This is a genomic window from Caballeronia ptereochthonis (genome assembly GCF_001545075.1).
Classification (GTDB): domain Bacteria; phylum Pseudomonadota; class Gammaproteobacteria; order Burkholderiales; family Burkholderiaceae; genus Caballeronia; species Caballeronia ptereochthonis.
This window is the reverse complement of sequence record NZ_FCOB02000018.1, coordinates 55,608-111,271: the sequence shown is the minus strand read 5'-3', so window position 1 is coordinate 111,271 and position 55,664 is coordinate 55,608. Positions and strand designations below refer to the sequence as shown.

Below are 55,664 nucleotides of genomic sequence, written 5' to 3'. Positions count from 1 at the left end.
GAGGAGCCCCGACAACGTGAACGCGACGATCTTGATGCGATTCACGCGAATGCCCGCCGAGTTCGCGGCGAGCGCGTTGCCGCCCGTCGCATAGAGGCAGCGGCCGAGCACCGTCTTTCGCAGGAGAAAGCCCATGCCGATCAGCGCGACGAGAAATACGATCGGCATCACCGGCCAGTTGCCGACGGTGTATTGACCGATCCAGATATACGGGTTCGGCATGTCGGAGATGGTATTGCCCTGCGTGACGGCGAGCAGCGTTCCTTGCAGCACGATCATCACGGCGAGCGTCTGAATGAGCGACACCATCTTCAGGCGCGTCACGCATAGCCCGTTGAAAAACCCGATCGCGGTCGCCGCCGCGATGCCCACGGGTACGCCGACGGCGGGCGAAAGTCCAAGACGAGTCGTGAGGATCGCGCCAATCGCGGCGGAAAAGCCCATGTTGCTTGCGATCGACAGATCGATCTCTGCGACCATCAACGGTAGCGAGACGGCGAGCGCGAGCAGGCCGAGAACGGTTGCCTGCACAAGCACGTTCTGCAGGTTCGACAGCGTGAAGAAAAATGGATTGAGAACGCCGAACACGACCACCAGCGCGGCCAGCCAGAGCCACACGACGTTCTGGAACATCCACTGAACGCTGCTCTTGCCTCGTTTTGCGGCGGGTGGCGTACTGGCCTGCGCCAGTGCGGCTGTGCCGGGCGACGAAGCCCCGGTGGAAAACTCGCTTCTCGGTTGCATGACCGTATCTCCTTTCGTTTATTCCACGAGCGACGTCAGCGCCGCACCGAAGGCCGAGCGCAGAATGGCGTCTTTTTCGATTTGCGCACCCGTGAACTCGTGTTCGATGCGTCCGCCGATGAATACACACACGCGATCCACCAGTCGCACCATCTCGTCCAGATCGCTCGTGATGACGATCACGCTCAAACCCTCGCGCGTGAGCCCATCGATGATGCGGTGCACTTCTTCCTTCACGCCCACGTCGATGCCGCGCGTGGGCTCATCGAGGATCAGCAGGCGCGGCGCGGTGGCGAGCACGCGGCCGAGACACACCTTTTGCTGATTGCCGCCCGAGAGTGTTCCGAGCAGCACCTCGGGCGTGGCCGCCTTTACGCGGAAATGATCGAAATAGCGGCGCACGACGCTTTTTTCCGCCGCCGCATCGATCACCCCGCCGCGTGACACGCTCTTGAGGCTCGACAACGTGATGTTGTGTGCGATGCTCTGCAGGCCCACCAGGCCGTCGCGATGACGGTCGTCGGAGAGATAGGCGATGCCTTCTTCGAATGCCTTGCCCGGATGATCCGGCAGCGCGTGCGGCGTGCTGCCGCCCGACGACACACGTCCCCTGCTCGCGGGGTTCAAACCAAAAAGCGCGAGGGCGAACTCCTTCGCACCGGAGCCGGGCAAGCCCGCAAAGCCCACGATCTCGCCCGGCGCTATCGCGAAGCGCTCCACTTCGATGCCCGGCGCGACGAGCTCTTCCACGAGCCATGCCGCCGGAGCGCGTGGAGATTGCACATTTGAGGCGGCGGGGCGTTCGCGATAGAAGAGCGGTACGTCACGGCCGATCACGAGCTCGGAAAGCCCATCGGAATCGATCTCGGAGAGATCGTCGTGCTCACCCGCGAGATTGCCGTTGCGCAGCACGGATACTCCGTCACAGATGTCGAGAATCTCTTCGTTGTAGTGCGAGATGAACACGAAGGTGACGCCGCGTGATTTCAGGCTGCGCATGAATTCGAACAGATGGTCTCGGTCGGCGAGCGTGAGCGCGGTGGTCGGCTCGTCGAGAATCAGAAACTTGCCGCCACTGTGTAGCGCGCGCAGGATATTCAGCTTGCGCTTCGCTACCGCGGACAAATGACGTGCCGGCATGCGAGGATCGAAGCCCGTGCCTTCGAGCGCGACCTCGACGCTTTGCATGAGTGCCTTCTGGTCCACGCGCCTGGTCCAGCCGCGCCTGAGCGGCCAGCGACCCAGCATGAGATTGTCGGCGACCGACATCGAATCGACGATCATCGGCTCCTGGGTTACAAGAAAGACGCCGCGTGCTTCCATCTCCATGACATCGAGGCCCTGCACTTCTTCGCCGTCGAATACGATGCTGCCCTCGCTCGGCGCGGTCTGCCCGGAGATAAGGCGCACGAGCGTCGATTTGCCCGCGCCGTTTTCGCCCAGCAAGCCGTGAATGGTGCCGCGCCGGATGTTGATGGATACCTGGTCGAGCGCGACCACGCTCTTGTAGCGCTTGCCGACGTTGTGCGTCCTCAGGATGTACTCGTTGCTGCTCATATCCGCCATGATGGAAGTCCTCGATCTGCAGCCGCGCGGCATTCATGTCGCGCAGGCTGCGGGCTTGAGCCGGTGGGCGGTGTGGATCACGTGTAGCGCAGACCCCATTCGTTGTAGGCGATGTTGCCCCACTGGCGCTTGTCCTTGACCGAGCTGGCATCGACGATGAATGGCTGGATCACGAGGCTTGCACCCGTGTCGGACTTCGTGATTTGCGCCTTCTCCCAGAAGTACTGGCTATTCTGGTACGCCCCGAGCGGCACGGGCTGGCCCTTGAGCGAATGCTTGTCGAGCATCTCGACCGTGATTTGCGCATAGGCGATGGGGTCCTGCGAGACCACCGCATCCATATAGCCGTCGCCGATCCATTGCAGCGCGGCGGGCTCTCCATCGATGTTCACGAAGATGACGTGACCGGCTTCGCCCACCTTCTTCCACTTGCCTTTCTGCTGCAGCGCGGTCACGATGCCGCGCGCGGGCGAATCGCTCGGCGCGTGCACCGCGTCGAGATCGGGATATTCGGAAAGGGTCGACAGCGTAACGGAGAGCATGTTCTTGAGCAGCCCTTCGGTCGGACGGCTGATGAGCTTCACCTCCGGGTACTTCTTGAGCGTCTCCTCGAAGCCTTCCTTGCGCAGCCGCCACGCGACCGATTGCAGCGCACCGTAGCAATTGAGCACGGTTCCCTTCGGCGCACCATGCTTCTTCCTGAGCGCGGCGACGATCGCTTCGGCCGCCATCACGCCGCCCGCGCGATTGTCGAAGTCGACGGTGATCGCGACATCGCCGCCGAGCGCGGGCGTGTCGATGATGCCGACGGGGATCTTCTTGAAGTTGTACTTCTTGATGGCGCTGACAATGGCCTGACTATCGATTGGGTCCGCGATGATCGCCGAGGGATTCTTGAGCAACAGGCTTTGCCACTGCTCGAGTTGCGTCGTGGTGCTGAAGTTGGCGTTGACCGCCTGGAAGGTCCAGCCTTTCGCCTCGACGGCCCGTTTCACAGCCTCTTGCTGCGTGGCGAAGAAGTAATAGTCGAGGCTCTTGTTGCTAAACGGCACGAATACTTTCTGCTGGGCTCCGGCGATTCCCGAAACCGAGGAAAGCGCGATGCCACCGGCTGCGGCGGCGAGTCCGGCCAGAAATTTTCTTCGCGATGCGACTTCGGCATCTTCCATAGTTGTTGTCTCCTCACCAGCGATATGAAGGGCGATAGCCTGCTGGAATTCGATGCAGACTCGTAGTAACACTCGTTCGTTGACGTAGTGTTACAACGGATCGTAATGCGTCGACTATCCATAAACAAGCTAGGGTTAACCTCCTGCGCTCAAGAAAACAATTAACTTATGTCGTTACAAATCAATGACTTGACCGACTGCAAAGATATGATTAAAGCTAGCCCACGAAAATAATGACAGTAGTATTACTATCACCGGACGCCGCTCTCAGTAAGAAAACGACGCCGTGAGACGCGTCGTGGCGCCCTCGAGATCCTTTTCCTGGGAAAGGCTGCGCGCTCATGAAGTGCAGTGTCCGATCTCGCCAGGACGCCTCGCCGTCGTCATGACCGCGTCGCCGCAGATCGGTTCGACTCGGCCATCATCGCGCGCACTTCGAGCGCTGCTTCGCGCCGGAGCGCGGCGAGATCGACGCCCGGCAGCACGTCGTCGCGCACGATGCATTCACCCGCGCAGAAGAGCGCGGCCAGTGCCGGCCGGCCACCCGACGCCACCGGTCCGATCGCCACGTCGTGCAAGCCGAAATAGCGCGGATCGTCCAGCCGGTACACCGCGATATCCGCCGCCGCGCCCACCGCGATGCGCCCGATGCCCTCCAGCCCGAGCACGCGTGCGCCGCCCGCCGTGCCCCAGTGCACGACCTCCTCGACCGAGGCCGCTTCCGCGCCGCCTTCGAAACGTCCTCCGCGGTACGCCGGCTGCGCCGCCATGCCGCGCCGCGCGCGCTGCGCGAGCCATGCCATGTGCACTTCCGAGATCATGTCCGCGGCCTCGTTGGACGCCGCGCCATCGACACCGATCGAAACCGGCACACCCGCATCGGACAGCTCGCGCACGGGCGCGATGCCGCTTCCAAGCCGCCCGTTCGACTGCGGACAATGGGCGATGCCCGTGCCCGTGGATGCGAGCATCGCGATCTCGGGTTCATCGAGCTTGACGAGATGCGCGTACCACACATCGTCTCCGAGCCAGCCGTGCTCGCCGCAGAACTCGACCGGCGACATGCGATGCATCGCGTGCGCGCCATCCTGATAGCTCACCGTCTCCGACAAATGGCTATGCAGACGCAAGCCGAGCTTGCGCGCGGCATCGGCAATCGCGCGCATTTCGGCGGGCGAGATCGAATAGAGCACGGTGGTCGGCGCGGCCACCACGCGACGCATCGCGCGCGGCGAAGCATCGTGAAAGGTGGAGGCGAGACGCTCGAGATCGGCGATATACGCATCCAGTGTTTCCGGGCGCATCGCGCTCGGCAGTTCGGCTTCGAGCTGCCGCGTGCGCGTCGCGCCGCCGCGCAGAAGCACGAACCGCACACCGAGCTTTTGCGCTTCCTCGAACAGGATGGCCGAGCTGTCGAACGGCATGTCCGGGTAATACACGTAGTTGTGGTCGGCGATCGTCGTGCAGCCGGAGCGGATCAACTCGATCATGCCGATGCGCGCCGCGAGCCGGAAACGCTTTTCGTCGAAGCTCGCGCGATAGCGATACGGCGTGGCGGCCAGCCACGGCGTGAGCGACGCGTCGATTCCCGCCGGATCGCCCTTCAGCAGCGTCTGAAAGAGATGATGATGCGTATTGACCCACGCGGGATAGACGACGCAATCGGTCGCGTCGATCACCGTCTCTCCCGGCTGCGGCCTGAGCGCGCCGATCGCCTGGATGCCCTGTCCTTCGATGCGGATGTCGGGACCCGCCAGGCGCGCGGCCTCGTTCGCGCCGCCTCCCGTCATGATGGCCGCCGCGTTGCGAATGAGTGTGGTCGTCATGCTGCGATGTGCCTCATAGCTCGCTCTCGTGCCAGCCGCGCAACCCGATGCGCGACACCCAGACACTGATGCCGAACAGCACCACGCCGGTCACGGTGATCAGAAAAAGCGCTGCGAACAGGCGCGGAATATTGAGCTGGAAGCCGGCCTGAAGGATCTGGTACGCGAGACCCGATCCCGTTCCGCCCGTGCCCGCGACGAACTCCGCCACCACCGCGCCGATGAGCGACAGGCCGCTGGAAATGCGCAGCCCGCCGAAGAAGTACGGCAGCGCGCTCGGAATCCGCAGTCGCACGAGGGTCTGCCAGCGCGTCGCACGATTGATCCGGAACAGGTTCACGAGCCCCGGGTTCACGCTGCGAAGCCCAAGCGCCGTGTTTGAGATGATCGGGAACAGCGCCACCAGCGTTGCGCAAATCACGAGCGCGAAGGTCGTGTCCTTCACCCAGATGATGATGAGCGGCGCGATGGCGACGATCGGCGTTACCTGCAGGAGAATCGCGTATGGAAAGAAGCTCGCTTCGATGAGCGGACTCTGTGCGAAGAGGAGCGCGATGGCCACGCCGAGCGCCGTCGCGAGCGCGAAGGCCAGCAGCGTGATCTCGAGCGTGGCGAAGAGCGCCGCAAAGAGCATCGGCGCATCGACGACGAGCTGCCGCGCGATGTCGTGCGGCGCGGGCACGAGATACACCGGCACGTCGAAGAACGCGCACGCGCCCTCCCAGGCGAGCAGCATCAGGACCCCGACGATCCACGGCGCGAGCGCCTTCATCGCTCCGGTACGCTGCAGAAGCGGTTTGCGCACGTTTGTCGTCTTGCGTTGCGGTGCGGCGCGATCGTTTGCAATGGTCTCGCTCATCATCAATAGGCTCCTTGCAGTTGATGCGCGTCCGAGATCAGGTCGGACAGGGTCTTGCAATGGCGCAGGAAAGGCGCGGACACGCGATACGCTTCATCACGCTCATCAGGTCCGTCGATCGGCGCGTCAGCGATCACGCGACCGGGCCGCGCCTGCATCACCACCACGCGGCTCGACAGATACACCGCCTCGTAGATGCTGTGCGTGACAAACACGACCGTCATGCCGCGCGCCTTCCACAGCGTGCGCAAATCGGCATCGAGCTTGTTGCGGGTGAATTCATCGAGCGCGCCGAACGGCTCGTCGAGCAGCAGCAAGTCCGGCTCCGTGACGAGCGCGCGAGCGAGCGAAGCGCGCATCTGCATGCCGCCCGAAAGCTCGCGCGGACGCGCACGGCCGAAGCCCGCGAGGCCCACGTTGGCGAGCGCATCGGCCACGCGCGCGTCGGCTTCCTTGCGGGGCACGTGGGCGAGATCGAGCGGCAGGCGCACATTCTCGGCGATGCTCGCCCACGGCATCAGCGTGGCCTCCTGGAACACCATCGACATGCGGCGGCCCTTCGTGCCGAGCGTCGAGAACCGCTCGCCCCACCAGCGCATGTGGCCGTGCGTGGGCGCTTCGATTCCCGCGAACATCCTGAGCAGGGTGCTCTTGCCGCAGCCCGAAGGCCCGAGCAGCGACACGAATTCGCCCGCGCGGATATCGAGCCGCACATCGGTGAGCGCGGTGGTGCCGTTTGCATAGATCTTGTCGACGCGCTGCACGGAAAGCGCGTTGTCTTGCATATCGTTCATCGCTCACGCCTCCGCATCGATGCGAAACACTTCCTTCTCGCCGTGGTCTTCCAGCAACCTGAGCAGCATGCGGCGCATGAGCAGGCCGGGCTGATCCGAGACCATGTGGCACTCCTGCTGCCGGCGCACGTCGATGCACGCGTCGTAGTCGGTTGCTTCCAGAATCTCGCGATCCTCGTCGGTGATAGGCCGGTCCCAGTCGATGAGCGCCTGGGTCGGACACTGCTCTTCCGTGTCGTTGCGATAGAGCCATTGCACGAGCATCATCGTCCGGTCGTCGATGGGCGTCGCGCAGTTGTAGATGATGTGGTGAACACCGCTTGCCGGATACATGCAGCCGAAGCGCCGCGCGAACGGCATGAACCAGCGATTGATCAGGTGCCGCTCGGTGATGTCGTCGGTCGTCCCGGTGATGCGAAAGCTCGCTTCAGGATTGCGGATCGGCACGCGCGTCTCCGCTTCGAAACCCCATGCGCCGGACCGGAATTCGTATTTGGACGGCTTCGGCTGATCGAACAGGCCGAAGTTCGCTTGATGCACGAAGCTGAAATGCGAGTTGTCAAACGAGTTCTCCATCATGCGCAGAGGACTCGTGTTCCATTGCTCGTAGAACTGCAGGATGCGCCGGTAGCCCGGTGCGGTGTCCTCGGGAAACTCGGGAATGGGCTGCAAGGGGTCGTCCAGCGCGACCCACGCGTAGCCGTAGCGTTCCTCGCAACGGTAAGCCTGCACGACGGCGCGCGACGGAATCTCGCCGCCTTCGTTCTGCGGAATCCTCACGCACTGGCCCGTGCAGTCATAGGTCCAGCCGTGATAGCCGCAGGCAATGTTGCCGTCGGCATCGACGAAGCCTTTCGAGAGCTTCGCCGTGCGATGGCAGCAGCGATCGCGTAGCGCATGCGGCTTGCCGCCCGCGCCTTTCCACAGCACGATCGGCTCGCCCAGCAGCGTGAAGGGTTTCGGGCCATCGTCGAGACGGGACATGGGCATCACCGCGTACCAGAAGCGGCGCAAGACTTTTTGGCGTGTCACCAGCATGATGTTCTCTCGGTATCGTGGACGCTTCGCTTGCGCGCTCAGGGCATGACCTTCGCGTCCTGCACGTATTTCAGCGTGTAGGCGCTCTTGTAGTCGGTTCCCGCCTTCAGGAGCTTCGCGGACACCATGTAGTCGTAGGTCTTCTTCCAGCGCGCATCGGTCATCGCGCCGATGCCGAGCGTGGCGGCATCGCCGCCCGTCACGAGCTTCAGCGCCTTCAGTTGCGCGACGCCGAACGCGAGCTGCGCATCGGTCATCTCGGGGTTGTCCTTCTTGATGAGGGCGTTGCCCGGCGCGGGATCGGCGAGATAGCTCTTCCAGCCTTCCATCGACGCCTTCACGAAGCGCGCGACCACATCCGGCTTCGCATCGATGGTTTTCTTCAAGCCGACGATCGTCGTGTTGTAGGGCGGGTAGCCGTCATCGGCGAACAGGAAGAAGTGGGTCCTGACGTTGGCGCGCTCGGCCTGAAAAGGCTCGGACGACGGGTACGCCTGCATCGCGACATTCCTGTCGACGAAGAACGGCTGAAGGTTGAAGGTATAGGGGCGCGTCTGCGCGTCCACGTAGCCGTACTTCCCCTTGAGCCACGGCCACCACGACGTGCGGCCCGAGCCGGCGACGAGAATCGTCTTGCCCTTCAGATCCGAGAGACTCTTCACGTCGTCGTGCGTGAGCATGCCCTGCGGATCGAACTGGAACGATGCCGCGACCGTTTCAACGGGGATGCCGGCTTCGACGCTCGACAGCACCTGAAAGTCATAGCCGAGAATGAAATCCGCCTGCCCGCCAACGAGCAGCTGCATGCCGTTGACTTGCGGGCCGCCCATCTTGATGGTGACGTCGAGCCCGGCCTTCTCGTAAAGACCGGTGGCGAGCGCCTGATAGAACCCGCCGTGCTCGGCTTGCGCGTACCAGCTCGTCAGCACGGTGACGCGATCTCCGGCGTGTGCCTGGGTGGCGGCGAAACCGAAGGTGGTTGCAAGAACGGCAGTGTGAAAGAAGCGACGAAAGAGACGCATGAATGGCTCCCGAACATGACTATCGGAAGACCATGGCGACGCTCGAAGTCAGGGGCGGTCTTGCGCTTCCTGTCGGCGGAATCCGGCGATTCCGTTCGAACGTCGACACGGTCGACGTGGGCGCGCGATGCGCCCCAGGAGCAATGCCCCACGCCGGACTGCATTCGCCCGGCGCTAGCCGCTTATACTCCGCCCCTCCTGATGCCAGATCCGTGCCAGGCGGTGATCGCGCATGATCGCCATGTCTCTGGTGGTCGACCGATGTGCGCGTGCGTCATGCCTGGGCATGCTGCCCAATCGTCGAGCGCGATGGCACTGTCCGAGGACATGCCATTCATCGGCAATGCCTCCGCTCCCAGTGCAACGGCTGCTCTGTGGAAGGTCCTCCCCCTCGCCGCAGGCTCGCCTCCTCGGATTCGACGCGTCCCGTGCCCCGCAATGCGCACTCGGCGCCGAGTTTCACTGGCTAAAGACCTTCAGGCCTCACCGTCAGGTCGTTCCTTACACCGCTGACGCCTTCCACGCCCTTGGCTGTCGCAACCGCGAGGTCGAGCTGGTCACTAGCGGGAACGGAGCCGGCCAGCGTAATCACGCCGCTTCGAGCGACGACAAGGATGTTACTTGCGTTGAGGCCTTTCGTTTGCGAGAGACTGCGCAGCACGGCTTTCTGCAGCCTGCGATTCTCCGCCTTCAAAGCCTTTTGGCTTGAGACGGTACTGGCCGATGCCACCGAAGGTTCCGCCACGCTTGCACCGACCTGCGCATGCCCAGCGGACGCACATACCATGATCAAAACGCCGGCCGCGCTTTGGATTGACTTGATGTACTGCACGTTGATTTGCCTCATTGAAAGGAATGGATGTGATGTCGCGCCACAGCCCAGATGTGGCGCATAAGGATGCACGGTCAGAAAGTGTGTCGAATGCCGACCACAGCGCCGACGGTCGTGCCGGCCACCTCGTACATCGCACCGGTCAGCGCCAGACCTGTGTTCATTGCACCGTGGTTGTTGACCATACCCATCTGCGCATAGAGCGTCGTTGCCTTCGACAAAAAATAGTCCGTGCCGAATGCCGCGAGTACCGAATGATTGGCCGTATGGTTGCGGTCGCTCGTCACCCAGACGCCACCGTTGACGTCCAGCGTAGGCATTACATACCAGGTAACACCGCCACCATAGACGTTGTTGTTGAACGACCCGGCGACTTTGTAATTGACGAACGAAGCCTTCGCGGTCAGCGAGCCGAACTGGTAACCGACGCTCAGCATCCGGCCCTCATACTGAACGCTGGTCGGAATCGGTGTCTGTGCCGTGCCGCCGCTGTTGCCGTCGTAGAACGCCGCGTTGACGGTAAGGCCGCCCAGCTGGTATCTGAGGCGCGCCGAGTACTGCCGCCCCGCCTGAAAGTTGCCTGCCTGCCCGCCAAACGCATACAGGACGCTTGCCTGCAGACCACTCAGTACCGGACTGGTGTAGGAAATGGAATTGGCGTTGAAAATACCGGTGCCGAGCACATTGTCCACAAGCGGTACCGAACCGCTTCCGAACAGCGAGAGACTGCGTGGGTCCGAGTCGTAGACGGCAAGGAAAAAGGGAGAAAACTGCAAGCCCAGTTTGATCTCTCCAGGTGGTCCTCCTATTCCGACCCACGCCTCACAGCCAAACAGATTTCCGTTGCAATGAAGAAGACCACCATTCCCAAGGCTAAATCCGCTGACCAGACGAAACTTCGCCTTGTAACCACCACCGAGATCTTCTGTACCCACCATGCCGAACTGCGAATAATATTCGCCGCCGTCGATCATCGAAAACTGTTTGCCGGCATTCTGCCCGGTTATCGGATCAAGCGTCTTACTGGTGTATAGCAGTCCCGCATCGAGCACACCGAACAATGTGACACTGCTCTGCGCCCGCGCCGCATCAGCGACCAGCAGTCCAAGCGCACACAGGGCCAGCCCCGGTGCCTTGCTCTCTTTCCATGACATTTTCCGTCTCCTGAACCCACCGGATCATCGCGCTGTTTATTTTTCGAATCGCGCATGGCGCCGCCGATCCGGGGCGACCATGCTTGCGCGTGTTTTAATGTTCAATGCGATTGCTCGAACGGCCGTCTAGTAACGTGTCGTTCGCCCGACGCCGAGCCATGGATAACGGGACGTGTCTGCGCCCGCGTAATCGGGATCCAGATACACGTGGCACCGCTGGATTTTGAAATCACGAATCTCGAACACGTCGCACCACCTGCCGGCGTGCGTCGTGCCGGCACGCCACTCGGTGCCGTTCTTCAGCATTCCGCTCGACAAACCTTCGACCACTACCATGTCACCTTGCTGGATGACGTTGGCATAGGTCATGTCATGCGATACGCCAGCGAGAATGCTCATCAGATCGCCGAAGAGCCGCTCAATTTCATGCTTTCCGCGAGCAACGCCCCATTTTGGGAAATAAACCTCGGCGTTGTCGTCAAACAGGTCGAAGATGCTCTCACCTCTGTCCATGCGCCTGAAATACTCGAGCGCGATCGCTTTGCGCTGCTCATCCGTCATCGTTCTGGTTTCCATCGTGGCTTCTCGATCAAGAAAGAAACATGTCGTCGGGCGGTTGTTTAATGTCGAGGTTGACACTTAAACAAACGGGATTTATCAAAAAGGTCGTATAACTCTTATCATTCGATATGTGCGTCGTATTCCTAACTGATGCGCTTGGGATATTCGTTGACGCCATGTTTACGGCTATCGACGACTCGCCACCAGACAGGCGTGAGCCTCCCCTTGAGGCGACGGATGGCTCACAACGTCACTGCAGCGTGAATTGCGTCCCATCGGACCGGGCGCTCTTCTCGGGAAACTCTTCCACGCCGTTGCGCGCTCAGGGTGCCTCGAACAACGGCGACATGTCCGCCACCCTGGAGGGTTCGAGGAGCTTCGTCGTAGCGTCGACCGTCAGCGGCGCGAGCGAATGCAAGATGCCTTTCCAGCATGAGGATTCGCCAAGACGCTTTCGATACGCGGACCATGCTTCGAAGTCCGGGAAGCAACGATATAAAAGGACCTGGTTCAATGTGCCGGCGATGGTGCTGAACACACCGAACAGTCCGGACGCCACAATGGAATCGTCGTGTAACCCATGCTCGCGAAATGCTTTCCAACACTCGGGAACCCCGCCGGCGACAAGGCTGAGCGTGAGCTCTTCAACTACGCTCAGCGCCCGCGGTGCTGCAAAAACCGGTCCGACCTTCGGCAGCCAGTCCCGTCCGTTGCCCCAGTGAACCGCCAGATCGGGCAGGGGCGCCGGCACGAGGAACTTCGTCTCCTGGCACACGATGAGCGTCCTGACCGCACGGAAGTAAGACTGCAGGTCCGCCTGCCCATACAGTCCGAGCAGGCGAACCTGCCAGTCTTCGAAGCTGTCGTAGCGGTACAGGCTGACAATCTGATCGGTGGCGCCACTTCGCGCCGCAAAGGCGCCGATCAGACGCTCAACGATCGGACGCAGGCCATCGGCCCCGCGCTCGCGCTGGGCGTCCCAGAACGATTCCGTCGTGCCCAGTCGCAGCGTGTAGGCGCGATGCTCGATCAGCATGACTCATACACCTCCAGAAAAGTTTTATCGGCCGATACCGCTTCAGGCGGGTTCGACGCCCGCGTAGGCTCGCTCGAGCAACTCCCTGACTGCGGATCGCTCGACCGGCCGCGGATTGGGATATGGCTTTGCGACGATCAGATCGGCGGCCCGGTCCAGTCCATCGTGCGGCATGCCCAGCTCCCGCAAGGAATGCGGCACACCCAGTGACCGCCTGAGGGCGCGCAACGCTCCAACGGCTTCCTCCCCACGCAGCCCGCGGGCGATACATGTCATCGCCTGCTGTGCGGACGAGGCGTTGTAGGCAAGTGCGTATGGCAGGATCACCGTATGCACTTCCGCATGCGGCAGGTTGAAACTGCCACCGAGCGTATGACACAGCTTGTGATGCAGCCCCATCTGGACATTGCCCAGGACCGTGCCGCACAGCCAGGCTCCATATAGGGCCTCATTGCGCGCGTCGTGATCGCTTGACGCTTCATGCAGACGCGGCAGCGCTGCCGCCAGCGCACGGATACCTTCTTCCGCCATCAGGTTGTATATCGGGTTACCGTCAGGCCCGTAAAGCGCTTCGGCGGCGTGCGCAATCGCATTCATGCCGCTCGTCATGCTCAATTGGACCGGCAGGGAAAGTGTCAACTCAGGGTCGTAGATCACGCCGCGCGGCATCACACGCCAGTCACGCCCCGTTCTCTTTTCACCGCCATCGGTGACACCGTAGAGCGGCGTCATTTCCGAACCCGCATACGTGGTCGGTAACGCGAGAATCGGGAGATTCGATTCGAGTGCGATCGCCTTCGCAAGTCCGATCGTTGATCCGCCGCCGGCTGCGACACAGCCGTCAGCGCCGAGCTGGCGGGCAGCCTCGATCGCTGCACGCGCGACGTCGACAGGCACATGCATCACGGCCTTGTTCAGCACGCCCGCGCACCGGTCCTTGAGAATCTCCGCGACCTGCTGGCCGAGTCCGACCTGCTCGGGCGTGGTGATCACGATTGCACGCCGGATGCCTAGCTGGTCGAGCTCGCGCGGTAGCAATTGGCGGCTTCCGTTGCCGAACACGACACGGGCCGGGCGGGTTTCGTGTACGAAAGACCGCATGGTAGTGAGTCCGTTTAATAGGATGTTAGTTGGAACGACCCGGATCGACGAGGCTGCGCGCATATCCGATCTCAGCGTCGCGAATGCCGTGTTCGGTTCCAGGATCAACGCGCACCTTGACGGCGGCCCCTGCCTTTCTAAAAAGCTCGGCGGACTTCTCCACCTCACCCGCGGGCACGTAAGGATCCTGATCCCAGCTCGAAAAAAGCACGGGCATATTCTCGAAGCAGAAAGCTGACGGATCGCGCACCGTGTCCGGTGGGCCAATCAGCGCGCCTGTGAATGACACGAGTGCGCGATACCTGCGCTGTGCTCGCCATACGAATTCGCTGCACAGACAGGCGCCCTGTGAAAAACCCATCAAGACCTGCGACTCGTATGGCATCCCCCGCCTCCTGAGGTCTTCCGACACGGCGTCCACGCATGCGAGTGCGTATGAAAGCCGCGGCTCGTTCAACTCGACGGGTGCAATGAACCGCTCCGGATACCACGATGAATCCCCGGCCGCCGGCGCTCTCCATGCGAGGTTCCTGACGTCGAACCGGCGTACGACGTTTTCGTACATCCAGTCCGGCGATTGGCCACGTCCATGCACGAGGATCACCGCCAGTGTTGCGTCCTCGACCGGCGCACCGTACTCGACCACCGGAACAACGAGATGAGGATTCTTCATTTTCGCAATCTGCCGTGACAGCGGCGGCTGGCGGTCACATCGTCGCCAGCCGTGACGGTTCAATAGTTCAGCGCTTCAAGGGATTCGAGAATCGTCGCGCGCTGGCTTTCGAATTGAGGCGCCAGTTGAACCGTCTGGCCCATCTTTTCATACGGCTCATCAATCAGAAAGCCCTCGGGTTTCGAGACCGTTGCCTCGAACATGGCGCCGCTCGGCGTTCGGACATAGATCGACTCGAAATAGCCGCGGTCTTTGCGCTCCGACGTGTCCGTAAAGCCCAAGCCTTCAAGATTTGCCTTGACCCTGTCCTGCACCGAGCGGTCGGCCACCTGGAACGCGCAGTGGTGCACGATTCCTTCGCCGTAGGTCCAGCTCGCCTGAGGAAGACCCGGTTCCAACGCATAATCGACGTACTTGCCGGAGGCGCCTTCACCGAACGCGTACCGCGCATATTTTCCGTCCTGCGCGATGTCATACGCGGACCACCCCTGCCGCATGAATTCCCGGGACGACTCCATGTCGCGAGCATTGACGGTGATCGTGTGCAGTCCACGGATCGCCAGTTCCGCAGGCACTTCGCCATTCGAATAGGGTTTGCGCGCATCGTCCTCGATGCCGATCAGCTCGTACGGGATGCCGCACGGGTGTGAGAATGACAGGACCTGTTCGCCGAAGCGCTCCGAGCGCCGCACGTCGAAACCATGCCTCGCGAGCCGCTTTTCCCAGAATGGGATGGCGGACACGGGCACCGACAGTGCAAGGCTGCCAACCTGGCCTGCGCCACGCTGGCCTTTGCGACCGAAATGTCCGACCGGAAAACAGGTGATCAGAGTACTTTCTTCGCCAAGGTCATTACCGTAATACAAGTGGTAGAACGGCGACGTTCCATCGTAGATCAGCGTCTTCTTCACGCTTTTCAGCGAAAGCACCTTCGTGTGAAAGTCGTAATCCTGCTGCGCCGTTCCCACGCACAGGGTGATGTGATGATGGCGCATGATCGACTGGTTGATATTGGTCATGGTTGTCTCCTTGAATAATCGAGTGTGACGGGGCGCACGTCGGTCTGATGGCGCAATGCACCGGCGGACTAAGCCGTCATGTTCGCGTCGACGAGGTCCCAGATGAAGCGGCCAGAGGGGTCCTGCTGCTCCTCCGCGATGTGGGCAATGAGCCCTGCGGTCCGGCTGAGTACGGCGAAACCGCGCATCAGCGCAACGGGAATACCAATGTCGCCAAGCAAGGCGGCAATCGCTCCCGTTGCGTTGATCGTGATGTGGCGTCCCGCTGCGGCGTCTACCTTGGCGGCGAGTTCCTCGAGCGCCGCACAACGCTCGCCGTAAGTACCCACCTCGCGCGCCAGGCTCAACAGTGCTAAGGCACGCGGATCATCCGGACGATGCAGATGATGGCCAAAGCCCGGAACCGCCGCGCGGCGCGATCGGTAGTCCTGGGCAATCCGCGTGGCTTCGTCCGCCGCATGCTCCCCGGCTGCGACGATGCGTTCGAGAAGCTGGGCAGCGGGTTCCATCGTGCCGACAAAACGGCTCGCCACGGCGAGCAGGCCGGCCGAGACTGCCGCCTGCAGGTTTTCCGGCGAACTCGAATAGATCATGCGCGCTGCGATTGCGCTCGGCGTCATGCCGTGTTCCATCAGCGTCACCAGCACCGCATCGACGATGCGGCGTTGCGCGGCATTCGGCAAATAGCCAAACGTCTGCTTCAGGAAGACGTCGACGAACGTGGCCTTGCCGAGGAGGTCGCGCACCAGGTCATCTTCGCGATAGAAGACGGCGTCGGTGGTGTAACGGCACAACGACGTGTGAGGAATGTCTGTTCCGTCTCGCCCGTTCATGAGTGGCTCCATTGGTCCAGGATTGCTTCTCGCACCGCTGGCTTCGTAATTTTCCCGACCGCGTTGCGCGGGAGTGATTCAAACAAGTGAATGTGCTTGGGCGTCTTCACCGACCCCAGCTCATGTTTGACAAGGGCAATCAGCTCGTCGGAATTCACCTTCATGCCCGGGCGCAACTGCACCGCCGCGTGCACCGCTTCCCCCCACTTCGCGTCAGGGACGCCGACCACCGAGCACTCCGCCACCGCGGGATGGTTTGACAGCACGACTTCGACGTCGCCGGGATAGACGTTGAAGCCGCCCGTGATGATCACGTCGCGGATTCGATCGCGCAGAAACAGATAGCCCCGCTCATCGAAGACGCCTGCGTCACCCGTGCGCAACCAGCCGTCCACCAGTGTCTTGCGTGTCTCTTCTTCGGCATTCAGATAGCCGCTCATGACAAGGCCGCCGCGCACCGCAATCTCGCCCTCTTCGCCTGGCCGTAGTGGATAGCCTTCATTGTCGAGGATCGCCACTCGCGTCAGGAGCGTGGGCCTGCCGACCGACGTCAGATACTCACCGGTCATTTCCGCCGGCGGCAGGAATGTGATGATTTGCGGCGCCTCGGTCTGTCCGAAGGATGTACAGACCACCGGGCCAAACACGGACTGTGCGTCGCGAATCTGTTCAGGCCGCATCGGGGCGCCGCCATACACCAGGTAGCGAAGCGCACGCAACTCGCGCGGCGAACGGCGCTGTTCCTCGACGAGGGCGAGAATCAGGGTCGGCGGGGCGAAAAAGACCGTCGCGCCATGCTCGCTGGCTGCGTCCAGCAGGCCGGCCGGCTTTGTATGCTCCGGAAAGATCAGTGCCCCGCCGGCGCCCAGCAGCGGAAGCATATAGGTCGATGTGCCGTGCGTGATCGGCGCGGCGACCAGGTAGCGGTCCGCGGGAGTCAGACCCAGTTCGTGGATCTGCGTCGCAATGTTCGTATTCCACGCACGCAACGGTTGAATGACGCCTTTCGGCTGCCCTGTCGAACCGCCGGTGAACTTGATCGCCTGTGCATCCTCCAGGCTCACTGTTCCCGGTGCATACGGTCCGAACGCAACGGACGAGACATCGCGTGAACAACTGGCCAGTTCGCCGAGCCTGCGCACCGGCGTCGCCACGCCGTTGAGCCGGTCGAACATTGCGTCGTCAGCAAGCACCAGCGACGGCTCCACGAACTCGACGATGCGCTGCAATTCGGGATCGCCATTGCGAGGGTTCAAAGGCACCCACACCTTGCCCGCGGCCAGAACGGCCAGCAGGGTCAGCAAATGATCAACCGAGTTCGCCGCACCGATACAGACGCGGCTGCGCGGCTGCGGGTCGAGCGTGACCAGGGCACGGGCGCGTCGCAGGACCTCGGTGGCAAGTGCGGTGAACGTCAGAGAGCCGGCTGGACTCACGACTGCCGTCCGATATGGATGGCGCTGTACAGCACGCCAGAGAAAATCAATCGGATACATGCGGGGTTCTCCAGAGTCAGAAGGTACGGGCGTCATTACCGCCTCGTTGCATCCAAATTTATTGTTCGTTCGAATGTTCGAACATTCGGAGTTTCCCTACGTCGACGATGCTCAATGCTCAAATCGTGTGGGCGGGTCGTCTTGGGGAGCGACGGTGAAAGGGCCGTCGGACGTCCATTCAAGCACGGCCCGAGGTCATCATCGTCGAAAAGCTCGTTCCATAAATGAGACGCTGAGGACAGTCCTCGCTGCCTTCCTTCGCCGCCGGGCATCCCCTACCCTTTTCGCGTTCGTTCGAAATTACTGCGGCCGTAGTCACCATCTCAAAGCCCTGGTGCTCATGCGCACGGTGACGAAGCCCGACTTGTAGACCGCGTTTTTCAGGAGAGAAACCTGCGATGACCGCACCAGCAAACTTCAAGGGACAGCGCCCCGTCATCGATCCCAACGATGCCGCGATGCTGCTGATCGATCACCAGAGCGGGCTGTTTCAGACCGTCAAGGATATGGAGGCAACGGTTCTGCGTAATCACGCGATCGCGCTCGCAAGGATCGCTACTTTGTGCAACATCCCCGTGATCACCACGGCATCAGTGCCGCAGGGTCCGAACGGCCCGCTGATTCCTGAGATCCATGAGACCGCGCCTCATGCGAAGTATGTCGCTCGCAAAGGCCAGATCAACGCTTGGGATAACCCGGAATTCGTTGAGGCCGTCAAGGCGACCGGCCGCAAGACGCTGATCATCGCGGGCACGATCACCAGCGTGTGCATGGCATTCCCCGCGATATCCGCCGTTCACGACGGGTTCAAGGTCTTCGCCGTGGTCGACGCCTCGGGAACGTATTCGAAAATGGCCCAGGAAATTACCCTGGCTCGCGTGGTTCAGGCAGGCGTCGTGCCGATGGACACGGCCTCGGTCGCTTCAGAATTGCAGCAGACCTGGCACCGGCCCGACGCGCAGCAATGGGCGGACGTTTACGGGCTGATCTTTCCTCCATACCGGCTGCTCATCGAAAGCTATGCCAAGGCGCAAGACATCGTGAGAAATGGCGAACAGCTGGACTCGGCGCGCGCCTGAAGAATGTTCTCCGCCCGTTGAGGCAACTGGCGCGATAGGCCAAGTCCTGCCTCTCCGGGAGTAAGATTCGAACATTCGGATTTAGGCGAAGGCTGCTGCTATACTGGTCGGGTCACGGCCAGGAAGGCCGTTCATTGTCGGGAACCCGCTCCATGCCGACCTTCCAGGACGACCGCGAATCGCTGATGCTCGACGCGCCACAGCCGCGCCACCTCGATCTTGCTCGCTCACTCATGCAGGACATACGCGACGGCCGCTTTGCGGTCGGAGATATGCTGCCGACCGAGGCGGAGTTGTGCGCCAAATGGGGCTTGAGCCGCTATGCCGTGCGCCAGGCGATCCAGAAACTGTGCGCCCTTGGTCTCATCACCCGTCAGGCAGGAGTGGGGACGACAGTAATGGCTGATCGCCCTCAGACGCGCTATGTCCAGTCGATGGACTCTCTGTCTGACCTTGCTCTTTATGCCAAAGGCACGCGTCTACGGGTGAATACGCGCCGGACGATGGAAGCGGACGCGTCCCTGACCCAACTCCTGCGCTGCGCCCCGGGCAGCAAATGGCTGCATCTCGAAGGCGTGCGCTATGGCGGCGAAGCCGCCAAGGAACCGATCGCACTGGTGGACATCTATGTGGATTCTGCCTACAGCCGACTGACCGGGCTATCCAAGACGCTCGACAAGCCCGTGTACACCATGATCGAGGAACAGCACGGAATCAAGGTCACGCGCGTCGAGCAGCAGATTCAGGGGCTGTTGATCGAAGGATGTCAGGCAGATGTGCTTCAGGTGAAGCAAGGCTCTGCCGGACTGCGCATCGTTCGGAGCTACTTCGTGCGCGACAAGGTGATCGAGGTCACGACCGGCATTCATCCGGCGAGCCGGTTTAGTTACTCGATGTCCTTTCAGTTGACCCAGAGCGGCGGATGACGATCGGCCGCTTCGCGCGGCCTGCGTGTCACTGCCGGCTTCGAGCAGCACAACCCGCGGCCGCGCCCGTGCTGCCGCCGCCCACGACCAGATAGTCGGTCTGCAATTGCCCTCCCCCGACAGTTGCGCATTCCCTGTCGGCCGGTTGGGTTTCAACGTGCCTCGTAGGGGGCCGGGACGAAGCGCTCCCCGGGCGCCACGCCTGCTTTGGACAGTACATGGTCGCGCGAGAGGCTGAGTTCGCCAAGCACGCGCGGCACATCGACGTCAACGAGTTTCCCGTGGCGCTTTACCGCGCGTCCCGCTACCCAGACCGAATCGACCAGCCCCGGATGGCCGGCCAGCACGACCGCGCCCACCGGGTCGTTCAGCGGCACCATCTCGAGGTTGTCGGCGCGGATCATGACGATATCCGCTTCCTTTCCCGGCGTGATCGAGCCGATCCGGTGGTCGAGACGCAGTGCCTTCGCCCCATTGATCGTCGCGAATTCGATTGCGTCTTGCGTATCGACGGGCAGACGCTCCACCGTCGTGCCCGTGCGGTCCGCGCGGTCATGCGCCCACGCGCGCTCGACGAGCAGCACGGTGCGCATGGTCTGGAAAAGATGGCCGCTGTTGCAAGTCGCGATATCGATGCCGAGCGTGGGTTTCATCCCAACCTTCAGGAGTCGCCCCGTCACCGGCCAGCCGTGCCCCATCTGCAGTTCGATCTCCGGAGTCATCGACGCCGAGCAGCCCGAGCCGGCCATCATTTCGAACTCGTCGTCGGAGAGCGAGTTGCAGTGCGAGCAGATCACGTCGTTACCGAGCAGACCGTTCTGCATCAGCCACTCGACGGGCCGCCCCTTACCCCATGCGCCGTCGCCGACGTGCACGGAGATCAGTGCATCAAGGTCGCGCGCGAGCGCCCAGTCGTCGCGTGTAACCTCCTTTGTCGCGTATTGCGGGCCACGCAGCGCCATGCCAAGTTGCACGAGATCGTCGGACGACGAAAAATGCTGCAGCTTCACGCGCCGTACGTCTTGAGATGTCGGCAGACTACTTACCGGCAGCCACTCTTCATTCGAGTTGCCATAACACATCACAAAACGACCGTGCGATGCCTTCAATGCCTCGACGGCGGCATCGGTATGCGCCGGGGTGTTCATGTTGTGCGACCAGTCGAGCACCGTGGTCACGCCGCCGTTCAGCGCCTCATACGCACCTGCCAGATTTGCAATATAGATGTCCTCTGCGCGAAAGTGCTCGCCAAGTTGCCCGCGAACTCCGGCGAAGTACTGGTCGAGCGTCCAGTCTGCGGCGATATTGCGCAGCGTGGTCTGCCAGATGTGGCGATGCGTGTCGATCATGCCTGGCATCAGAATCGTGCCGGTGCCATCGACGACCTGCGCGTCGCATGCATCGAGGCTGCGTCCGACCGCGCGGATATGCTTTCCTTCGATCAGAACGTCGCCCTTGTCGAGATTGCCGATTGCCGGGTCCACACTGATGATGCTCGAATTGCGGATCAAGGTTCGATGTGCCATCAAAATTCTCCATAGGTCGCTCAGGGTCCAGACCGGTACGAGCCAACTCACACGCAGTCCGACGGAATACAAATCCTCTGGCGCATGAGTTAGCCGATCTCCCGGCAGGCGGCGGCAAGTTATGGCGCAGCGGACAACGCTCCGGAGTGCACCGCGATCAATTGCCACCTGTCCTGCCTGCGATACCAGACGGCCAGGGCGCGTGTTTCGAACGACTTGAGGCTGTCATTCGACATCAACTGGATAGCCAGCTTTCCGAACACCAGTGCTACGTCGCCCTGGACCTCGATGCGGACGTCGCTTCGCCCGATTTGCCGGTAGTTCCATAGGCCCGAACGAAGCCCGTCCAGGTAGCTCCCCCTGGTATCGGTCACGCCGCTCGAATGCATGTAGATCAGTCGCTCGTCGAGAAGACGCATGAGCGCTCCGGTATCCTTGCCCAGCATTGCCTCGTAACGCGCATCCTCGAGCTGCCGGATGATCTCCGGGTCATGGCGTTCGTCGTTCATGGTTTCATCCCTCGGTGTTTGATTGAATCGCCCTCAGTGCGATCCGAAGCGTTACGCCAATCGCTCAGGCGGCAGTTGCCGCCATGTCCTCGATGACCTTGACGCAAGCCAGATAGTCCTCCTCGCCATGACCGGATGCCTCGGCAGCCGCCATGATCTGGTCGACCACCGCACCGAGGAACACGGGCGATCCATACGCCCGCGCGCCGTCCAGAATCAACTGAAGATCCTTGCGCATCTGAGCAACCGTGAATGCGGCCGTGAAGTCGCGTTGCGCGAGCGCGGCTGCCTTGAAGCGCAGATGCGGCGAGCCGATCGCACTTGCGCCGATGGCGTCGAGCGCCGCTCCGGGTGCAATGCCGCCTTTGACACACAGGACATATGCTTCGCCGAGACTCGCCACGATCGTGGTAACCATGAGGTTGATCGCAAGCTTCATCACCCGCGCCTGCTCCGCGTCGCCGATCTCCATTACCGTCGATGCGTAGCATTCGACCAGCGTCCGCGCCTGCGCTCTTGCCTGAGCGGGCCCGGAAATAAAGGATGTGAGCGTGCCGTCGCCTGCTGCGGCGATCGATCCCGACACAGGCGCGCGCACGTAGCCGACCTCGCGCTCGCCGCACGCCTTTGCGATTGCCGACGACGCGCCCACCGAGATCGTGCTCGTTTCGATGAGCACCGTGCCCGGACGCGCTCTGGCCAGCAAGTCCACGTCACCTGTCAGTACGAGTCGTGCCGCGGCGTCGTTCGGCAACGACGTGACGATCAGATCTGCGGCAGCCGCATCGGCATGCTCGGGTTCCGAGACTGAGAATCCCTGCTCGCGCGCCAGATTGCGACGAGCCATACTCGCGTCGACCACCAGCAACGTGTGTCCTGCGTCCGACACGCGCCGAGCCATCGGCTCGCCCATCTTCCCGTAGCCGATCCACATGATGTTCATGACAATCAGCTCCGTCAGGCTTGTTTGAGACGATCTGCGGCTGCCGGTACATCGCGCACGAGAAACGGATTGCCGCGACGCCAGTGCCATGGATGAATCTCGACCCGCTCGAAGATCCCGGCCTGCGCATAGGGATCGGCATTGACGAACGCTTCTGCCGCATGCGCGGTATCGGCTTCGATGATGAGCAACGAGCCGACCTCCGCGCCGTTCGAGTCGAGCCACGGACCGCTCTGCACGACGCGTACATCGGTCGACCCCGCGTCGAGGTGCGCGCTATGCCGTGACTTCGTCCGCGCGCGAAGCGCATGGGCGGCGGGACGATCGGTTGCATACACGAGGAAGTACATTGCCTCACCCATTGCGGCTCAGCACGAAGTCGTTGCTCAACTCCCAGAAGGGCGCGCGCACGCCCCAGTGAGCGGCTGCTTCGGCGGACTCGTTGCGCTCGAACTTTCGGATCAGCGACGACTTCACTGCGAATACCACGTCTGAATCCAGATACGCATCCTCGGCGTCAAACAGATGCGTCGTCAGTTGGCGATAGCCTGGTGCGGACACCATCGCGTGAATGTGAGCAGGGCGAAACGGATGCCGGGCACTCGCGTGCAGCAACTCGCCGACGGTGCCGTCCGTCGGGATCGGATAGGAAGTCGGACGGATCGTCTTGAGCAGGAACGTGCCATCCTCGCGCGCTCGGTACCAGCCGCGCAGATTGTTCTCCGGCTGCGACCTGTCTTGTATGTCATACATGCCGTTTGCGTCCGTTTGCCAGATTTCGATGACCGCATCCGGTACCGGCTCACCTTGCGGCCCGAGCACCCGCCCGTGAATCACGAGCACAGGATCTTCACCTTCGCGCAGCAGCACCGACTCGCCCCATTCGCGTTGCGGCGAATCGGGAACATAGAACGGCCCGATCACCGTGGACTCGGTTGCGCCTTCGGGCACGCCCGCACTGACCATGTTGACCAGTGCGGAAAGACCCAGGTTATCGGATAGCAAAATCATCTCCTGGCGCTTGTCATCGCACATCTGTCCCGTGCGCGTCAGAAACCGGATGGCTGCCATCCACTCATCCTCGGTGAGCCGCACCTCCCGCACGAACGCGTGGAGATGACGGATCAGTGCATGGAGCAAGGTACGCAGGCGAGGATCAGGCGTGCTCGCATAGCGTTCCAGCACTACCTCTGTCAGATCGGCTTCGGTCATGTTTCTCATCGCTTCTCCATGTATCGATTATTGGACATGCTCCGTGTTCAATGGCTCATGCCCATCCATGGACCGGACGATACGACTTCCTACGAATGTTCGAACATTCGTAGTAACCCTTGGAAGGCGAGATGTTGGACCGGCATCGCAGCGCCGATGACGCTCCTCGGATCGACGGGATTTTTCGCCCGATGGCAATGCGCGGGGCGCGCAAGCGTTTGGCGCGGGGACGGGCCTGAGCGTCTTTTTTCTATGCCTCGTCGATCCGCCCCAACCGCTCGGCAAGAAAATCGATCAGCTTTCGCACGGAGGGCATCAGTCCGCGCCGCGAAGGAAAAACGGCGTGAATGATGCCGCTCTTCGGACGCCACTCGGGCATGAGCCTGACGAGGGTGCCCTTCATGAGTTCATCGGTCACCATCATGACCGGCAACTGTGCGACGCCCGCACCGGCGACAGCGGCCTGCCGCAGCGCGATCATGTCGTCGGTGATGAACCGTGGCACATGGCGAACGGCGGCCGACAGACCATCGGGGCCTTCAAGGTGCCACACGTGCTCGATCGACGGCGGCCCGAAATCGAGAGTCGGCAATTCGGCCAGATCCGCGGGCGCGGCCGGATCGCGGTGCTGTTGCAGGAGCGCCGGCGCCGCAACGAGGCACCAGTTGCGCTCTCCCAGCATGCGCATCACGAGATCGCTGTCCTTCAACGGCGGCGGCCGGACCCGGATCGCGACGTCGATCCCCTCGGCAATCACGTCGACCACGCGATTGGTCGCTTCCAGATGGACGGTCACGCGGGGTGTTTCAGCCATGAACTCGGCCAGCACGGCGCCAATGCGCGCGTGAAGCAGCGCCACGGGGCACGTCAGACGCACCACGCCCTGCGGTTCCGAGCGGTTGAAGTCAATGGATTGCTGAGCAGCCTCGGCTTCGATCAGCATGGCCTTGCAATGGCCGTAGTAGATCTGGCCGATTTCGGTGATCCCGAACCGGCGCGTCGATCGTTGCAGGAGCCGCACGCCGAGGCGCTCTTCCAGGAGCCCGATGCGCCGGCTGATCGTCGACTTGGGCATGCCGAGCGCCCGCCCGGCCGGGGTGAAACCCTGATGGTCGACCACCTGGGCGAAGAGATAGAGGTCGTTGAGATCCTGCATCGCCTATGTCCGATCGTTCCATTGGTGAGACACAGTGGATAACCAGCGCCCTCTACTGAAAGAGAGACGACTGCCCTACTTTATGAAGATGCAAACGCGATCTTGTGTCGCATTCAAGGACATCATCATGAAGAAGATTCTCGGCACCTATACGAACAACCGCTCTCATTGGGTCGGTGACGGTTTCCCCGTTCGTACCTTGTTTTCTCATTCCGCTGTCGGCAGCGGTCTCAGCCCGTTCCTGATGCTCGATTATGCCGGGCCGGAGCGTTTCGCTCCGACTTCGGCGCGCAGAGGCGTGGGGCAGCATCTGCACCGTGGGTTCGAGACGGTGACGATCGTCTACCAGGGCGAGCTGGAGCATCGCGACTCGTCCGGCGGCGGAGGCCTCATCGGTCCTGGGGACGTGCAGTGGATGACCGCCGGTTCGGGCATCCTTCACGAGGAATTTCATTCGCCTGCTTTCGCGAAGAATGGGGGCACGCTGGAGATGGTGCAGTTGTGGGTCAATCTGCCCGCTCGCGAGAAGATGGTCCCGCCGCGCTACCAAACGCTGCACGACGGCGCAATTCCGTCAGTCGAATTGCCCGGCGGCGCAGGGCGCGTGAGGGTGATCGCCGGCAGCTATGGCGGACAGAAAGGCCCCGCGCTGACCTACACACCGCTCGACGTCTGGGACGTGCGCCTCGTGGGTGCGCGCTCCGCTGATTTCAGGCTGCCGGCCGGAAGGTCGCTGGCGCTCGTGGTGTTGAGCGGCCAAGTGCTGGTCAACGGAGAGGAGTCGGTCAACGCCAGTCAGGTGGTCGTATTCGGACGCGAGGAAACTGACGTGCGCATCGAGGCAGTCAACGACGCCACTGTCCTGCTGCTGAGCGGCGAGCCAATCGACGAGCCGGTCGTCGCCTATGGACCGTTCGTGATGAATTCGGCCGAGGAAATCAGTCAGGCCGTGCGCGACTTCAACAGCGGACGCTTCGGGGAGGCGCGGCCGGCAGCGAAACAGACATCCGACGCGCCCAGTCCCAGGTGACGACGGACTTACGGCACGACGTAGCCTCCAGAAGACTACGAAGGTCCGCGCTCTCATGGCCTTCCTCATTGAAGAGCGCGGCCCTCTCGACGCCGAAAAGAAGCAGGTCTGAAGCGATCCCGTCAAATCCGGACGCATGCGGCGGCCGCCTTCGAGCCGAATGCGGCTGTCGTGATCGAACGCACTTCGCCGCATTCGCTATTCAAGCATCAGGCCTCGGTGTTCTCGAAGAAATACGCCGGCACGTCCGGCCCCCAGAGATACAGCGAGTCCTCGGGCGGATGATTGCCGCTCGGCCACTCGACGCCCGCTCCGACGTAGTCGATATCGGCGGAATATTCCCAGTAGGAACCCCAGGGATCGCGCACATACTGGAAGTAGTTCGACCCGAGCACGTGCCGCCCCACGCCCCACCCTTCGACATAGCCCGCGCGTTGCATCTGCATCTTGCCGACTCCGACCTCATCGATGGTCGCGACATCCCACGCGCTGTGATGCCAGCCCTTCGCCGCCCCCTGCGCGAATGCGACCAGATGGTGATCGCTGCCGTGGCGCGCGTGCAGAAACGCGACGATACCCTCGGACCCGTCGGAAAGCGCGAGGCCGAGCGAGCGCTCGTAGAAGGCGACCGCCTGGCGCACGTCCGGCGTGAACATCAGCACGTGCGACAGCCGCGTGGGCCGCGTCGGCGGCGCATCGGCGCGAGCGGACGCGCCACGCGAACGCAAAGGCGCCGGCTCCCGGCGCGCGACCGGCTTGCAGCCGGGCGACGTCTTTACGCCGGGCTTCAGCTGCAGCAGGTTGCCGTCCGGATCGTGGAACCAGAAACCGTCGTCCGGCGCGAGCCGCGCAGGCTCGGCGGCCGTTCCACCGGCGTTCAGGACCTGCTCGCACAGCGGAGCGAAGTCGTCGGCGAAACAGTGCAGCGCCAGATACGCGAGCTGTTTTCGGCCGCCCTCGCGGACCCTCGCCCACACGTGGTCGCTTCCAGGCGTGCGCAGCAGCAACTGTCCCGGCCGCGGCTCCAGCCGGAAGCCGAAGGCGTCGAGAAAGCGCGTCGCCTCGTCGAGATTCGGCACATCGAGCGCGAAATGGTCGATCGAGTGGATGCCGAAACGCGCGCGGCTGATCGTTGTCGATGTCATGACTCGACTCCCGTCTCGGCATGCGCGTCCATGCCGCTCGATGCGCGCGGCGCCGTGCCGAGGATCCGCGTGAGCACGCGTCGCAATTCCATCGCGGGGTCCGTCGCGCGCCTGACCGAGCGCCAGGCGACGAAGCGGTCCGGCCGCACCAGCAGGCAGCCGTCATCCTCGATCTCGCTGTGCGCGGCCCACTGGCCGTATGCATCGAAGGTCTCGGTCGCATGCGCGATCGACACCGCATCGATCCGGATGCCGAACTCGTCGGCGACCTGTCGCGCCGCATCGAGCCATGCCTGCCCACCCCTTCCGGTGAGCACCGTGAACACGCCTTTGCCGACCAGATCGAGCGTCGAAACCCGCTCGCCCTCGCGCTCGATCCACGCATGCGGAAGATACGCTCCGGGCGTCGTGGTGGGCTGGTAGTACAGCTCGGGGTCACGCGAGGGGGCGGGGAAGTTCGCGCCATCGCGTACGATCGCCGCCGAGTCGTACCGCTGCCCCAGCTCGACGCCGTGACAGTTGAACTGATAGTTCTGCAGCTCGACGGCCTGCGCGAGCGCCTTGCGGCGCGCCTTGCCGGTTTCGCAGTCCGAGAACAACTCGTTGAGCGAGGCCCAGCCGTCCGCGGCGCTTTGTCCTTGCGAGAAGCCGAGGGCATTCGCGATCGGGAGCATCTCACCGACCGATTTGATCGCCCGGTTCACGACGCCCTGGGCAACCGGCTGACGCTCGTCCGAATAGGTTTGCAGGAGCGCGGGGGAAGCCTGCCCCTTGACGATCATCGCGAGCTTCCATGCCAGGTTGAATGCATCCTGCACGGACGTATTCGAGCCGAGCCCGTTGGCCGGCGGATGCCGGTGCGCGGCATCGCCGGCGATCGCGACGCGTCCCTTGACCATGGTGCGCGCGACCATCCGGTTGATGGTCCACTTCGAAACCGCCTTTACGCGAACGGGAATGTCCGTCTCGCCGATGGTGGCGCGGGCGCGCGCGATCACGGCTTCCTCGCTGAGGTCGGGCTCGCCCTCTTTCGGGTCGTACATGAAGAGCAGGACCCATTCGTTCCACGGGCGCACGCAGATCCAGGTGCCGCTGCCCACCCAGTAGTCGCTGCCCGGCTGGGCCATCCAGTACAGCACGCCCGGACGATGCGCCGTGTACTTCGCCAGATCGACTTCCAGCCAGCAATTGACCGCGCAGCCGAGCCCCATCTCTCCGTCCATCTCGAAGCCGAGATCCCTGACGACGACGCTCTGCGCGCCGTCCGCGCCCACCGCGTAGTCGGAGATCACCTCGATCTCTTCGCCCGTCACGCGATCGACGAGCCGCGAATAGACGGCCTCTTCGGTCTGCCGGATGGACACCAGCTCGGTGTCGAAGAGCACCTTTGCGCCATATTCGCGCGCCGCCGACAGGATGACCGGCTCGAGCAGGTGCTGCGGAGCATTGCACATGTGTGACGGACTCGCCGCCTCGTAGTCGGACTTGCGGCTGATGCCGGTGCCCCACGTCTGCAGCCGGGCGATCTCCGTGCCGGCGAAGCTCGTCGCCCAGACGTTGTTCGACATCAGCTCCTGGGGCATGGCCAGAGCGCGCACGCGATCCTCGATGCCCAGATCGCGAAATACCTCGACGGTGCGCTGATTCGTGATGTGCGCGCGAGGCGAATGGGCGGTGCCGGGATAGCGCGTGATCGCCAGCACCTCGACGCCGTATTTCGCCAGCAATGCGGCGGCCGTGAGTCCGGCGGGCCCCGCACCCACCACGAAAACCGGGACGCGAATCTTTCTCATGTCTCCTCCTTCAGGGGAATGCAACGATCGTTCAGCGCTCGATCGCAGCGTCTTCGTCGACGACGACGTTGCGCAATACGCCAAGTCCTTCGATCTCGACTTCGCATGCGTCGCCGGGACGCATGATCAGCCTGGGCTCGCGCGCCCAGCCGATGCCGGCGGGCGTGCCGCTCACGATGACGTCGCCGGCTTCGAGCGTGATCGCCTCGCTGATGATCGAGATCAGGGAAGCGACGTCGTGCAGCATGTCGCTCGTATTCGCCGATTGCACGACCTCGCCGTTCAGGCGCGTTTCGAGCTTCAGGCCCGCGCCGCCCGCGGGCACTTCGTCGGCGGTGACGAACACCGGGCCGAAGGCGCCCGTGCCGTCGAAGTTCTTGCCGACCGTCCATTGCGGCGACTTGAACTGGTACTCGCGCACGGAACCGTCATTGAAGATCGAATAACCCGCGACGCAGGAGAGCGCACGCCGCTTCGGAATATGTCGGCCTCCGCTGCCGAGGATGACCGCCAGCTCTCCCTCGAAATCGAGCGAATCGGAAATACGCGGCCGGATCATCGGAGCCTCGTGGCCGATCAGGCTGGAGTTGAAGCGCGGGAAGATCGTCGGATAGTCCGGCTGCTCATACGGGCTTTCCTTCGTGTGATCCGCGTAGTTGAGCCCGATGCAAAGCAGCTTGCCAGGACGTGCGAGCGGCGGCAGGTACGTCACCGAGCCGAGGGGGAATTCCTCGCCGTCCACGTGATGCGACGCGCCCCAGGATGCGAGGTCGACGCCACGCGCGAGCAGGTCATCGAGGGTTGTTTCGCCGAGCGAGCGGATCGTATTGCCCTGCACGACTCCGAGCAGCCGGCGACGGTTGTCGGGAGAAAAGTGGATGTACCGCATTGGATCTCCATGTGTTATCAGCGTGAAGGGAGGTCGAGGCCTCGCTCGACCGTTGGCGAGTGGTCTAGTGAACGAGGGAGATCGCGCGATCGCGTGCCGCGTCGCGTGTGGACCCGGCGTCCGATCCGGCGATGGGCTCGCCGCTCAGCGCGAGCATGGTGGCATGTGTCTCGGCCTTGATCCGCACATCGGCGCCTTCGCGATCGAACAGCGTCAATTGAGCTTCGTTCACGGGCCGCGGATCATCGTTGACCGTGATCCGGCCGCGCAGCACGACGAGAACCAGCGGCCGGCCCGCAGCGACACGCAACGTCGTGGTGCTTGCCGGATTCAGCCTGACGTCCCAGACGTCCATCGGCGTAAAGGTGTGGGCAGGTCCGCGTACCCCCGCGTAGTTGCCCGCGATGATCCTCACGTGCCCGGCGTAGTCGGGAAGCGGGACCGTGGGTATGTCCCTTGCCGCGAAGGTCCGAGGATGGAAGATGGCCTGCCGGTGGGTTGCGGGGACATTGACCCAAAGCTGGACCCACTCCTGCATGCCGTGTAGTTGAGACCGCTCACATGCGTCGTGCGCGCCGGCCGTCATCCAGTGCACGTCGCCGGCGGCCAGCCGGCCGCCGCAGCCGCTCGGGCCGGTTCGTTCCAGTTCGCCCTGATACACGAGCGTGATCTTCTGGACGCCGTCCCGAAAGCGCCGCCCGTCTTCCGGGTACTTTTCCGCTGACACGAGGTACGCGGGCCCCGCGTGGTTCAGCATCAGGAACGGGTCGACGTAGTCGCCCATCGACTGATGGGAGAACAAGGTGCGCACCGGCAAGCCGGGCGCATCGCAGTGCGCGACCGAATTGCCATATGTGCCAAGAATCTTCTTCATCGTGAACCTCCGGCTCGTTCGACGAAGGAAGAATAGAAACTGGCCGGCGGCGGCGGTAGATTGCGCGGCCGTACACAGTGTCCTATCGAAGGAACAATCGATGCGCGGGGCTCAGCCGGTCATCGCACGGCGAGCGATCACTCATCCTTGCGTATATGCGTGGCGAGATGGTCGATGAGCAGCCGCACGGCCGGCAACAAGCCTCTGCGCGAAGGAAACACGGCATGTACCAGCCCGCCCTTGGGCGTCCAGCCCGGCACGACGTCGACCAGGCCGCCCTTTTCGAGCTCATCCTCGACGACCATGCAGGGCATCTGCACGACGCCCACGCCTCTCAGGGCGGCCTGCCGAAGCACCGTCATATCGTCGGTGATGTAGCGCGGCGTGTGGCTCACCCGGGCTTCCGTTCCCTCCGGTCCGAGCAGATCCCATGCATGATCGCGCTGCGGTCCCCAGTCGAGGCTCGGCATGCCGACGAGATCCGCGGGATGCGCGACCTTTCTGTGCCGCTCGACGAGCGCCGGAGCGGCAACGAGACGCTGCGGGCTTCCGGACAGCACGCGCATGACGAGCCCGCTGTCTTCGAGCGGCGGAAAACGGACGCGCAGCGCGAGATCGAGGCCTTCGCCCAGGACATCGACCCGGCGATTCGTTGCATCGAGAAGGATCTGCACCTTGGGGTATTGCATCATGAAGTCGGCCACCAGATTCCCGATGCGGTATTCGAGCAGCGTCGTGGGGCAACTCATGCGCACCACGCCCTGAGGCTCCGAAAGCCTGCGCTCCATGACCTCGCGGGCGGCATCCGCTTCCACGAGCACGGCGATGCAGCGCTCGTAGAACTCCCGTCCGGTCTCCGTCACCGAAAAATGCCGCGTGGACCGGTTCAGCAGTCGCACGCCGTACCTGGCTTCAAGTTCGGCGATGCGACGGCTCAGCTTGGACTTCGGCACGTTGAGCGCGCGGCCGGCTTGAGTGAATCCGTGGTTGTCGACCACTTTCACGAAGTAGAAGATGTCGTTCAAGTCGTCCATTACTGTTCCTTCTCCAGAACAATAAAGGCATCTTAAGGTATCGAGATGCGACAGGCCCCTGCGCGGAAGCCCCCGCGGTTGTTCCGCTCATAGAACACAGACGGCTTTTTTCGAGACTGGAAGCCGGCTCGATGTGCGCATAGGATCATCGCTGCCTGCAGACCGGATGCGCGACGCATCCGATCATGGAGATCCCCTCTCACTTCCCGCACTGATTCTGGAGACAAGCATGGCAAGCGAACCCGTTCGCGATCCCGCGAACGATCATCTTCTGACGCCGCAGAATGCGGCCTTCATCGTCATCGATTACCAGCCGGTCCAGGTGAACTCCATTGCGTCGATGGATCGCCAGCAACTGGTCAACAACATCGTGGGAACCTCGAAGGCCGCGGTCACATACAAGCTGCCGATCATCCATTCGACGGTCAACGTGAAGACCGGCCTGAACAAGCCGCCCATTCCGCAACTGCGCGCGGTGCTGGGCGACTATCCGACCTACGATCGCACGAGCATCAACTCGTGGGAAGACGTCGAATTCCGCAAGGCCGTCGAGGCAACCGGCCGCAAGAAGCTGATCATGACCGCGCTCTGGACGGAAGCCTGCCTGACTTTCCCGGCGCTCGATGCCTTGAAAGCCGGCTATGAGGTCTACGTCGTGGTCGATGCGGTCGGCGGAACGTCCGTCGCGGCGCACGAGGCCGCGTTGCGCCGTATCGAGCAGGCAGGCGGCAAGATGATCAGCGTCGCCCAGCTGTTCTGTGAGCTGCAACGCGACTGGGCACGCAGCGAGACCGTCCCGGCCTTCGTGAACCTTTTCGTCGAGACCGGCGGCACGGCCGGCATCCAGTTCTCGTACGACAGGAGCTGATATGCGCCGCGCGCGCAGGAAAGTGCTGGCTGACATCGCGAAGCTCACGCGCGAAGTGAAATTCGACGATTGACAGTCAATGGGCGGGCGCTTGCCTTGGACAAGCGTCCGCCCATGCTGAACCCGGCGTTACCGGGATGCTCCTTCAGACTTTACGCGGCGCGGCATGACGGACATGAAAGTCGGAATGGCGGAATCTGCTAATCCCCCAAGGGTGCCGTCTCTCGCTCAAACAACCGAGCACAAACCGGTGCGTAGTACGCGACGGCTTTCCGCAATATGTCGTTCACTTCTCTGAGCGCCGTATTTTCCTGCTCGAGTTGACTGATTCGCCGAAGCTGCGATCGCAATCTTTCTTCGACATCGTCATCTGCGGCTCGCGTTGTCATTTTCCTTCGCTGATATCAACCAGATTGGGCCGTTTTGCCTGAGCACTACCTGTGCGAAAGCGCCTTCGCCGACTGCAGGAGGTCGTCGAGCATTGCCTGCCGCCTTTCCGGATCCGTATCGCGACCGGTCATGAAGCACAACGCCGCGATCGGCAATCCGCCGCGATCACGGACAGGCGCCGCCATGCACAGGCGGAACGCGTTCGACAATCCTTCGGTGCAGCAATAGCCCTGATCCTTCGCGAGCTGGACATCGCGCATGAATTCATCGAAGTCGACAAGCACGCCGTTGTCGAGCATGAAGTCCTCGCGCGGAATCAATGCGCGGATTTCTTCCGGGCTCATGTGACCGAGCAGCAGGCGTCCGGTGGCGGTCCACGGAATCGGCACCCGCACGCCAATGTCCGAGCTGATGTTGAATGGGCGCGCGCTGTTCTCCGACAGCACCACGGTGTACTTGTTGCCCTCTAGCATGCACAACTGCGTGGTTTCGTCATACTTCCTCACCAGCGCGAGAATCGACTGATGCGCGCGGCTGATCAGATCGTTACGCGTGGCATAGTCGGAACCGTAGTAGTGCATCTCCCGTCCGAAGAACACGCTTCCATCGGCAGCGGTCTCGAGCCAGCCGACTTCGGCAAGAATTGCGACCAGTTCGTAGATGCTCGAACGCGGCGCACCGGTCGCTTCGATCAACTCCCGCATCGTCATCGGGCGCTGAGCCAGATGCAATTGCCGAAATATGGCAATGACCCGGTCCACTCCCCTGGCTCGCGACGATTCTGTAACAGCCATGCATTTACTCCGTGAGAGCGTTCATTTCATGTGACGCGATTGTATGGCCCGGACGCGCAAACGCGCCATCCGCGTCCGGTGCGTCAATGGTCGAGCACTCGATGCAGGAACTGTCGTGTGCGCTCGTTCGAGGGATTGACGAAGATCTGCTCCGGATCGCCCTGCTCGGCGATCACGCCCTTGTCCATGAAGACGACGCGATCAGCGGTCTTGCGCGCAAAGCCCATCTCATGCGTGACGACGACCATCGTCATGCCGTCGCGCGCGAGCCCGCGCATCACTTCGGTGACTTCGCCGACGAGTTCGGGGTCGAGCGCGGAGGTCGCTTCATCGAAGAACATGATGCCCGGCTCGACGGCGAGCGCCCGCGCGATCGCGACGCGCTGCTGTTGTCCGCCGGACAACTGGCTCGGGTAATGTTCCGCCCGTTCCGCGAGCCCGACGCGGTCGAGCGCTTCCATCGCGCGTTTGCGCGCATCGGCCGGACTCATCCGGCGCGCCTTGATCAGCGCGAGCGTGACATTGCCGAGCGCCGTCTTGTGCGGAAACAGATTGAACTGCTGGAAGACCATGCCGACGTGGCCTCGAATCTCGCGCGCGCGTTTCGGGTCATGCAGCGGCACTTCGTTGACCCATACTTCGCCGGAATCCGTCGTTTCCAGGCCTGCCATGATGCGCAGCACGGTGCTCTTGCCCGAACCCGACGCGCCGATGAGCACGAGCACCTCGCCCGAGCGCACGTCGAGATTGATCTCGTTGAGAACGCGCGTCGCGCCGAATGCTTTACTGACGCCCGAAAGCGAAATGACGGGCTTGGTCTGGCTTTGATTGCTCACGACAATCTCCTGCGGTCATGGTGGCGCACCCATTGCGAAAGCGGGAAGCACACGACAAAGTAGATAACTGCGACGAGTCCGTAGATCTCGACGGGCTTGCCGACGCGATCGACGATCGCCTGCCCGCCGTGCATCAGTTCGGACATGCCGATCATGCTGACGATCGACGTGTCCTTGATCAGCGAAAGATATTGACCGACGAGCGGCGGCAGCACGATCCTTCCCGTCTGAGGCAGCACCACGGACCCGAAGGCCTGCGTACGCGACAGACCGAGAATCTGCGAGACTTCCCACTGCCCCTTCGGCACCGACTCGATGCCGGAGCGGAACACCTCGGCGATATAGGCGCCCTGATACACGCTCAGGCCGATCACGCCGGCGGCGAATACATCGATCGCATATCCGAAGTAAGAGACGCCGAAGTAGATGAACATCAGCGTGATCAGGACGGGCGTGCCGCGAAAGAGCTCGGTATAGAGTTTCGCGATCCGGTCCGTGCCCCACGGTCCGAACGTTCGCAACACGGCAGCAAGCAGGCCGATCAGCGTGCTGCCGATGATGGACGCGATCGACAGCAGCAGCGTCGTGACCAGACCTTGCAGCAGGATCGACAGACTGGTTTTCAGCAATTCAAGTGACATGATCCGGCTCCGGTTCGGGAATCAGGCGCGATTGGCGCGGCGGAACGTGAAACCGCCGAATCGCGTGCGCGGCCGGACGATCAGGGGTGGATGGAACATCCGGGCGCCGAGCTGGCTTGCGAGCCATGACAGCACATTGCTCAGCACCAGATACACGACGAGAACGACTGTGAAGGTCTGGATGTAGAGCAGCGTCCGCGCGTTGATGACCGTCGCGGTGCCGGTCAGCTCGGGCAATGCGATCGCGGATAGCAACGACGTGCCGAGCAGCAGCTGGATCAGGTAATTGACGATCGCCGGATATACCGCACGGGCGGCCTGCGGCAATACGATCTCGGTGAAGATCTGTCCGCGCTCGAGGCCGAGAATGCCCGCGGCTTCGAGTTGCCCGCGCGGCACCGACTGAATGCCTGCGCGAAACACTTCCGACAGATAGGCGCCGACGTTGAGACCCAGCGCAATCACGCCGGCCCAGTAGGCGTCCAGCGAGATTCCCGCCGACGGCAAGCCAAAGAACACGATGAAGATCTGCAGGAGAACCGGCGTATTGCGGATGATTTCAACGTAAGCCCGGGCGATGAATCTGACCACGGCGAACGGGGACGTACTGGCCAGCGCCGTCAGCAGACCGAGGAGCACCGCCAGTACGAACGCAAGGAGCGTCACCTGCAGAGTCAGCCAGCCGGCTTTCAGGAACTCGGGGACGTAGCCCCACAACGTCAGCCACTCGTAACTCATTTCAGCCTCCCCCTCATTCCGGTCTCATGCGGTATCGACATCACGCGCTCCTCAGAACTGCGGGTTGAGCGGATAACGCGGGTCGGCGCCAAACCACTTCTTGTAGAGCTGTGCGTTGAGCTTCGACGCGTTGATGTTGAAGAGGAACAGATTCAGGTAATTGAGCCACGCCTGATCGCCGGCCTTCACCCCGAAGGCGTTGTATTCGAGCGGCACCAGAGCTTCGTTCGTGACGCTCAGTTCGGGATCGAGCTTCGCCTGATACGCAAGGAAGTTGTTGTCCTCGATCATCGCGTCCGCCTGACCTTGCTTGACGGCGAGAATCGCGGCCTGCGAACTGTCGTATTCCTGGATCTTGATGGGAATGTTCAGCGAGCGGACTTCATCGCCGTTGGTCGAGCCCTTCACGGTCGCGATCGTGCGATTACCCATGTCCTTGACGGACTGAATCCCGCTGCTCTTCTTGACCAGTAGCGCTTCACTCGCAACGACGTACGGCGTCGTGAATTCGACCACCTTCGCACGCTCCAGATTGCGCGTGAAGTTGCAGAACACGACGTCAACCTTACTCGTCTGCAAGTTCGGAATCCGGTTCGCGCTCGTCGTGTTTACCACCTCGAGCTTGACGCCCATTTGCTTGGCGAGCTCCTTGGCCAGATCGACGTCATAGCCATCGGGCTGACCATCCTTGTCGTAGAAGCCGAACGGCGCAAAGGTCAGACAGTCGCCGACACGCAAGGTCCCTCGCTGCAGCACGGCCTGAAGCGTCGAAGAGGCCGCCGTTGCCGTGCCGCCCTCGGTTGGCGTGGAGACCTTTGTACAGGCGGAAAGCGCCAGCAATCCCACCACAACGAACAGAGAGGCGGCTCTGGTGCCTTTGTTTGCAAGCTTCATGGCTGGTCCTGGTTTAGGGAGGGCGTGGACACGGAACCGGCTCCAAAACCATTTGGCGCCCGAAACGCAATGCCCTCGATGTTTGTCCGATATACCGGATTGGCATCTGACTAATCGGAATGAGGCAAAGTGTTGGGCACTTACGGGGAGGGCGCAAGCAGTCTGAACCCTAATTGCGCATGGCTTTTTGGACGGGTAACGGCTATTGCGGCATCGCACTGAATTGGGAAGCCGTCGACAGACGAATGGTGGCAGCGACACCCTTCAAGACACGCCGTTCCGATTCGACCGCGCACATGCGCCCGATCGCGGCGCGGTCCGCTTTGCCTTGGTCGGTTAGCGGCACACGGCTGTCCCGTTCGCGCAAACGCGCCGTCACGTCGCGAAGTCGGTGCGGATGGGCTCCGCGGATGCGAACGCGGGCAGGAACATCACCGCCGCGCCAAGCAGGTTCGTCGCGTAACGAATGGCGAGCGCATCGGGGCAGTTCGGCGCGAACAGCGCGACGAGCGAGCCGCGCCCGATGCCGAGCGTCGCAAGCGCGCCCGCATGACGATGGATCGACGCGCGAAACGCGCGACTGGTCACGTCCTCGCCGAGATGGTGCAGCACCGTGCGATCAGCACACGTTTCCAGCTGATCGAGCAGGACATCGACATAGGACCGAAAGGCCGGTTTCCCATACGTTTCCATGACTGCATCCCTCGTCCATTGGCGATGAATGCAGTGTGCTTGCGCAGAGTGAAGTGAAAATGAGCGGCTTTTGTTTCAGCGGATCGACGAAGGATGACGCGCGAGGGCCGTGACCTTCATCGTCATGTACGGGAACAGCGGCAGACCGGACAGAATCGTGTGCAGTTCGTCGTGCGAATCCACATCGAACACGCTGTAATTGGCGTACTCGCCCACGACGCGATGCAGTTGCTGCCATTTGCCTTGACGCTGCAAATCCTGCGAATAGGCCTTTTCACGGGCCTTGATCTCTTCAGCCTGCGCAGCGGGCATGTCATGCGGCAGGTGTACATCCATTCTTACGAGATAGAGCATGGCTTCCCTTCAGTGAGTGCTGGCCGAGACGCCGGTCAGCGTCTCGCGACCATGGTTGACGTGCCTCAAAGACTCTTGTCGCGGCGATAGAACGCGAGCTTCTCCTCGTCAATGCTCAGCCCGAGTCCCGGACCGTCAGGCAGGTGCAGATCGAAGTCCCGGTATTGCGGTCGAGCCGTTACGATGTCGTCTTTCAGCAGAAGCGGTCCGAACAGCTCGGTACCCCAGGCAAGCTGAGGCAACGCGCTGAATCCGTGCGCGGCGGCGATCGAACCAATACTTCCCTCGAGCATCGTGCCGCCGTAGAGCGCCACACCTGCTGCGTCGGCGACCGCAGCGGTCCGCATCATGCCGTAGATTCCTCCCGACTTCGCGATCTTCAGCGCGAAGACATCGGCACAAGCGCCGCGTACCAGTTCAAGCGCATCCTCCGGACCGGTGACTGCTTCATCGGCCATGATCGGAACCACGAACCGTGCCGAAAGTCGCGCGAGGGCGCCGCGCTGTTCTCTCGGCGTAGGCTGTTCGATGAGATCGATGCCGCCTGCCTCGAGCGCAGCGATACCCATTGCCGCCTCCGCTTCGCTCCACGCCTGATTCACGTCGACCGTGACCTTCGCGCGGTCGCCCAGCGCGGACTTGATTGCCGACACATGCGCCACGTCTTCCCGCACGGTGCGGCGGCCGATCTTCAGCTTGAAGGTATTGTGGCGACGCTCGGCAAGAAGCATTTCCGCCTCTTCGATGTCGCGCCTGGTATCGCCGCTTGCGAGCGTCCACAGAACCGGAAGCGTGCTGCGCGCCGCGCCGCCCAGAAGCGTCGACACCGAAACGCCCAGGCGCTTGCCTTGAGCATCGAGCAACGCCGTTTCGATCGCGCTCTTGGCGAACCGGTTTCCTCGGGCCACCTTGTTAAGCTTCGACATCGCGGCGTTGATGTTCGTCGCATCCTGCCCGATGAGCGCCGGCGCCAGATAGGCGTCGATCGTCAGCTTGATGCCCTCGGGGCTTTCCTCACCGTACGAGAGCCCGCCGATCGTCGTAGCTTCGCCGATGCCCTCGATGTCGTCGCTCGAACGGAGACGAACGATCACCAGGGTTTGCTGCTGCATGGTCGCCATCGCTAGCTGATGCGCGCGGATGGTCGGCAGATCGACCAGGATCGCCTCGACGGATGTGATTTTGGCGTTCATACCGGAATGATGGAGTGGATAGGTTGCCGAAGTATTGCGCGCACAACCGGCTCGTGTCCAAGACCATCGACGTCTAGTGTCATACCTGCGAGGTATGAGGCACTCAACGTCCCCGATCCACGCGGGGCGTGTACGGTATTTTCTCTTCCTCGTAAAGGCGGTAGATGAGCTCGAGCATCTCGCGAATGTCTCGCGACTCGTCCAGCATTCGCGTGCTCATGATGATGGGAGACACAAGGGTCGGATCGTCGAGTTCCTTGTAGTTCACGTCGTCCCGCTTCAGTCCATATACGCTGCTCGGCACGATCGACATCCCTTCGCCCGCCGCCACGAGCCCCAGGGCGATCTGCAGCTCTCTCACCTCGTAGATCCGCCGGGGCTTCAGACCGCGGTCCTGGAAGGCTGCAAGCACCTGATCCGCGTAACTCGGACGAGGCGTTTTCGGGTAGATGATGAGCGTCTCGTTGACAAGATCGCGCAACGCCAGGACCGGCTTGGACAGCGAAAGCGGATGACCCAGCGGGAACGCGACGATCATCTTCTCTTCTCGCAAGACCACGCGTCGGATGTTCGCGTCTTCAAGCCGGATGCGCCCGAAGCCGACGTCGATTCGTCCGTCCTTCAGCGCCCTGATCTGATCCGTCGTCGACATCTCGTGAAGACTGAGCTCGACGGTCGGATTCTCGTCCCGGAAGCGACGAATGATCTTCGGCAAAAGCCCGTACAGGGTCGACCCCACGAACCCGACGGAGAGACTGCGCTCGATGTTGCCCACGCGTCGCGTCATCGATTCAAGCTCCGCCGTTTGCGCCAGCAACTGCACCGCGTGCGAATAAAAAAACTTGCCGGTCTCGGTCAGCTTGAGCGGACGCGAATTGCGTTCGAACAGTTGAACCGCAAGGGTTTCCTCGAGTTGCTGGATCTGACGGCTTAGCGGCGGCTGGGCAATGTGCAGCCGCTGAGCCGCGCGCGTGAAGTTCCTTTCCTCCGCCACGGCCACGAAATACCGAAGGTGCCGCAATTCCATCTCAATACCTCGTAGATATAGCCCGATACTAAATCAGTGTTGGACGACCCCTTCGAGGGTCAATTATTCTGCCTTCACGCTCTGTTTCAACGCCCGATTATACCTTTCAGGCATTGCCTGAAAGCGCTGAAACGAGGGTTTACCCCACCGAAAGATACAGACATTCAGGAGCAGACAATGACCCACGGTCAGTTTGATGTCTTGGCAGACACTCCTCAGCGTTTCTTTTCCTGAACATCAAGAGGAGACAAAGATCATGAGCGTCAAAGTTTTTGATACGAAGGAAGTACAGGATCTGCTGAAGGCCGCGACCAACCTCGGGAGCCAGAAAGGCAATGCTCGCGCCAAGCAGATCACGCATCGCCTGCTGAGCGATTTGTTCAAGGCCATCGACGACCTCGACATGACGCCCGATGAAATCTGGGCCGGAGTCAACTACTTCAACAAGCTTGGCCGGGACGGCGAAGCCGCGCTGCTTGCCGCCGGCCTTGGCCTGGAGAAGTATCTCGACATTCGCATGGACGCCGAGGACCGCGAGGCGGACATTCACGGCGGCACGCCGCGCACCATCGAAGGCCCGCTCTACGTCGCCGGCGCACCCGTGCGCGATGGCGTGTCGAAGATCGACCTCAACCCCGACGCGGATGCGGGCCCGCTGGTGATCCGCGGCACCGTTACCGGCCCGGACGGCAAACCCGTCGAGAACGCCGTGGTCGAGTGCTGGCATGCGAATTCGAAGGGCTTCTATTCGCACTTCGACCCGACCGGCGCGCAGAGCGAATTCAACTTGCGCGGTGCCGTCAAGACGGGCGCCGACGGCACGTACGAATTCCGTACGCTCATGCCGGTCGGCTATGGCTGCCCGCCTCAAGGCGCGACTCAGCAACTGCTGGACGCGCTCGCGCGCCATGGCAACCGTCCAGCGCACGTCCACTTCTTCGTTACCAGCGACAAGCATCGCAAGCTGACCACGCAGATCAACATCGAAGGCGATCCGCTGATCTGGGACGACTTCGCCTACGCAACCCGCGAGGACCTGATTCCTCACGTGGTCGAAAAGACCGGCGGCACCGCGCTGGGCCTGAAGGCCGACGCGTACAAGGAGATCGAATTCAATATCGAGCTCACTTCGCCGGTTCAGGGCAAGGACAACCAGCTCGTCAATCGCCTGCGCGCGCTAGCCACCGCGTAACCGCGCAAAGCGGCGGCGGCGCATGACGCGCTCGCCGCTCGAATCTCCGCAAGAATCTTCGATACCGATGCCGGAGCTCCATAGCCTGGAGCACGCATAGGGGGAGCACACATGTCCGCCATTATCGACAAAGCCAGACAGCTCGACGAACTGCTGCACAGCGCCGTTCAGGACGACAAGGAAAGCGGTGTTTTCCGCTGCCGCCGCGACATCTTCACCAATGCCGATTTGTTCGACCTGGAGATGAAGCACATCTTCGAGAGCAACTGGGTGTACCTGGCGCACGAAAGCCAGATTCCCAACAACAACGACTACTACACCACCTGGATCGGCCGCCAGCCGGTGGTCATCACGCGCGACAAGACCGGCGAGCTGCACGCGGTCATCAACGCCTGCGCGCACAAGGGCGCCATGCTGTGCCGTCGCAAGCACGGCAATAAAGGCAGCTTCACCTGCCCGTTCCACGGCTGGACTTTCTCCAACACCGGCAAGCTGTTGAAGGTGAAGGATGAAAAGACCACCGAATATCCGGTGCAATTCAATACCCACGGCTCGCATGACCTGAGAAAGGTTCCGCGCTTCGAGAGCTATCGCGGCTTTCTTTTCGGCAGCCTCGACGCCGACTCGATGCCGCTTGAGGACTATCTCGGCGAGACCAAGGTCATCATCGACCAGATCGTCGGCCAGGCGCCGGACGGACTGGAAGTATTGCGCGGCAATTCCTCGTACATTTACGACGGCAACTGGAAGATGCAGATGGAAAACGGCTGCGACGGCTACCACGTCAGCACCGTGCACTGGAACTATGCCGCGACGATGGGCCGCCGCAAGGTCGACGGCACCAAGGCGGTGGATGCGAACAGCTGGAGCAAGTCGGTAGCCGGCGTCTACGGGTTCGACCATGGGCACATCCTGTTGTGGACCAAGACGATGAACCCGGAAGTGCGGCCCGTGCACCAGCACCGCGACGAAATCAAGGCACGCGTCGGTGATGTGCAGGCCGACTTCATCGTCAATCAGACCCGGAACCTGTGCCTGTATCCGAACGTGTTCCTGATGGACCAGTTCAGCACGCAGATTCGCGTGGTACGTCCGCTCAGCGTGGACAAGACCGAAGTCAGCATCTTCTGCTTTGCACCGAAGGGCGAGAGCGCAGCCGACCGCACCACCCGCATTCGCCAGTATGAGGATTTCTTCAACGTCTCGGGCATGGGCACCGCCGACGACCTCGAAGAGTTCCGCGCCTGCCAGTCGGGTTATGCGGGCATCACGGCGCTGTGGAACGACCTTTCGCGCGGCGCGCCGCTGTGGATCGAAGGCCCGGACGAGAATGCGAAGAACATGGGCCTCAAGCCGCTCATCTCGGGCGAGCGCAGCGAAGACGAGGGCCTGTTCGTGTGCCAGCACGAGTACTGGGTGCGAGTGATGCGCGACGCGCTGAAGAAGGAACAAGCGGAGGCACTGGCATGAGCTTCGACTACCAGAAAATCTGCGCCGCCTTGTATCAGGAAGCGCGCCTGCTCGACGACCGCCAGTGGGACGAGTGGCTTGCCTGTTACGCCGAGGACGTCACCTACTGGATGCCGGCATGGGACGACGACGACCAGCTCACCGATGACCACGAAAGCCAGATCTCGCTGATGTACTACCCGGACCGTGGCGGCCTGGAAGACCGTGTATTCCGCATCAAGACGGAGCGTAGCGGTGCTTCGATGCCCGAGCCGCGCACCAGCCACAACATCACGAACGTGGAAGTGCTGGCCGAACGCGGCGATGAAGTGGACGTACGGTACAACTTCAACACGCTCAATCATCGCTACAAGCTCACCGATCAGTTCTTCGGCACGATGTTCGTCACCCTGCGCAAGGTCGATGAAATCCTGTTGATTTCCCGCAAGAAGATTGTGCTGAAGAACGACTACATCCGTCAGGTACTCGACGTCTACCACGTCTGATGTCGAGCGTCGGGAAGAGATTGGACTGGAAGTAAAGGAGGCAACATGTCCAGCTATAACATTGCACTGAATTTCGAGGACGGCGTGACCCGCTTCGTCGAATGCAAGGCAGGCGAAAAGGTGCTCGATGCCGCCTTTCGCGCCAGGATCAACCTGCCCATGGATTGCTCCGACGGCGTGTGCGGCACGTGCAAGTGCCGCGCCGAAAGCGGCAGCTATGATTTGGGCGACGACTACATCGAAGACGCATTGAGCGACGACGAGAAGGACAGTGGTCTCGTCCTCACCTGCCAGATGGTGCCGCAAAGCGATTGCGTGATCGCCGTGCCCGCATCTTCCACGGCGTGCAAGACCGAGCAGAGCAAGTTCGCCGCCACCGTGACGAAAGTCGAGCAGCATAACGATGCCGCCGTCGTGCTCGAGCTCGACGTGGATGCCAAGGCGCCCGTGTTCCTGCCGGGCCAGTATGTCAACATCGATGTACCCGGCAGCGGTCAGCATCGGTCGTATTCGTTCTCGTCGGCGCCGGGAGAATCGAAGATCAGTTTTCTGATCAAGAAGATTCCTGGCGGGGTGATGAGCACCTGGCTCGAATCCGCACAGCCCGGCGACAAGGTCGAGCTGACCGGACCGCTCGGCAGTTTCTATCTGCGCGCCGTGGAACGGCCGGTTCTGTTCCTCGCGGGTGGTACGGGCCTCGCGCCCTTCCTGTCGATGCTGGAAGTGCTGACGCGCGCAGATTCGCAGCAGAAGGTGCATCTGATCTATGGCGTAACGCGGGATCTCGACCTCGTTCTGGTCGAGGCGATCGAGGCATACAGGGCGAAGTTGCCGAATTTCAGCTACGCCACGGTCGTCGCCGATGCGGAATCGAGCCATCCTCGCAAAGGCTGGGTCACGCAGCACATGCCGCCCGAGGCGATGAACGATGGCGACGTCGACGTCTATCTGTGCGGTCCCCCGCCGATGGTCGATGCGGTGCGCAAGCACTTCGACGACAACGGCGTGAAGCCCAACAGCTTCCACTACGAGAAGTTCACTCCCAACGTCGCACCGGTGAGCGCATGAATACGCAACGATTTGCCGGCAAGGTCATGGTCGTCACCGGCGCGGCACAGGGCATCGGCCGAGGCGTCGCGCTGCGCGCCGCTGCCGAAGGCGCGAGCGTGCTGTTCGTCGATCGGGCGGATTTCGTTTCCGAAGTCGCCGCGGAGGCGAAGGGCGCGGAAACGGCGGGTTTCGTGGCCGACCTCGAAACGTACGATGGCGCCAAATCGGCGATGGACTTCGCGGCGCGGAAATTCGGCGGTATCGACATTCTCGTCAACGGTGTCGGTGGCGCGATTCGCATGCGTCCTTTCGCCGAGTTCGAACCGGCGCAGATCGACGCGGAAATCCGCCGTTCGCTGATGCCCACGCTCTACGCCTGTCATGCGGTATTGCCGTACATGCTCGCACGCGGTCGCGGTACGATCGTCAATGTTTCGTCGAATGCCACGCGAGGCATCCGCCGCGTACCGTACTCGGCCGCCAAGGGTGGCGTCAACGCGATCACCCAGTCGCTGGCGATGGAATACGCGGAGCAGAACATCCGCGTGGTCGCTACCGCGCCGGGCGGAACCACCGCGCCCCCCCGACGGGTCCCGCGCAACGCATCCGGCGACAATGAACAGGAGCAGGCCTGGATGGGAGAAGCAGTACGGCAGGTCACCGAATCCACCTTCTTGAAACGTTACGGCAGCATCGACGAACAGGTCGCACCGATCCTCTTCCTCGCGTCCGATGAGGCAGGCTATATCACCGGAACCGTGTTGCCCGTTGCCGGCGGCGATACGGGCTGACCCATGAACCCCACGAGTTCGCGCAGGAGAAGCATTTCATGAATGATCGTCAAGCCGTCATTCCCGCAGGAATGGAAGCTGTCTACGAGAAGATTCGCTACGCACCGGCGGTCAGGGTCGGCAACACCATCTACGTGTCCGGCCAGATTGGCCGCAACGCGGCCATGCAGCTGGTTGAAGATCGCGAAGAGCAAATCGTGCAAGCCTTCGAAAATCTCAAACTGGTGCTGGGGGCCGCGGGTGCTTCGCTCAGCGACGTCGTCGATCTCACCACGTTCCACACGGATATGCGCGATCTGCCATTGTTCATGAAGGTGCGTGATCGCTATCTCGATACGGATCCGCTGCCGGCCTGGACAGCGGTGGGAGCGCACATGCTCGGCGGCACGCCGGGATACATCGTCGAAATCAAGGCCGTCGCTGTGCTGCCGGAATCCGAATAGTTCGTTGTCGATCGCCTTTCACCTGCGTTCCCTCTTCCTATACTTTGAAAGGACGAGGTCGGCACCCACCGAGCTGAACCCAATAATGACGGTGCCGCGTATCGCCATTCGTCAGATCGATTCTCGCTTCGTCAAGGGAGGTGGCGCATGCAATACGACGAACAGAAGGTGCAGGATTTCATGGCGCGCATGGTTGGCGAGTTTGGCGCAGTGGCATCCGCGCCACTCATCGCGCTAGGAGACCGGCTCGGCCTGTACAAGGCAATGGCGGAACAAGGCTGGATGACATCGGAGGAGATCACCGAGCACGTGGGCCTTGCCGAGCGTTACGTGCGCGAATGGCTGGCTGCGCAGGCAGCATCGGGCTTCATCGCGTACGATGCGCAAACGGGCCGTTACCAGCTCGAAAACGAAATGGCGATGTGCTTCGCCGATGAGACCAGCCCGACCTTCATCCCGGGCTTCTGCGACTGCGCCGAAGCGATGTTCCGAAGCTTGCCCAAGCTCGAGGCGGCGTTTCGGACGGGCCTCGGCGTCGGCTGGCACGAGCACCACCCTTCTCTCTTCAAAGGCACGGAGCGGTTCTTTCGCCCTGGCTATGCCGCGCATCTGGTCGACGAGTGGATTCCGGCGCTCGACGGTGTCGACGCGGTGCTCAGGGGATCCGGCGCCAAAGTCGCCGATGTAGGCTGTGGACACGGCGCTTCCACGATTCTTCTGGCAAAGGCGTATCCGAACGCGGAGTTCATTGGCTTCGACTACCACGAGCCGTCCATCCTGCGAGCGCGCGAGTCGGCGCGAGAGGCAGGTGTCGACGATCGCGTGTCGTTCGAAGTAGCCAGCGCTACGCAATTCCCCGGGACGGACTACGATCTCGTCGCTTTCTTCGACTGCCTCCACGACATGGGCGATCCCACGGGCGCTGCAGCGCATGTGCTGCATTCGCTGAAGCCGGACGGCTCGTGGATGATCGTCGAGCCCTTTGCGAACGACCGGCTGGAAGACAATCTCAATCCGGTGGGACGCGTGTTCTACTCGGCGTCCACGATGATCTGCACGGGCGCGTCGTTGTCGCAGGAAGGACGAAGGGCCCTGGGTGCGCAAGCAGGCGAAGCGAGGCTCAGGGAAGTCGTGACCGCCGGCGGTTTCACCCGCTTCAGGCGCGCCACGCAGACTCCGTTCAATCTCGTCTTTCAGGCGCAGGCGTGATTCACGAGAGAGCCGTCGCCATGAAGGACGTCGATCCGGGCGCGCATGCACGCCCGGTGTCGCTCGCGGCGTCAGGTCTACTGCGACATCGAACCGGACGCAGGATGGTCCATGCCCATCGCGTCGTGTTTCTTCATCTTGTCGCCTTTGCTCATGGTGTCGTGCGACATGGCGCCCTTCTTCATCGTATCGTGCGACATGTCGTCCTTCTTCATCGAATCGTGCGGCATCGCGTCATTTGACATCGTGCCGCTCGCCTGCGCGAACACAGCCGATGTACCCATCGTCAGTGCCGCCGCGAGTACTGCCGTCATCAGTCGTTTCATTGTTGCTCTCCTTGGTGGGTGGAAGGTGAGGTCCGGTGACAGACCGGACCGAATGCAAGGCGCGACGCTCAGGAGCCGCCGAACCAGTTGTAGCCCTGATCGACCCAATAGCCGCCCGGATACGTGTTGGTCACGAAGATCTCGACGATGTGCTTCGGGTTCTTGTAGCCGAGCTTGGTCGGCATGCGCAGTTTCATCGGATAGCCGTATTTCGCCGGCAAGCGCTCGCCGTCATATTCGAACGTGAGCAGCGTCTGCGGATGCAGTGCCGTCGGCATGTCGATGCTCTCGTAGTAGTCGTCCGCGCAGCGAAAACCGACATATTTCGCCGTCGTATCCGCGCCCGTGCGGCGCAGGAACTCGGAGAAGGGCGTGCCGCCCCAGCGCCCGATTGCGCTCCAGCCCTCGACGCAGATATGCCGCGTGATCTGCTCCGCATGCGGCAGCGCGTACAGCTCCGGCAGCGACCACACGCGCTGTCCGGTCACGAGACCGCTCACTTTCAGGCGATAGTCGCTGCCGTTCACTTCGGGCACGTCGTCGATGCCATAGAACGCGTTGAACGGAAATGGGCGCGTGATCTGCGCCTCGGTATAGGTCGGCGCCAGGCGTTGCGGATCGAAGAGCAGCGCCTGCGCACGATCGTTCAGCCGCGATACCGCCGTCAGAAACTTGTTGACCGAGTCCTCGTCGGTGATCGAGCAACCGGTCAGCAGCGCGAGGCCGCCCAGGGTCAGCATGCGCTTGCCGAACAGGCGTCGCGACGGCATGTCCAGTTCACGGCGCGCGTCCGCGAGAATCGATGCGCGATCCAGCTGGATGATTCGCTTTTCGTTGGTCTTCATGGCGTGTCCCCGGCGCGGTCAACGTCCGCGCAGCATCGTCAGCAGCGAGCGCGGCACGAGCGCGACCATCGCGACGTGCACGACAACGAACGCCGCCATCACCGCCATCGCGCAAAAGTGCACGACGCGCGCGTTGTCGTAGCCGCCCATCAATTCGCGCAGCAGCGGAAACTGCACGGATTTCCAGATCACGAGCCCCGACAGCACGAGCAGGAGCAGATCGGCGATCACCGTGAGATACGCGAGCTTCTGCACCGCGTTGTACTGCCGCAAATCCGCGTGCGAGAGCCTGCCGCTCAACGCGGCGATGAGATCGTGCAGCACGGCGCGCGGCGAAAGCGGGAAGAACTTGCGAGAGAAGCGGCCGCTCGCGATGTTGAGCGCGATATAGGCGATGCCGTTGAGCACCAGCAGCCACATCGCCGCGAAGTGCCATTGCAACGCGCCGCCGAGCCAGCCGCCGAGCGTGATCGACGGCGGAAAGGCGAACTCGCGAAACACGGGCGAGGCGTCATAGATGCGCCACCCGGAAAACATCATGATCAGCGCGGCGAAAGCATTGATCCAGTGCGTGACGCGCAGCCAGAGCGGATGAATCGGCGTACCGCGGCGCGAATTCTCCGGCGCTGAAGCAAGTGGCGCTTTCATCGTTTCCATGTGAGTCACCATGATGTTCGGTTACGTGTCAATTCGCTGCCGACGCCCGGCTGGTTACAGCTTTTCGCCGAATAGGCGCGTCTCGTCGAGCGGTTCCTTTGGCGCGCGAAAAATCACGGCGCGCTGTAACCCGCAGCCGCGAAAGCGCGAACTAGCGAAGGACAGGAGACGGACGACGATGGATCACGACGGCGCTATTGCGGCGCATCACAGCTTCGGCTATTCTGAAACGCTCGATCTAAAACCGGGCGTGCCGCTCGCGTCGTCGGCCGAGAGCGCTTTGCCCGGGTCATCGTCCCGCCGTATCGCTCATACAGGAACCATGTCGCAAGATGATGCGGAAAGCCGTCTGAAAGCGTTGTTCATTGGCGGACTCGACGGAGACCAGGACGCTTATCGCGGCTTTCTGCAAGCGCTCACCCGCCATCTGCGCGGCTATCTGCGCAAGCGCATTCCGCATCATCGGGATGACGTCGAAGACCTCGTTCAGGAGATTCTGCTCGCGGTGCACAATGCGCGTCATACCTATCGCCCGGATGAACCGCTGACCGCCTGGCTGCATGCGATCGCGCACTACAAGCTGATGGATTTCTTTCGCTCGCACGCACGCCGCGAATGGTTGAACACTCCGCTCGACGATCACGAGGACATCCTCGCCGCGACCTACGACGAGCCCGCCCACGCGCGCCATGACATCGGCAAACTGCTCGAGCATCTGCCGGACAAGCAGCGCTTGCCCATCGTTCACATGAAACTCGAAGGATTGTCGGTGACGGAAACCGCGCGCATCACGGGGCTTTCCGAATCGGCCGTCAAGGTGGGCGTGCACCGCGGCCTCAAGGCGCTTGCTGCAAAGATCCGGGGGCGTCGATGAAGACCGACGAGCTGATCAGCCTCCTTTCGAATCAGGTGACGCGCGTCGACCGCTTGGCAGTTGCGCGCCGTTTCGCCGAGGCGCTGCTGCTGGGCGCACTGGGCTCGACGATATTGATGAGCATCGTGTTCGGCGTGCGGCACGATATCGGCAGCGTGATCCGCACCGGCGTCTTCTGGGCGAAGCTCGCGTATCCGCTCGCGATCGCGACAGGCGCCATGCTCGCCGTCATGCGCCTCGGCCGGCCCGGTGCGCGTGCCGGCTATTCGTGGGCGCTCATCGCATTGCCGTTCGTCGCGGTATGGGTTGCGGGTCTGCTGGTGCTCGACGATGCAACGCCGGCCGGACGCTGGCCGCTCGTGCTGGGCGAGTCATGGCGCACGTGTCCGTTCAACATCCTGCTTCTTTCCGTGCCGACCTTCCCCGCCGTGATCTGGGCGGTCAGATTCCTCGCGCCGACGCGTCTGCGGCTCGCGGGCGCCGTTGCCGGCCTGCTCGCGAGCTCGACCGCCACGATCGTGTACTGCCTGCATTGTCCCGAGATGAGTCCGGCTTTCTGGAGCGTGTGGTACGCCATCGGAATGTTGATGCCGGCGGCCATCGGCGCGTGGCTGGGCCCCAGGCTGTTGCGCTGGTAGTGTGCAGTCCCGGGCGCGAGTCAAATCGCGCTCAACTTCCACACGCGACTCCATCGAGAGCCATTGGCGGAGGCGGGGCGGACTGCGCGAGTTCAACCCTGTTACCGCCGAGCGACTTCGCGCTGTATAGCGCCCGATCGGCGGCGGCCAGCAAGTCCGTCAGCGTGGCCGCTTCGGCTCCCGACTGCGCCAGGCCGATGCTCACCGTCGCCCGTATCTCGACGCCCCCGGCGCCGTGAGAGATCGTCTGCGCGAAGCGTGCGGCAACGGCCTCGCCCATCGCTTTCGCCCGAACGCGATCGTGATCGGGAAGCACGGCGGCAAATTCCTCGCCGCCGATGCGGGCAAACATCGCTTCCGGTCCCAGCACGTCATTCGCAATTCTCGCGAATGACTTGAGCACCTCGTCGCCCGCATCGTGGCCGTATCGATCGTTGATCGTCTTGAAGTTGTCGAGGTCGAGCGCAAGAAGAGCAACCGGCCGGGAGGCTTCGTTAATGCGGACGATCCGCGCGCCCTCTTCGAAAAACCATCTGCGATTGCCAAGGCCTGTCAGATAGTCCGTCCGCGATTCCTTCAGAAGCTCGCCGTGAGCTTCGTCGCGGACGAGCCTGAGCAAGGTCATCGGCAGAATGACCGAATACAGGACACCCTCATACACGGTGAACTTCGCGATGGCCGACAACATGCCCGGTCCAAACGATGTCGCCACCCAAGGCAGGATGCACGCTCTGGCGGCATAGAACAGCGCATGACCGCCCGACACGACTGCGGCGATGTCCTTCGCCTGCGCCCGCTTCGCTCCGTCGCTTCGCAGCAGCTCGCGAGACGCCATGCCGCATGCCGCCGCGATCGGAATCGCGCTTACGTAGTTCCACATGGGAACTTCCCGGCGCGTGCCTGCGATGACCCATGCCAGCGCCAGCCCGAGCAGTATCCCGACCGACAATGCACGATACTGCCGGCCGTTCATGACTGCGACACCGCGCAGGATCAACAGATAGCCGGTGACGATGACGAGATTGCTCAACGCGGATCCCGTCACGCCCGGCAGATCATGGCGTATGGGTACCGTCGCGCAGCCGACTGCGAGCGTGGCGTATCCCGCTGCCAGTGTCCCTAATTCCCGCTTGCGCCGGGGGTGAGTGCGACGCTCCCAGAGCGTCATTCCGCAACTGGCGAGGAGCGTTCCGATCGCCAGGAGGTAGATGGTAATAAGATCGACATGCATGCTCTCGCTTGCCCGATATTCCCTGGAGACTTTGCCGTACGACTGGTTAACGACCGGCAAATCGAGGTCTTGAGGCGCCGCTCGTTCAGGATGCTCTCGCGCCAAGGTTCGAAGCGCCGAATCATCTCATCCGCTTTGACATCCAGAGGCAAACCGGTCACCATGTTTCCATTGTAAAAACCGGGAAAAGACTGGCGGTCATGAGCGACACGAATGCACGCCGTGCGGCAGGAAAGCCACGCGCGAAAAAGACTTCCGCCAGGCCGGCTGGCGACGAGCAAACCAGGCCTTATCACCACGGTTCGTTGCCGCAGGCATTGCTGGCGGCGGCGGAAGTGGTCCTCCAGCGCGAGGGAATCGGCGGCTTGACGCTGAGAGCGATCGCGAGAGAGGCCGGCGTCTCGCATACGGCGCCTCAACATCACTTCGGCGACACCGCCGGTGTGCTGAGCGAACTGGCGGCGACCGGGTTCATGCGGCTGTCGGCTTCGATCGCCGCTCACGCCGAAGGCGCGCAGGGAACTTCGGAGCGGCGCAAGGCCATCGCTCGTGGCTACATCGCCTTCGCAAAGAAGAATCCGGATCTCATGAGGCTCATGTCGAGAGGAGAGATGTTCGACTCGAACCGTCCATCGCTGATCGACGCCCGGAAAGCGGCAGGCCTCGCGCTGGCGAGCGTATTCGACGAAGAGCCGGCGTCGGCGCCTTCGGGAAAGGAAGCCTTCGGCTCCATGGACGCGACACGCGCCGTCGCGCTGACGGCGGCCTGGGCCCATGTGCACGGACTCGCGCTGTTGCTGATCGACGGGCGCCTCAATGCGCTGGCCGCGTCGGCGCAAGGCATCCGCAACGCCGATGAACTCGTCGCGGCGGCCATCGACCACGTTCAGATCACGCCTGGCAAGGTGAAGTAGCGCGTGTCGCTGTCGCCATGCACGCCGGAACAGCTTCGCGCAATTCGTCACGTTGAAGTTGCACGCCTCGAGCGCGGCTTCGATCGCGACGCGCTCCGCTTCCCAACGCACTGCCCGCCTGCGGGACAGACGCACCGCCGAGAAACGACGAAGCATCGACGATGCGCTCGCCCTCGTTGAAATTGACGATCGTCTCGACGAGGTTCTCCATCTCGCGCACGTTGCCGGGCCAGTCGTGCGACTCCATCTGCAGCAGCGCCTGCTCGGCGATCTCGGGCGTCGGCTTGTGCATGCGCGTGCAATAGCGCGCGAGGAAGAACTCCGCCATCGCGCGGATGTCCTCGCGCCGCTCGCGCAGCGGCGGAGTCGTGATCTCGATCACGTTGCAGCGGTAGTACAAATCCTCGCGGAAGGTCTTCGCGAGGACCATCGACGCGAGATCGCGATTGCTCGCGCAGATGATGCGCACATCGACCGGAATGCCGGGCGTGTCGCCGATGCACGTGACTTCGCGTTCCTGCAGAACGCGCAGCAGCTTCGCCTGCACGTCGATGGGCAACTCCGAGATCTCGTCGAGAAAGAGCGCGAGCAACGCGGGCGTCGAGAGCACCTCCGGGTAGCGCTCGCCCGCCGCCTGAGCGTGGGCGGGCGCGAGGTCCGCGGAAGTGACGGTGTGGGTGAGCGTGGCGGCTCGGCCTTGTTCGATCATGTGCGGCTCCAGAGTCGTCTGGAGCGCAACAAATTCCAGGGCCGGGCCAATTGCGTCAAAGCCCCGGCTGGCGGGGCTTTGCTGGATTTTGCACGGCGTCGGAACGACGGACCGTAAAGATTCCTGACGTTGTGATTCGAAACGGTCGTCGGGTTGTTTTACGGCGTGCGGCGGGGAGTTTCAGCCGGTGCCTCCGATCTGTTCGCCATGCGCCGACACGTCCCATGGATCCGTGCTCGGCCCACCAACACATCCCCGCCCGATGGCGACGCTCGCGGCCATCAAAAACTGCACGCTGCTGATTGATTCATGTTTGAAGTCAATGGCTTAGGTTAACCGAGCAGATCTTCTACACCCACCTGGCACGGCTCTCGCAAATGTAGCTGCGAGCGCAACGATTGGTGCTCATCCAACCAACCGAGTGATTAGGAGATTCATCATGCTGAAGATCGACAACCTGGCCGTTAGCAAAGAACTCGACCGTGCCGAAATGGGCGCCATCGTGGGCGGTACGAGCATCTTCCAGAACAACGGCATCAACTCCAACTTCCAGGGCGGCGGCGTCTCTTTCGCCAGCCCGCAGACCAATGTTGCGCCGGTCACGCAAGTGGATGCCTCGACGCACACCGACGTCGACCTGAAGAACGTCACGAAGTCGCTCACCGCCGTGGGCAGCCTCCTCGGCGGCGTGCAGCTCTAAGGCCTCGGCCTGGAAGGGAGAAGGAACCGGGGTATGTCCTTCTCCTCTTCCCGGCGGTTCGGCCACGGACTCCGGGAAAAATGCCTGGCGCCTTCGAGCGACGCCCCTATCGGCAGTCGCGAAGAAGGAGCAACCGTTACGCACGGGTCCCCGTCTCCCGCACTTCGACCGCTTCCCTCACCCAAAGCCGTGTCGCCGCTCACGCGCTCGCCGCAAGCACTCTGATCCGCTCGGCGATTTCACCATCGACCGGCGTGTAGACGATCATCCCCAAATCCGGCCTGCCATCGACGGAAAATGCCGAGTACTCCAGCTCGACGGGCCCCAGCGTCGGATGCAGGAGGCGCTTGACCGTGTCCGCATCCGAGTGGCCAAGGACGTCGTTGTCGCGCCATAAGGCGTCGAACTCGGGACTCGCGCTGCAAAGCTCGTCCACGAGTTCGGCGGCTTCGGACACGAGACCCGCGCGGGCCACATCCGCCCTGAATGCGCCGACGACGAAACGGGCGACGCTTTCCCAGTCGTGCTGCTTGGCGCGAACGGCGGGATCGCGAAACAGGAAGTGCAGGATATTGCGCTGGCCGGGCGGCAGCGCGCCATAGTCGGTCAGCACGACAGCCGCCGCACGATTCCACGCGACCACATTCCACGTGGCGGTCTTGATGATCGCCGGGCTGGTCTGAAGCGAATCGAGCAACCGCTGCAGCCGCGGACTGACGCCCTCGACGGGCCTGTAGCGGACTTCCGGCGGCCGCCCCAGCCCGAGCATGAAAAGGTGCTCACGCTCCGTATCCGTCAGCATCAGCGCGCTGGAGATTCGATCCAGCACCTCCGCCGAAGGCGCGCCGCCACGCCCCTGCTCGAGCCAGGTGTACCAGGTCGGGCTGATGTTCGCGCGCTGCGCGACCTCTTCCCTGCGCAGTCCCGGCGTTCTTCTGCGTCCGGAAAATCCGAAGCTCGCCGGGTCGAGGCGTGTCCTGCGGCTTCTCAGAAAATCGCCGAGCGATCTGGCCGTATTGACTGACATGAAGACCCTGTTAGTCGCTTTACTATGATGAGATCACTACTTTAACGGGATAACGAATGGCCAGATAGTTCACGGGTGACGATCAAGGAGAAGTTCACCATGCGCATCTTTCTGACGGGCGCGACCGGCTTCATCGGCTCGGCGCTCGTTCCCGAACTCATCGCGGCCGGTCATCAGGTGATCGGCATGACCCGTTCGGACGCGGGAGCGAAAGCCCTCGTCGAGGCAGGCGCGGAGGTGCATCGCGGCACCCTGGAGGATCCCGACAGCCTGCGCCGCGGCGCCGCGAAAGCGGACGGCGTCATCCACACGGCCTTCGATCACGATTTCTCGCGCTTCGTCGAGAACTGCGCCAAGGACCAGCGCGCGATCGCCGCGCTCGGTTCGGCGCTCGCGGGTTCCGCTCGTCCGCTCGTCATCACTTCCGGGACCGGGGCGGGCAGCGGCGAGCACGGCGAGCCGGCAACCGAGGATGTCTTCAACACGAGTCATCCGAATCCGCGCATCGCGTCCGAGCTGGCGGCGAACGAGTTGCTCGAAAAAGGCGTCAATGTGTCCGTCGTGCGGCTGCCGCAGGTTCACAACCCGTACAGGCAAGGGCTCATTACGCCGCTCATCGGCATCGCGCGGGAGAAAGGTGTCTGCGCGTATGTCGGCGAGGGACGCAACCGCTGGCCCGCCGGTCATCTCTCGGATGTCGTGCGTCTCTACCGTCTCGCCGTGGAGAAGCGCGAGCGCGGCGCGCGGTATCACGCGGTCGGCGAGGAAGGCGTCGGCAGCCGCGAAATCATGGAGGCGCTGGGCCGCGGCCTGAAGCTGCCGGTCGTGTCGATCGC

General features: G+C 62.4%; 59 protein-coding genes (2 of these 59 cut by a window edge). 16 read left to right on the top strand and 43 right to left on the bottom strand.

The annotated features are described in order from the left end of the window. From AWB83_RS19895 to AWB83_RS19815, 17 genes are all read right to left on the bottom strand, one after another. Positions 1-744, bottom strand: partial view of an ABC transporter permease gene (locus AWB83_RS19895; protein WP_087047332.1) — the 5' portion only. Its footprint begins 291 nt before the window's first position; only the first 744 of its 1,035 coding nucleotides appear in the window; the start codon lies at positions 742-744; its stop codon lies beyond the left edge, outside the window. 18 nt (positions 745-762) lie between these two features. Then, on the bottom strand, positions 763-2,310 hold the full coding sequence (locus AWB83_RS19890; protein WP_087047331.1) for a sugar ABC transporter ATP-binding protein: 1,548 nt from the start codon (positions 2,308-2,310) through the stop codon (positions 763-765). Between the two features lie 77 nt (positions 2,311-2,387). After that, on the bottom strand, positions 2,388-3,479 hold the full coding sequence (locus tag AWB83_RS19885; protein ID WP_087047330.1) for a sugar ABC transporter substrate-binding protein: 1,092 nt from the start codon (positions 3,477-3,479) through the stop codon (positions 2,388-2,390). A 383-nt stretch (positions 3,480-3,862) separates the two neighbouring features. Beyond that, positions 3,863-5,305, bottom strand: coding sequence for an amidohydrolase family protein (locus AWB83_RS19880; protein WP_087047329.1), 1,443 nt, complete (start codon positions 5,303-5,305; stop codon positions 3,863-3,865). 13 nt (positions 5,306-5,318) lie between these two features. Next, positions 5,319-6,077 (bottom strand): ABC transporter permease, encoded by a 759-nt coding sequence (locus tag AWB83_RS19875; protein ID WP_087047389.1) that lies wholly within the window; start codon positions 6,075-6,077, stop codon positions 5,319-5,321. A gap of 89 nt (positions 6,078-6,166) precedes the next feature. Continuing rightward, entirely contained in the window at positions 6,167-6,958 is a 792-nt protein-coding gene (locus AWB83_RS19870; protein ID WP_087047328.1) for an ABC transporter ATP-binding protein, read from the bottom strand. Positions 6,959-6,961: 3 nt separating this feature from the next. Further along, on the bottom strand, positions 6,962-7,996 hold the full coding sequence (locus AWB83_RS19865; RefSeq protein WP_087047327.1) for an aromatic ring-hydroxylating dioxygenase subunit alpha: 1,035 nt from the start codon (positions 7,994-7,996) through the stop codon (positions 6,962-6,964). Between the two features lie 38 nt (positions 7,997-8,034). Continuing rightward, positions 8,035-9,018 carry an ABC transporter substrate-binding protein gene (locus AWB83_RS19860; protein ID WP_087047326.1) on the bottom strand — a complete coding sequence of 328 codons (984 nt, stop codon included), beginning with the start codon at positions 9,016-9,018 and terminating at the stop codon, positions 8,035-8,037. Positions 9,019-9,484: 466 nt separating this feature from the next. After that, entirely contained in the window at positions 9,485-9,850 is a 366-nt protein-coding gene (locus tag AWB83_RS19855) for a BON domain-containing protein (RefSeq protein WP_244197808.1), read from the bottom strand. A gap of 74 nt (positions 9,851-9,924) precedes the next feature. Next, positions 9,925-11,004, bottom strand: coding sequence for a porin (locus AWB83_RS19850; RefSeq protein ID WP_087047324.1), 1,080 nt, complete (start codon positions 11,002-11,004; stop codon positions 9,925-9,927). Between the two features lie 126 nt (positions 11,005-11,130). After that, entirely contained in the window at positions 11,131-11,580 is a 450-nt protein-coding gene (locus AWB83_RS19845; RefSeq protein WP_087047323.1) for a nuclear transport factor 2 family protein, read from the bottom strand. A 307-nt stretch (positions 11,581-11,887) separates the two neighbouring features. Beyond that, a complete protein-coding gene (locus tag AWB83_RS19840; RefSeq protein ID WP_087047322.1) occupies positions 11,888-12,601 on the bottom strand; it encodes an NIPSNAP family protein in 714 nt (237 codons plus the stop codon). A 42-nt stretch (positions 12,602-12,643) separates the two neighbouring features. Further along, positions 12,644-13,702, bottom strand: a complete 1,059-nt coding sequence (locus AWB83_RS19835) for a maleylacetate reductase (protein ID WP_087047321.1) — start codon at positions 13,700-13,702, stop codon at positions 12,644-12,646. Positions 13,703-13,727: 25 nt separating this feature from the next. After that, positions 13,728-14,375 (bottom strand): alpha/beta hydrolase, encoded by a 648-nt coding sequence (locus AWB83_RS19830; RefSeq protein ID WP_087047320.1) that lies wholly within the window; start codon positions 14,373-14,375, stop codon positions 13,728-13,730. A gap of 59 nt (positions 14,376-14,434) precedes the next feature. Continuing rightward, entirely contained in the window at positions 14,435-15,394 is a 960-nt protein-coding gene (locus tag AWB83_RS19825) for a VOC family protein (RefSeq protein ID WP_087047319.1), read from the bottom strand. Positions 15,395-15,462: 68 nt separating this feature from the next. After that, a complete protein-coding gene (locus AWB83_RS19820; protein WP_087047318.1) occupies positions 15,463-16,227 on the bottom strand; it encodes a citryl-CoA lyase in 765 nt (254 codons plus the stop codon). Next, positions 16,224-17,723 carry a class I adenylate-forming enzyme family protein gene (locus AWB83_RS19815; RefSeq protein ID WP_087047317.1) on the bottom strand — a complete coding sequence of 500 codons (1,500 nt, stop codon included), beginning with the start codon at positions 17,721-17,723 and terminating at the stop codon, positions 16,224-16,226. Before AWB83_RS19815 ends, AWB83_RS19820 begins: the two co-directional genes overlap by 4 nt. A 398-nt stretch (positions 17,724-18,121) precedes the next feature. Between AWB83_RS19815 and AWB83_RS19810 the strand changes: the two genes are divergently transcribed. Both AWB83_RS19810 and AWB83_RS19805 read left to right on the top strand, forming a co-directional pair. Beyond that, complete coding sequence (locus AWB83_RS19810; RefSeq protein WP_087047316.1) at positions 18,122-18,802, top strand: hydrolase; 681 nt, start codon at positions 18,122-18,124, stop codon at positions 18,800-18,802. 152 nt (positions 18,803-18,954) lie between these two features. Then, the gene (locus tag AWB83_RS19805) at positions 18,955-19,728 is read left to right on the top strand and encodes a GntR family transcriptional regulator (RefSeq protein WP_087047315.1); all 774 of its coding nucleotides are present in this window, start codon (positions 18,955-18,957) and stop codon (positions 19,726-19,728) included. Positions 19,729-19,880: 152 nt separating this feature from the next. Here the strand turns inward: AWB83_RS19805 and AWB83_RS19800 are convergent, their stop codons facing one another. The 6 genes from AWB83_RS19800 to AWB83_RS19775 form a co-directional block, all read right to left on the bottom strand. Beyond that, positions 19,881-21,254 carry an amidohydrolase family protein gene (locus AWB83_RS19800; RefSeq protein ID WP_087047314.1) on the bottom strand — a complete coding sequence of 458 codons (1,374 nt, stop codon included), beginning with the start codon at positions 21,252-21,254 and terminating at the stop codon, positions 19,881-19,883. A gap of 119 nt (positions 21,255-21,373) precedes the next feature. After that, entirely contained in the window at positions 21,374-21,763 is a 390-nt protein-coding gene (locus AWB83_RS19795) for a nuclear transport factor 2 family protein (RefSeq protein WP_087047313.1), read from the bottom strand. Between the two features lie 64 nt (positions 21,764-21,827). Continuing rightward, positions 21,828-22,706, bottom strand: a complete 879-nt coding sequence (locus AWB83_RS19790) for an NAD(P)-dependent oxidoreductase (protein ID WP_159463062.1) — start codon at positions 22,704-22,706, stop codon at positions 21,828-21,830. A 14-nt stretch (positions 22,707-22,720) separates the two neighbouring features. After that, the gene (locus tag AWB83_RS19785) at positions 22,721-23,068 is read right to left on the bottom strand and encodes a YciI family protein (RefSeq protein WP_087047311.1); all 348 of its coding nucleotides are present in this window, start codon (positions 23,066-23,068) and stop codon (positions 22,721-22,723) included. Beyond that, on the bottom strand, positions 23,061-23,918 hold the full coding sequence (locus AWB83_RS19780; protein WP_244197807.1) for an intradiol ring-cleavage dioxygenase: 858 nt from the start codon (positions 23,916-23,918) through the stop codon (positions 23,061-23,063). The genes AWB83_RS19785 and AWB83_RS19780 overlap by 8 nt, the downstream gene beginning before the upstream one ends. 250 nt (positions 23,919-24,168) lie before the next feature. Next, on the bottom strand, positions 24,169-25,074 hold the full coding sequence (locus AWB83_RS19775; protein WP_087047309.1) for a LysR family transcriptional regulator: 906 nt from the start codon (positions 25,072-25,074) through the stop codon (positions 24,169-24,171). Positions 25,075-25,201: 127 nt separating this feature from the next. Between AWB83_RS19775 and AWB83_RS19770 the strand changes: the two genes are divergently transcribed. Continuing rightward, positions 25,202-26,104, top strand: coding sequence for a pirin family protein (locus AWB83_RS19770; RefSeq protein WP_087047308.1), 903 nt, complete (start codon positions 25,202-25,204; stop codon positions 26,102-26,104). Positions 26,105-26,313: 209 nt separating this feature from the next. Here the strand turns inward: AWB83_RS19770 and AWB83_RS19765 are convergent, their stop codons facing one another. The 5 genes from AWB83_RS19765 to AWB83_RS19745 form a co-directional block, all read right to left on the bottom strand. Beyond that, the gene (locus AWB83_RS19765; protein ID WP_087047307.1) at positions 26,314-27,249 is read right to left on the bottom strand and encodes a VOC family protein; all 936 of its coding nucleotides are present in this window, start codon (positions 27,247-27,249) and stop codon (positions 26,314-26,316) included. Next, complete coding sequence (locus AWB83_RS19760) at positions 27,246-29,042, bottom strand: FAD-dependent monooxygenase (RefSeq protein WP_087047306.1); 1,797 nt, start codon at positions 29,040-29,042, stop codon at positions 27,246-27,248. Before AWB83_RS19760 ends, AWB83_RS19765 begins: the two co-directional genes overlap by 4 nt. Before the next feature lie 31 nt (positions 29,043-29,073). Further along, positions 29,074-29,931, bottom strand: a complete 858-nt coding sequence (locus AWB83_RS19755) for a fumarylacetoacetate hydrolase family protein (RefSeq protein ID WP_087047305.1) — start codon at positions 29,929-29,931, stop codon at positions 29,074-29,076. A 64-nt stretch (positions 29,932-29,995) separates the two neighbouring features. Then, a complete protein-coding gene (locus AWB83_RS19750; protein WP_087047304.1) occupies positions 29,996-30,805 on the bottom strand; it encodes a pirin family protein in 810 nt (269 codons plus the stop codon). A 137-nt stretch (positions 30,806-30,942) separates the two neighbouring features. After that, positions 30,943-31,839: a LysR substrate-binding domain-containing protein gene (locus tag AWB83_RS19745; RefSeq protein WP_087047303.1), complete on the bottom strand. Its 897-nt coding sequence runs from the start codon at positions 31,837-31,839 to the stop codon at positions 30,943-30,945. 229 nt (positions 31,840-32,068) lie between these two features. Between AWB83_RS19745 and AWB83_RS19740 the strand changes: the two genes are divergently transcribed. Next, positions 32,069-32,707: a hydrolase gene (locus tag AWB83_RS19740; RefSeq protein ID WP_087047388.1), complete on the top strand. Its 639-nt coding sequence runs from the start codon at positions 32,069-32,071 to the stop codon at positions 32,705-32,707. A 434-nt stretch (positions 32,708-33,141) separates the two neighbouring features. Here the strand turns inward: AWB83_RS19740 and AWB83_RS19730 are convergent, their stop codons facing one another. The 9 genes from AWB83_RS19730 to AWB83_RS19690 all read right to left on the bottom strand — a co-directional run bounded on the left by AWB83_RS19730 (position 33,142) and on the right by AWB83_RS19690 (position 40,267). Further along, positions 33,142-33,891: an IclR family transcriptional regulator gene (locus AWB83_RS19730; RefSeq protein WP_087047301.1), complete on the bottom strand. Its 750-nt coding sequence runs from the start codon at positions 33,889-33,891 to the stop codon at positions 33,142-33,144. 83 nt (positions 33,892-33,974) lie between these two features. Then, positions 33,975-34,727: an amino acid ABC transporter ATP-binding protein gene (locus AWB83_RS19725; RefSeq protein ID WP_087047300.1), complete on the bottom strand. Its 753-nt coding sequence runs from the start codon at positions 34,725-34,727 to the stop codon at positions 33,975-33,977. Next, positions 34,724-35,368: an amino acid ABC transporter permease gene (locus AWB83_RS19720; RefSeq protein WP_087047299.1), complete on the bottom strand. Its 645-nt coding sequence runs from the start codon at positions 35,366-35,368 to the stop codon at positions 34,724-34,726. The genes AWB83_RS19725 and AWB83_RS19720 overlap by 4 nt, the downstream gene beginning before the upstream one ends. A 21-nt stretch (positions 35,369-35,389) precedes the next feature. Further along, a complete protein-coding gene (locus tag AWB83_RS19715) occupies positions 35,390-36,106 on the bottom strand; it encodes an amino acid ABC transporter permease (RefSeq protein WP_087047298.1) in 717 nt (238 codons plus the stop codon). Positions 36,107-36,157: 51 nt separating this feature from the next. Then, the gene (locus AWB83_RS19710) at positions 36,158-37,000 is read right to left on the bottom strand and encodes an ABC transporter substrate-binding protein (RefSeq protein WP_087047297.1); all 843 of its coding nucleotides are present in this window, start codon (positions 36,998-37,000) and stop codon (positions 36,158-36,160) included. A 375-nt stretch (positions 37,001-37,375) separates the two neighbouring features. Continuing rightward, complete coding sequence (locus AWB83_RS19705) at positions 37,376-37,693, bottom strand: AMP-binding protein (protein WP_143750079.1); 318 nt, start codon at positions 37,691-37,693, stop codon at positions 37,376-37,378. A gap of 75 nt (positions 37,694-37,768) precedes the next feature. After that, the gene (catC, locus tag AWB83_RS19700) at positions 37,769-38,047 is read right to left on the bottom strand and encodes a muconolactone Delta-isomerase (RefSeq protein ID WP_087047296.1); all 279 of its coding nucleotides are present in this window, start codon (positions 38,045-38,047) and stop codon (positions 37,769-37,771) included. A gap of 65 nt (positions 38,048-38,112) precedes the next feature. After that, on the bottom strand, positions 38,113-39,240 hold the full coding sequence (locus AWB83_RS19695) for a muconate/chloromuconate family cycloisomerase (protein ID WP_087047295.1): 1,128 nt from the start codon (positions 39,238-39,240) through the stop codon (positions 38,113-38,115). 103 nt (positions 39,241-39,343) lie between these two features. Then, entirely contained in the window at positions 39,344-40,267 is a 924-nt protein-coding gene (locus AWB83_RS19690) for a LysR family transcriptional regulator (RefSeq protein WP_087047294.1), read from the bottom strand. Positions 40,268-40,523: 256 nt separating this feature from the next. Here AWB83_RS19690 and catA point away from each other — a divergent pair, with 256 nt between their 5' ends. From catA to AWB83_RS19655, 7 genes are all read left to right on the top strand, one after another. Then, positions 40,524-41,459, top strand: a complete 936-nt coding sequence (gene catA / locus AWB83_RS19685; RefSeq protein ID WP_087047293.1) for a catechol 1,2-dioxygenase — start codon at positions 40,524-40,526, stop codon at positions 41,457-41,459. 111 nt (positions 41,460-41,570) lie between these two features. Next, entirely contained in the window at positions 41,571-42,929 is a 1,359-nt protein-coding gene (locus AWB83_RS19680) for a Rieske 2Fe-2S domain-containing protein (protein ID WP_087047292.1), read from the top strand. Further along, complete coding sequence (benB, locus tag AWB83_RS19675; RefSeq protein WP_087047291.1) at positions 42,926-43,414, top strand: benzoate 1,2-dioxygenase small subunit; 489 nt, start codon at positions 42,926-42,928, stop codon at positions 43,412-43,414. The genes AWB83_RS19680 and benB overlap by 4 nt, the downstream gene beginning before the upstream one ends. A gap of 45 nt (positions 43,415-43,459) precedes the next feature. Next, positions 43,460-44,482 (top strand): benzoate 1,2-dioxygenase electron transfer component BenC, encoded by a 1,023-nt coding sequence (gene benC, locus AWB83_RS19670; RefSeq protein WP_087047290.1) that lies wholly within the window; start codon positions 43,460-43,462, stop codon positions 44,480-44,482. Further along, the gene (gene benD / locus AWB83_RS19665) at positions 44,479-45,255 is read left to right on the top strand and encodes a benzoate diol dehydrogenase BenD (RefSeq protein ID WP_087047289.1); all 777 of its coding nucleotides are present in this window, start codon (positions 44,479-44,481) and stop codon (positions 45,253-45,255) included. Before benC ends, benD begins: the two co-directional genes overlap by 4 nt. Positions 45,256-45,293: 38 nt before the next feature. After that, positions 45,294-45,698 (top strand): RidA family protein, encoded by a 405-nt coding sequence (locus AWB83_RS19660; protein WP_087047288.1) that lies wholly within the window; start codon positions 45,294-45,296, stop codon positions 45,696-45,698. Positions 45,699-45,845: 147 nt separating this feature from the next. Next, positions 45,846-46,907 carry a class I SAM-dependent methyltransferase gene (locus AWB83_RS19655; protein ID WP_087047287.1) on the top strand — a complete coding sequence of 354 codons (1,062 nt, stop codon included), beginning with the start codon at positions 45,846-45,848 and terminating at the stop codon, positions 46,905-46,907. A gap of 77 nt (positions 46,908-46,984) precedes the next feature. Here AWB83_RS19655 and AWB83_RS19650 read toward each other — a convergent pair whose 3' ends face one another. The 3 genes from AWB83_RS19650 to AWB83_RS19640 form a co-directional block, all read right to left on the bottom strand. Further along, entirely contained in the window at positions 46,985-47,233 is a 249-nt protein-coding gene (locus tag AWB83_RS19650) for a pentapeptide MXKDX repeat protein (RefSeq protein ID WP_087047286.1), read from the bottom strand. 68 nt (positions 47,234-47,301) lie between these two features. Beyond that, on the bottom strand, positions 47,302-48,078 hold the full coding sequence (locus AWB83_RS19645; protein ID WP_087047285.1) for a molybdopterin-dependent oxidoreductase: 777 nt from the start codon (positions 48,076-48,078) through the stop codon (positions 47,302-47,304). 18 nt (positions 48,079-48,096) lie between these two features. Then, positions 48,097-48,735 (bottom strand): cytochrome b/b6 domain-containing protein, encoded by a 639-nt coding sequence (locus AWB83_RS19640; protein ID WP_087047284.1) that lies wholly within the window; start codon positions 48,733-48,735, stop codon positions 48,097-48,099. Between the two features lie 322 nt (positions 48,736-49,057). Here AWB83_RS19640 and AWB83_RS19635 point away from each other — a divergent pair, with 322 nt between their 5' ends. Beyond that, on the top strand, positions 49,058-49,609 hold the full coding sequence (locus AWB83_RS19635) for a sigma-70 family RNA polymerase sigma factor (protein ID WP_244197814.1): 552 nt from the start codon (positions 49,058-49,060) through the stop codon (positions 49,607-49,609). Further along, positions 49,606-50,247, top strand: coding sequence for a DUF1109 domain-containing protein (locus AWB83_RS19630; protein WP_087047282.1), 642 nt, complete (start codon positions 49,606-49,608; stop codon positions 50,245-50,247). The genes AWB83_RS19635 and AWB83_RS19630 overlap by 4 nt, the downstream gene beginning before the upstream one ends. Positions 50,248-50,278: 31 nt before the next feature. Here the strand turns inward: AWB83_RS19630 and AWB83_RS19625 are convergent, their stop codons facing one another. Continuing rightward, the gene (locus AWB83_RS19625; RefSeq protein ID WP_087047281.1) at positions 50,279-51,478 is read right to left on the bottom strand and encodes a GGDEF domain-containing protein; all 1,200 of its coding nucleotides are present in this window, start codon (positions 51,476-51,478) and stop codon (positions 50,279-50,281) included. 200 nt (positions 51,479-51,678) lie between these two features. Between AWB83_RS19625 and AWB83_RS19620 the strand changes: the two genes are divergently transcribed. Further along, entirely contained in the window at positions 51,679-52,392 is a 714-nt protein-coding gene (locus AWB83_RS19620) for a TetR/AcrR family transcriptional regulator (RefSeq protein ID WP_087047280.1), read from the top strand. Here AWB83_RS19620 and AWB83_RS19615 read toward each other — a convergent pair. Beyond that, entirely contained in the window at positions 52,370-53,101 is a 732-nt protein-coding gene (locus AWB83_RS19615) for a sigma 54-interacting transcriptional regulator (RefSeq protein WP_244197806.1), read from the bottom strand. The genes AWB83_RS19620 and AWB83_RS19615 overlap by 23 nt on opposite strands. 439 nt (positions 53,102-53,540) lie before the next feature. Between AWB83_RS19615 and AWB83_RS19610 the strand changes: the two genes are divergently transcribed. Then, positions 53,541-53,801, top strand: coding sequence for a hypothetical protein (locus AWB83_RS19610; RefSeq protein ID WP_087047279.1), 261 nt, complete (start codon positions 53,541-53,543; stop codon positions 53,799-53,801). A 199-nt stretch (positions 53,802-54,000) separates the two neighbouring features. On the opposite strand, the gene AWB83_RS19605 is transcribed toward AWB83_RS19610, so the two are convergent. After that, positions 54,001-54,828 (bottom strand): helix-turn-helix transcriptional regulator, encoded by an 828-nt coding sequence (locus AWB83_RS19605; protein ID WP_087047278.1) that lies wholly within the window; start codon positions 54,826-54,828, stop codon positions 54,001-54,003. A gap of 99 nt (positions 54,829-54,927) precedes the next feature. Here AWB83_RS19605 and AWB83_RS19600 point away from each other — a divergent pair, with 99 nt between their 5' ends. Next, a protein-coding gene (locus AWB83_RS19600) for an SDR family oxidoreductase (RefSeq protein WP_087047387.1) crosses the window boundary here: on the top strand, positions 54,928-55,664 show its 5' portion. The gene runs 163 nt beyond the window's last position; the window shows 737 of its 900 coding nt (coding positions 1-737); it begins with the start codon at positions 54,928-54,930; the stop codon falls past the right edge of the window.

Bases quoted from the DNA above. Each gene is read 5' to 3' on its own strand.
- AWB83_RS19890 (WP_087047331.1), bottom strand. From the start codon at position 2,310: ATGGCGGATATGAGCAGCAACGAGTACATCCTGAGGACGCACAACGTC.
- AWB83_RS19885 (WP_087047330.1), bottom strand. From the start codon at position 3,479: ATGGAAGATGCCGAAGTCGCATCGCGAAGAAAATTTCTGGCCGGACTC.
- AWB83_RS19880 (WP_087047329.1), bottom strand. From the start codon at position 5,305: ATGACGACCACACTCATTCGCAACGCGGCGGCCATCATGACGGGAGGC.
- AWB83_RS19875 (WP_087047389.1), bottom strand. From the start codon at position 6,077: ATGAAGGCGCTCGCGCCGTGGATCGTCGGGGTCCTGATGCTGCTCGCC.
- AWB83_RS19870 (WP_087047328.1), bottom strand. From the start codon at position 6,958: ATGAACGATATGCAAGACAACGCGCTTTCCGTGCAGCGCGTCGACAAG.
- AWB83_RS19865 (WP_087047327.1), bottom strand. From the start codon at position 7,996: ATGCTGGTGACACGCCAAAAAGTCTTGCGCCGCTTCTGGTACGCGGTG.
- AWB83_RS19860 (WP_087047326.1), bottom strand. From the start codon at position 9,018: ATGCGTCTCTTTCGTCGCTTCTTTCACACTGCCGTTCTTGCAACCACC.
- AWB83_RS19850 (WP_087047324.1), bottom strand. From the start codon at position 11,004: ATGTCATGGAAAGAGAGCAAGGCACCGGGGCTGGCCCTGTGTGCGCTT.
- AWB83_RS19845 (WP_087047323.1), bottom strand. From the start codon at position 11,580: ATGGAAACCAGAACGATGACGGATGAGCAGCGCAAAGCGATCGCGCTC.
- AWB83_RS19840 (WP_087047322.1), bottom strand. From the start codon at position 12,601: ATGCTGATCGAGCATCGCGCCTACACGCTGCGACTGGGCACGACGGAA.
- AWB83_RS19835 (WP_087047321.1), bottom strand. From the start codon at position 13,702: ATGCGGTCTTTCGTACACGAAACCCGCCCGGCCCGTGTCGTGTTCGGC.
- AWB83_RS19830 (WP_087047320.1), bottom strand. From the start codon at position 14,375: ATGAAGAATCCTCATCTCGTTGTTCCGGTGGTCGAGTACGGTGCGCCG.
- AWB83_RS19825 (WP_087047319.1), bottom strand. From the start codon at position 15,394: ATGACCAATATCAACCAGTCGATCATGCGCCATCATCACATCACCCTG.
- AWB83_RS19820 (WP_087047318.1), bottom strand. From the start codon at position 16,227: ATGAACGGGCGAGACGGAACAGACATTCCTCACACGTCGTTGTGCCGT.
- AWB83_RS19815 (WP_087047317.1), bottom strand. From the start codon at position 17,723: ATGTATCCGATTGATTTTCTCTGGCGTGCTGTACAGCGCCATCCATAT.
- AWB83_RS19810 (WP_087047316.1), top strand. From the start codon at position 18,122: ATGACCGCACCAGCAAACTTCAAGGGACAGCGCCCCGTCATCGATCCC.
- AWB83_RS19805 (WP_087047315.1), top strand. From the start codon at position 18,955: ATGCCGACCTTCCAGGACGACCGCGAATCGCTGATGCTCGACGCGCCA.
- AWB83_RS19800 (WP_087047314.1), bottom strand. From the start codon at position 21,254: ATGGCACATCGAACCTTGATCCGCAATTCGAGCATCATCAGTGTGGAC.
- AWB83_RS19795 (WP_087047313.1), bottom strand. From the start codon at position 21,763: ATGAACGACGAACGCCATGACCCGGAGATCATCCGGCAGCTCGAGGAT.
- AWB83_RS19790 (WP_159463062.1), bottom strand. From the start codon at position 22,706: ATGAACATCATGTGGATCGGCTACGGGAAGATGGGCGAGCCGATGGCT.
- AWB83_RS19785 (WP_087047311.1), bottom strand. From the start codon at position 23,068: ATGGGTGAGGCAATGTACTTCCTCGTGTATGCAACCGATCGTCCCGCC.
- AWB83_RS19780 (WP_244197807.1), bottom strand. From the start codon at position 23,918: ATGACCGAAGCCGATCTGACAGAGGTAGTGCTGGAACGCTATGCGAGC.
- AWB83_RS19775 (WP_087047309.1), bottom strand. From the start codon at position 25,074: ATGCAGGATCTCAACGACCTCTATCTCTTCGCCCAGGTGGTCGACCAT.
- AWB83_RS19770 (WP_087047308.1), top strand. From the start codon at position 25,202: ATGAAGAAGATTCTCGGCACCTATACGAACAACCGCTCTCATTGGGTC.
- AWB83_RS19765 (WP_087047307.1), bottom strand. From the start codon at position 27,249: ATGACATCGACAACGATCAGCCGCGCGCGTTTCGGCATCCACTCGATC.
- AWB83_RS19760 (WP_087047306.1), bottom strand. From the start codon at position 29,042: ATGAGAAAGATTCGCGTCCCGGTTTTCGTGGTGGGTGCGGGGCCCGCC.
- AWB83_RS19755 (WP_087047305.1), bottom strand. From the start codon at position 29,931: ATGCGGTACATCCACTTTTCTCCCGACAACCGTCGCCGGCTGCTCGGA.
- AWB83_RS19750 (WP_087047304.1), bottom strand. From the start codon at position 30,805: ATGAAGAAGATTCTTGGCACATATGGCAATTCGGTCGCGCACTGCGAT.
- AWB83_RS19745 (WP_087047303.1), bottom strand. From the start codon at position 31,839: ATGGACGACTTGAACGACATCTTCTACTTCGTGAAAGTGGTCGACAAC.
- AWB83_RS19740 (WP_087047388.1), top strand. From the start codon at position 32,069: ATGGCAAGCGAACCCGTTCGCGATCCCGCGAACGATCATCTTCTGACG.
- AWB83_RS19730 (WP_087047301.1), bottom strand. From the start codon at position 33,891: ATGGCTGTTACAGAATCGTCGCGAGCCAGGGGAGTGGACCGGGTCATT.
- AWB83_RS19720 (WP_087047299.1), bottom strand. From the start codon at position 35,368: ATGTCACTTGAATTGCTGAAAACCAGTCTGTCGATCCTGCTGCAAGGT.
- AWB83_RS19715 (WP_087047298.1), bottom strand. From the start codon at position 36,106: ATGAGTTACGAGTGGCTGACGTTGTGGGGCTACGTCCCCGAGTTCCTG.
- AWB83_RS19710 (WP_087047297.1), bottom strand. From the start codon at position 37,000: ATGAAGCTTGCAAACAAAGGCACCAGAGCCGCCTCTCTGTTCGTTGTG.
- AWB83_RS19705 (WP_143750079.1), bottom strand. From the start codon at position 37,693: ATGGAAACGTATGGGAAACCGGCCTTTCGGTCCTATGTCGATGTCCTG.
- catC (WP_087047296.1), bottom strand. From the start codon at position 38,047: ATGCTCTATCTCGTAAGAATGGATGTACACCTGCCGCATGACATGCCC.
- AWB83_RS19695 (WP_087047295.1), bottom strand. From the start codon at position 39,240: ATGAACGCCAAAATCACATCCGTCGAGGCGATCCTGGTCGATCTGCCG.
- AWB83_RS19690 (WP_087047294.1), bottom strand. From the start codon at position 40,267: ATGGAATTGCGGCACCTTCGGTATTTCGTGGCCGTGGCGGAGGAAAGG.
- catA (WP_087047293.1), top strand. From the start codon at position 40,524: ATGAGCGTCAAAGTTTTTGATACGAAGGAAGTACAGGATCTGCTGAAG.
- AWB83_RS19680 (WP_087047292.1), top strand. From the start codon at position 41,571: ATGTCCGCCATTATCGACAAAGCCAGACAGCTCGACGAACTGCTGCAC.
- benB (WP_087047291.1), top strand. From the start codon at position 42,926: ATGAGCTTCGACTACCAGAAAATCTGCGCCGCCTTGTATCAGGAAGCG.
- benC (WP_087047290.1), top strand. From the start codon at position 43,460: ATGTCCAGCTATAACATTGCACTGAATTTCGAGGACGGCGTGACCCGC.
- benD (WP_087047289.1), top strand. From the start codon at position 44,479: ATGAATACGCAACGATTTGCCGGCAAGGTCATGGTCGTCACCGGCGCG.
- AWB83_RS19660 (WP_087047288.1), top strand. From the start codon at position 45,294: ATGAATGATCGTCAAGCCGTCATTCCCGCAGGAATGGAAGCTGTCTAC.
- AWB83_RS19655 (WP_087047287.1), top strand. From the start codon at position 45,846: ATGCAATACGACGAACAGAAGGTGCAGGATTTCATGGCGCGCATGGTT.
- AWB83_RS19650 (WP_087047286.1), bottom strand. From the start codon at position 47,233: ATGAAACGACTGATGACGGCAGTACTCGCGGCGGCACTGACGATGGGT.
- AWB83_RS19645 (WP_087047285.1), bottom strand. From the start codon at position 48,078: ATGAAGACCAACGAAAAGCGAATCATCCAGCTGGATCGCGCATCGATT.
- AWB83_RS19640 (WP_087047284.1), bottom strand. From the start codon at position 48,735: ATGGAAACGATGAAAGCGCCACTTGCTTCAGCGCCGGAGAATTCGCGC.
- AWB83_RS19635 (WP_244197814.1), top strand. From the start codon at position 49,058: ATGTCGCAAGATGATGCGGAAAGCCGTCTGAAAGCGTTGTTCATTGGC.
- AWB83_RS19630 (WP_087047282.1), top strand. From the start codon at position 49,606: ATGAAGACCGACGAGCTGATCAGCCTCCTTTCGAATCAGGTGACGCGC.
- AWB83_RS19625 (WP_087047281.1), bottom strand. From the start codon at position 51,478: ATGCATGTCGATCTTATTACCATCTACCTCCTGGCGATCGGAACGCTC.
- AWB83_RS19620 (WP_087047280.1), top strand. From the start codon at position 51,679: ATGAGCGACACGAATGCACGCCGTGCGGCAGGAAAGCCACGCGCGAAA.
- AWB83_RS19615 (WP_244197806.1), bottom strand. From the start codon at position 53,101: ATGATCGAACAAGGCCGAGCCGCCACGCTCACCCACACCGTCACTTCC.
- AWB83_RS19610 (WP_087047279.1), top strand. From the start codon at position 53,541: ATGCTGAAGATCGACAACCTGGCCGTTAGCAAAGAACTCGACCGTGCC.
- AWB83_RS19605 (WP_087047278.1), bottom strand. From the start codon at position 54,828: ATGTCAGTCAATACGGCCAGATCGCTCGGCGATTTTCTGAGAAGCCGC.